This window comes from Pedobacter sp. P26 (assembly GCF_050632135.1).
In the GTDB taxonomy this organism is placed as follows: Bacteria; Bacteroidota; Bacteroidia; order Sphingobacteriales; family Sphingobacteriaceae; genus Pedobacter.
Genome location: NZ_CP192574.1, coordinates 5,190,438 through 5,248,108, shown reverse-complemented (window position 1 = coordinate 5,248,108; position 57,671 = coordinate 5,190,438). Strand labels below are relative to the sequence as shown.

Annotated in this window: 52 protein-coding genes and 2 pseudogenes (1 of these 54 only partly in view); 40 read left to right on the top strand and 14 right to left on the bottom strand. The window is 41.8% G+C overall.

Annotated elements, in window-relative coordinates; translation table 11 throughout:
- The 11 genes from ACQ86H_RS24265 to ACQ86H_RS24215 form a co-directional block, all read left to right on the top strand.
- On the top strand, positions 1-160 hold the 3' portion of the coding sequence (locus tag ACQ86H_RS24265) for a hypothetical protein (RefSeq protein WP_431292772.1). Its footprint begins 188 nt before the window's first position; the window shows 160 of its 348 coding nt (coding positions 189-348); its start codon lies off the left edge, out of view; it ends in the stop codon at positions 158-160.
- Positions 123-815 (top strand): hypothetical protein, encoded by a 693-nt coding sequence (locus ACQ86H_RS24260; RefSeq protein WP_431292771.1) that lies wholly within the window; start codon positions 123-125, stop codon positions 813-815. Before ACQ86H_RS24265 ends, ACQ86H_RS24260 begins: the two co-directional genes overlap by 38 nt.
- Positions 808-2,166 carry an HlyD family secretion protein gene (locus tag ACQ86H_RS24255; RefSeq protein WP_138820143.1) on the top strand — a complete coding sequence of 453 codons (1,359 nt, stop codon included), beginning with the start codon at positions 808-810 and terminating at the stop codon, positions 2,164-2,166. Before ACQ86H_RS24260 ends, ACQ86H_RS24255 begins: the two co-directional genes overlap by 8 nt.
- Before the next feature lie 85 nt (positions 2,167-2,251).
- Complete coding sequence (locus ACQ86H_RS24250; RefSeq protein ID WP_431292770.1) at positions 2,252-3,646, top strand: TolC family protein; 1,395 nt, start codon at positions 2,252-2,254, stop codon at positions 3,644-3,646.
- A gap of 91 nt (positions 3,647-3,737) precedes the next feature.
- On the top strand, positions 3,738-4,601 hold the full coding sequence (locus ACQ86H_RS24245; RefSeq protein WP_431292769.1) for a DUF808 domain-containing protein: 864 nt from the start codon (positions 3,738-3,740) through the stop codon (positions 4,599-4,601).
- Between the two features lie 243 nt (positions 4,602-4,844).
- Entirely contained in the window at positions 4,845-5,717 is an 873-nt protein-coding gene (locus tag ACQ86H_RS24240; protein WP_431292768.1) for a helix-turn-helix domain-containing protein, read from the top strand.
- Positions 5,718-5,823: 106 nt separating this feature from the next.
- A complete protein-coding gene (locus ACQ86H_RS24235; protein WP_431292767.1) occupies positions 5,824-7,362 on the top strand; it encodes a long-chain-fatty-acid--CoA ligase in 1,539 nt (512 codons plus the stop codon).
- A gap of 5 nt (positions 7,363-7,367) precedes the next feature.
- A complete protein-coding gene (locus ACQ86H_RS24230) occupies positions 7,368-8,216 on the top strand; it encodes an alpha/beta hydrolase (RefSeq protein ID WP_138820151.1) in 849 nt (282 codons plus the stop codon).
- A gap of 3 nt (positions 8,217-8,219) precedes the next feature.
- The gene (locus ACQ86H_RS24225) at positions 8,220-9,248 is read left to right on the top strand and encodes an alpha/beta hydrolase (protein WP_431292766.1); all 1,029 of its coding nucleotides are present in this window, start codon (positions 8,220-8,222) and stop codon (positions 9,246-9,248) included.
- A 15-nt stretch (positions 9,249-9,263) separates the two neighbouring features.
- On the top strand, positions 9,264-12,143 hold the full coding sequence (locus ACQ86H_RS24220) for a TonB-dependent receptor domain-containing protein (protein ID WP_431292765.1): 2,880 nt from the start codon (positions 9,264-9,266) through the stop codon (positions 12,141-12,143).
- Positions 12,144-12,180: 37 nt separating this feature from the next.
- Positions 12,181-13,437 carry a serine hydrolase domain-containing protein gene (locus ACQ86H_RS24215; RefSeq protein WP_138820158.1) on the top strand — a complete coding sequence of 419 codons (1,257 nt, stop codon included), beginning with the start codon at positions 12,181-12,183 and terminating at the stop codon, positions 13,435-13,437.
- Between the two features lie 193 nt (positions 13,438-13,630).
- Here the strand turns inward: ACQ86H_RS24215 and ACQ86H_RS24210 are convergent, their stop codons facing one another.
- Positions 13,631-13,876: a hypothetical protein gene (locus ACQ86H_RS24210; protein WP_431292764.1), complete on the bottom strand. Its 246-nt coding sequence runs from the start codon at positions 13,874-13,876 to the stop codon at positions 13,631-13,633.
- A 329-nt stretch (positions 13,877-14,205) separates the two neighbouring features.
- Here ACQ86H_RS24210 and ACQ86H_RS24205 point away from each other — a divergent pair, with 329 nt between their 5' ends.
- Positions 14,206-15,465, top strand: coding sequence for a hypothetical protein (locus tag ACQ86H_RS24205; protein ID WP_431292763.1), 1,260 nt, complete (start codon positions 14,206-14,208; stop codon positions 15,463-15,465).
- A 112-nt stretch (positions 15,466-15,577) separates the two neighbouring features.
- Here the strand turns inward: ACQ86H_RS24205 and ACQ86H_RS24200 are convergent, their stop codons facing one another.
- Together ACQ86H_RS24200 and ACQ86H_RS24195 are read right to left on the bottom strand one after the other, a co-directional pair.
- Positions 15,578-16,420, bottom strand: coding sequence for a VanW family protein (locus ACQ86H_RS24200; protein ID WP_431292762.1), 843 nt, complete (start codon positions 16,418-16,420; stop codon positions 15,578-15,580).
- 85 nt (positions 16,421-16,505) lie between these two features.
- Positions 16,506-17,333 carry an XAC2610-related protein gene (locus tag ACQ86H_RS24195; protein ID WP_431292761.1) on the bottom strand — a complete coding sequence of 276 codons (828 nt, stop codon included), beginning with the start codon at positions 17,331-17,333 and terminating at the stop codon, positions 16,506-16,508.
- Between the two features lie 355 nt (positions 17,334-17,688).
- Between ACQ86H_RS24195 and ACQ86H_RS24190 the strand changes: the two genes are divergently transcribed.
- The 12 genes from ACQ86H_RS24190 to ACQ86H_RS24135 all read left to right on the top strand — a co-directional run bounded on the left by ACQ86H_RS24190 (position 17,689) and on the right by ACQ86H_RS24135 (position 24,634).
- Positions 17,689-18,807, top strand: coding sequence for a Gfo/Idh/MocA family protein (locus ACQ86H_RS24190; protein WP_431292760.1), 1,119 nt, complete (start codon positions 17,689-17,691; stop codon positions 18,805-18,807).
- A gap of 16 nt (positions 18,808-18,823) precedes the next feature.
- Positions 18,824-19,165: a hypothetical protein gene (locus ACQ86H_RS24185; protein ID WP_431292759.1), complete on the top strand. Its 342-nt coding sequence runs from the start codon at positions 18,824-18,826 to the stop codon at positions 19,163-19,165.
- A gap of 8 nt (positions 19,166-19,173) precedes the next feature.
- Positions 19,174-19,887 carry a serine hydrolase domain-containing protein gene (locus tag ACQ86H_RS24180; protein WP_431292758.1) on the top strand — a complete coding sequence of 238 codons (714 nt, stop codon included), beginning with the start codon at positions 19,174-19,176 and terminating at the stop codon, positions 19,885-19,887.
- Between the two features lie 416 nt (positions 19,888-20,303).
- Entirely contained in the window at positions 20,304-21,113 is an 810-nt protein-coding gene (locus ACQ86H_RS24175) for an STAS domain-containing protein (RefSeq protein ID WP_246862706.1), read from the top strand.
- Between the two features lies 1 nt (position 21,114).
- Positions 21,115-21,522: an STAS domain-containing protein gene (locus tag ACQ86H_RS24170; RefSeq protein WP_138820174.1), complete on the top strand. Its 408-nt coding sequence runs from the start codon at positions 21,115-21,117 to the stop codon at positions 21,520-21,522.
- A complete protein-coding gene (locus ACQ86H_RS24165) occupies positions 21,497-21,916 on the top strand; it encodes an anti-sigma regulatory factor (RefSeq protein WP_246862707.1) in 420 nt (139 codons plus the stop codon). Before ACQ86H_RS24170 ends, ACQ86H_RS24165 begins: the two co-directional genes overlap by 26 nt.
- A gap of 87 nt (positions 21,917-22,003) precedes the next feature.
- Complete coding sequence (locus ACQ86H_RS24160) at positions 22,004-22,915, top strand: serine/threonine protein kinase (RefSeq protein WP_431292757.1); 912 nt, start codon at positions 22,004-22,006, stop codon at positions 22,913-22,915.
- Between the two features lies 1 nt (position 22,916).
- Positions 22,917-23,207 carry a hypothetical protein gene (locus ACQ86H_RS24155; RefSeq protein WP_431292756.1) on the top strand — a complete coding sequence of 97 codons (291 nt, stop codon included), beginning with the start codon at positions 22,917-22,919 and terminating at the stop codon, positions 23,205-23,207.
- Positions 23,207-23,488 carry a hypothetical protein gene (locus ACQ86H_RS24150; protein ID WP_431292755.1) on the top strand — a complete coding sequence of 94 codons (282 nt, stop codon included), beginning with the start codon at positions 23,207-23,209 and terminating at the stop codon, positions 23,486-23,488. The genes ACQ86H_RS24155 and ACQ86H_RS24150 overlap by 1 nt, the downstream gene beginning before the upstream one ends.
- Positions 23,452-24,123, top strand: coding sequence for a sensor histidine kinase (locus ACQ86H_RS24145; RefSeq protein WP_431295464.1), 672 nt, complete (start codon positions 23,452-23,454; stop codon positions 24,121-24,123). Before ACQ86H_RS24150 ends, ACQ86H_RS24145 begins: the two co-directional genes overlap by 37 nt.
- Before the next feature lie 140 nt (positions 24,124-24,263).
- Positions 24,264-24,419, top strand: coding sequence for a hypothetical protein (locus ACQ86H_RS24140; protein ID WP_431292754.1), 156 nt, complete (start codon positions 24,264-24,266; stop codon positions 24,417-24,419).
- Positions 24,420-24,424: 5 nt separating this feature from the next.
- Positions 24,425-24,634 (top strand): response regulator, encoded by a 210-nt coding sequence (locus tag ACQ86H_RS24135; protein WP_431292753.1) that lies wholly within the window; start codon positions 24,425-24,427, stop codon positions 24,632-24,634.
- A gap of 750 nt (positions 24,635-25,384) precedes the next feature.
- Here ACQ86H_RS24135 and ACQ86H_RS24130 read toward each other — a convergent pair.
- Positions 25,385-25,576: a cold-shock protein gene (locus ACQ86H_RS24130; RefSeq protein ID WP_138820181.1), complete on the bottom strand. Its 192-nt coding sequence runs from the start codon at positions 25,574-25,576 to the stop codon at positions 25,385-25,387.
- A 521-nt stretch (positions 25,577-26,097) separates the two neighbouring features.
- On the bottom strand, positions 26,098-27,000 hold the full coding sequence (locus ACQ86H_RS24125) for a hypothetical protein (protein WP_431292752.1): 903 nt from the start codon (positions 26,998-27,000) through the stop codon (positions 26,098-26,100).
- A 423-nt stretch (positions 27,001-27,423) separates the two neighbouring features.
- On the opposite strand from ACQ86H_RS24125, the gene ACQ86H_RS24120 reads away from it, so the two are divergent.
- From ACQ86H_RS24120 to ACQ86H_RS24060, 13 genes are all read left to right on the top strand, one after another.
- On the top strand, positions 27,424-28,008 hold the full coding sequence (locus tag ACQ86H_RS24120; RefSeq protein ID WP_138820185.1) for an RNA polymerase sigma factor: 585 nt from the start codon (positions 27,424-27,426) through the stop codon (positions 28,006-28,008).
- A 78-nt stretch (positions 28,009-28,086) separates the two neighbouring features.
- On the top strand, positions 28,087-29,211 hold the full coding sequence (locus ACQ86H_RS24115; RefSeq protein ID WP_431292751.1) for a FecR family protein: 1,125 nt from the start codon (positions 28,087-28,089) through the stop codon (positions 29,209-29,211).
- A gap of 243 nt (positions 29,212-29,454) precedes the next feature.
- A complete protein-coding gene (locus tag ACQ86H_RS24110; protein WP_431292750.1) occupies positions 29,455-32,826 on the top strand; it encodes a SusC/RagA family TonB-linked outer membrane protein in 3,372 nt (1,123 codons plus the stop codon).
- A 9-nt stretch (positions 32,827-32,835) separates the two neighbouring features.
- On the top strand, positions 32,836-33,522 hold the full coding sequence (locus tag ACQ86H_RS24105; RefSeq protein ID WP_431292749.1) for a RagB/SusD family nutrient uptake outer membrane protein: 687 nt from the start codon (positions 32,836-32,838) through the stop codon (positions 33,520-33,522).
- A gap of 83 nt (positions 33,523-33,605) precedes the next feature.
- The gene (locus ACQ86H_RS24100; protein ID WP_431292748.1) at positions 33,606-34,292 is read left to right on the top strand and encodes a RagB/SusD family nutrient uptake outer membrane protein; all 687 of its coding nucleotides are present in this window, start codon (positions 33,606-33,608) and stop codon (positions 34,290-34,292) included.
- A gap of 27 nt (positions 34,293-34,319) precedes the next feature.
- On the top strand, positions 34,320-35,078 hold the full coding sequence (locus ACQ86H_RS24095) for a hypothetical protein (protein WP_431292747.1): 759 nt from the start codon (positions 34,320-34,322) through the stop codon (positions 35,076-35,078).
- Between the two features lie 56 nt (positions 35,079-35,134).
- On the top strand, positions 35,135-36,058 hold the full coding sequence (locus tag ACQ86H_RS24090; RefSeq protein WP_431292746.1) for an ABC transporter ATP-binding protein: 924 nt from the start codon (positions 35,135-35,137) through the stop codon (positions 36,056-36,058).
- Positions 36,059-36,073: 15 nt separating this feature from the next.
- A complete protein-coding gene (locus ACQ86H_RS24085) occupies positions 36,074-38,377 on the top strand; it encodes a Gldg family protein (protein ID WP_431292745.1) in 2,304 nt (767 codons plus the stop codon).
- A 2-nt stretch (positions 38,378-38,379) separates the two neighbouring features.
- Positions 38,380-41,031 carry a MutS-related protein gene (locus tag ACQ86H_RS24080; protein WP_431292744.1) on the top strand — a complete coding sequence of 884 codons (2,652 nt, stop codon included), beginning with the start codon at positions 38,380-38,382 and terminating at the stop codon, positions 41,029-41,031.
- Positions 41,032-41,095: 64 nt separating this feature from the next.
- Positions 41,096-43,798, top strand: coding sequence for a M16 family metallopeptidase (locus ACQ86H_RS24075; protein ID WP_431292743.1), 2,703 nt, complete (start codon positions 41,096-41,098; stop codon positions 43,796-43,798).
- Between the two features lie 13 nt (positions 43,799-43,811).
- The gene (locus ACQ86H_RS24070) at positions 43,812-46,100 is read left to right on the top strand and encodes a Gldg family protein (RefSeq protein WP_431292742.1); all 2,289 of its coding nucleotides are present in this window, start codon (positions 43,812-43,814) and stop codon (positions 46,098-46,100) included.
- Positions 46,101-46,204: 104 nt separating this feature from the next.
- Complete coding sequence (locus ACQ86H_RS24065; protein WP_431292741.1) at positions 46,205-46,804, top strand: Crp/Fnr family transcriptional regulator; 600 nt, start codon at positions 46,205-46,207, stop codon at positions 46,802-46,804.
- 92 nt (positions 46,805-46,896) lie between these two features.
- The gene (locus ACQ86H_RS24060; protein ID WP_431292740.1) at positions 46,897-47,709 is read left to right on the top strand and encodes a sterol desaturase family protein; all 813 of its coding nucleotides are present in this window, start codon (positions 46,897-46,899) and stop codon (positions 47,707-47,709) included.
- Between the two features lie 186 nt (positions 47,710-47,895).
- Here ACQ86H_RS24060 and ACQ86H_RS24055 read toward each other — a convergent pair whose 3' ends face one another.
- From ACQ86H_RS24055 to ACQ86H_RS24040, 4 genes and pseudogenes are all read right to left on the bottom strand, one after another.
- Positions 47,896-48,411, bottom strand: a complete 516-nt coding sequence (locus ACQ86H_RS24055) for a cytochrome b/b6 domain-containing protein (RefSeq protein WP_431292739.1) — start codon at positions 48,409-48,411, stop codon at positions 47,896-47,898.
- Positions 48,412-48,515: 104 nt separating this feature from the next.
- A pseudogene (locus tag ACQ86H_RS24050) lies at positions 48,516-49,402 on the bottom strand (cation diffusion facilitator family transporter).
- A gap of 75 nt (positions 49,403-49,477) precedes the next feature.
- Positions 49,478-49,810 carry a hypothetical protein gene (locus ACQ86H_RS24045; protein WP_431292738.1) on the bottom strand — a complete coding sequence of 111 codons (333 nt, stop codon included), beginning with the start codon at positions 49,808-49,810 and terminating at the stop codon, positions 49,478-49,480.
- Between the two features lie 832 nt (positions 49,811-50,642).
- Positions 50,643-50,963, bottom strand: a complete 321-nt coding sequence (locus ACQ86H_RS24040; protein ID WP_431292737.1) for a hypothetical protein — start codon at positions 50,961-50,963, stop codon at positions 50,643-50,645.
- Here ACQ86H_RS24040 and ACQ86H_RS24035 point away from each other — a divergent pair.
- Complete coding sequence (locus ACQ86H_RS24035) at positions 50,944-51,774, top strand: hypothetical protein (protein WP_431292736.1); 831 nt, start codon at positions 50,944-50,946, stop codon at positions 51,772-51,774. The genes ACQ86H_RS24040 and ACQ86H_RS24035 overlap by 20 nt on opposite strands.
- Before the next feature lie 503 nt (positions 51,775-52,277).
- Here ACQ86H_RS24035 and ACQ86H_RS24030 read toward each other — a convergent pair.
- The 3 genes from ACQ86H_RS24030 to ACQ86H_RS24020 all read right to left on the bottom strand — a co-directional run bounded on the left by ACQ86H_RS24030 (position 52,278) and on the right by ACQ86H_RS24020 (position 54,463).
- Positions 52,278-52,784, bottom strand: a complete 507-nt coding sequence (locus ACQ86H_RS24030; protein ID WP_431292735.1) for a hypothetical protein — start codon at positions 52,782-52,784, stop codon at positions 52,278-52,280.
- Between the two features lie 559 nt (positions 52,785-53,343).
- Positions 53,344-53,754, bottom strand: coding sequence for a hypothetical protein (locus ACQ86H_RS24025; RefSeq protein WP_431292734.1), 411 nt, complete (start codon positions 53,752-53,754; stop codon positions 53,344-53,346).
- A 319-nt stretch (positions 53,755-54,073) separates the two neighbouring features.
- Positions 54,074-54,463 (bottom strand): CPCC family cysteine-rich protein, encoded by a 390-nt coding sequence (locus ACQ86H_RS24020; RefSeq protein ID WP_431292733.1) that lies wholly within the window; start codon positions 54,461-54,463, stop codon positions 54,074-54,076.
- Between the two features lie 331 nt (positions 54,464-54,794).
- Between ACQ86H_RS24020 and ACQ86H_RS24015 the strand changes: the two genes are divergently transcribed.
- Both ACQ86H_RS24015 and ACQ86H_RS24010 read left to right on the top strand, forming a co-directional pair.
- Positions 54,795-55,766 carry an aldo/keto reductase gene (locus tag ACQ86H_RS24015; RefSeq protein ID WP_138820219.1) on the top strand — a complete coding sequence of 324 codons (972 nt, stop codon included), beginning with the start codon at positions 54,795-54,797 and terminating at the stop codon, positions 55,764-55,766.
- Positions 55,767-56,579: a helix-turn-helix domain-containing protein gene (locus tag ACQ86H_RS24010; protein ID WP_138820221.1), complete on the top strand. Its 813-nt coding sequence runs from the start codon at positions 55,767-55,769 to the stop codon at positions 56,577-56,579.
- Between the two features lie 154 nt (positions 56,580-56,733).
- On the opposite strand, the pseudogene ACQ86H_RS24005 reads toward ACQ86H_RS24010, so the two are convergent.
- Together ACQ86H_RS24005 and ACQ86H_RS24000 are read right to left on the bottom strand one after the other, a co-directional pair.
- A pseudogene (locus ACQ86H_RS24005) lies at positions 56,734-57,011 on the bottom strand (transposase).
- Between the two features lie 142 nt (positions 57,012-57,153).
- Positions 57,154-57,282 carry a hypothetical protein gene (locus tag ACQ86H_RS24000; RefSeq protein ID WP_256377598.1) on the bottom strand — a complete coding sequence of 43 codons (129 nt, stop codon included), beginning with the start codon at positions 57,280-57,282 and terminating at the stop codon, positions 57,154-57,156.
- Positions 57,283-57,671 lie beyond the last annotated feature (389 nt).

Genomic DNA, 57,671 nt, shown 5'->3' with positions numbered 1-57,671 from the left:
AACTTATATACTCATAGCTGCTATTTTAATTGGGATCGTAGTTGGTGGCATCTTGCTGATGGGGCAGCTCTCACTGGTCGAATATCTTGAGCAGAAGATTTTTATCAAGGCCGCTATCGGATTTGCTTATCGACTGCCCAGGATCAAAAAAAGAATTTGAGGGAGAAGACCCAAGAGAACTGGTTAACAGATTTTTTGACGTGCTTACCATTCAAAAAGGCTTGACCAAGTTGCTAATAGATATTGTGGCTTCGGGTGTGCTAATATTTTTCAGCGCCATACTACTTTCTTTTTATCATCCGGTATTTATCGGTTTTGGAATCTTTACTATTGCCTGTATCGCTGTGATAATTACCATTTATTACCGCAGGGGAGTGGATACGAGTATCGAAGAATCTGAGTATAAATATCAGGTTGTTGCTTATCTTGAAAACGTGGCTGCCGATCTTGATACTTATCGGGGCAATGAAGCTGAGATGGAGAATATCACAGTAATGACCGATGAGATTACTTCCAGGTATGTAGAGGCAAGAAATGATCATTTTAGTATTTTGAAAAGGCTGTTTGCAAGTGCAGTTGCGCTTAGGACTATTTTGATGGGTGCTCTTTTGCTATTAGGTTCCTACTTTGTTGTGCAGCGGGAGATGACTTTCGGACAGTTTGTAGCAGCTGAAGTGATTATTGTTCAGATTTCTTATGCCGTAGAAAAACTCATGACCAGTTTGAATACCGTTTTTGATATGGTGACAGGTAGTGAGAAGCTCGCCGTGGTAACGGATATGGAACTGGAGGAAGGAGAAAGGCACCATGGTTAATCAGACAAAGAAACTGGTCGTAAGAAAGGTGAATGAGTATGCTGTACTATCCAAAGCGCAGCTTATTTCTTCAAGGGGGCCGAGACTGCTTGGGAGGGTAATGATTGGGGTATCTATCCTATTCATCATTATTCTGCTCCTTCCATGGCGGCAAACGATATCCGGGCGCGGTACGGTTACTGCTTTAAGACCTGAAGACAGGCCGCAGACCATTCAAAACCAGATTGGCGGACGCATTGAGTATTGGGCAGTACGTGAGGGAGAACAGGTGAAAAAGGGAGATACAATTCTTGTTCTTTCTGAGACCAGCCAATCTTATTTTAATCCAGAACTGCCCGAGCGTCTGGATGAACAGCTGAGCGCCAAAAGGGGTAGCGAAGAGGCTGCGGAGCAGAAAATTTCTGCAAGCAATGCCCAGATCAATGCATTGAGCAATGGGGTAAGGGTGCAGCTCAGCGCTGCAAAAAACAGTGTAATCCAGGCTAGAAATACCGTAAGAATTGATAGCGCTGAACTTGTAGCTGTAAAAAACTTTTATCAGACAAGCAAGGTAAGATTGGAGCGATATGAAGCTGGTTACAAAAATGGCCTTTTCTCGCTGACTGATATTGAAACAAGGAGATTAAAGCTTGCTGAGGACAAAGCTAAAGAGGTCGCTCAGGAGAATAAGCTCAACAGCGCCAGACAGGCTCTTGCCAATGCCGTCATTGAACTTGATAACATTATGGCCAAGTTCAGCCAGTCTTTAGCCTCTGCGCAGGCTGACCGTAGTTCGGCACTCTCCGGAAAAGCTTCAGTCAGAGAAGAGATAGCAAGACTCCGCAATGAGATGAGCAATATCGATATCAGAAGGGGACTTTATGTGGTACGTGCTCCACAGGATGGGTATATCGTCAAAACTTTCAAAGCAGGTATAGGGGAAAATATTAAAGAAGGCGAATCTGTGGCTACGCTACAGCCATTGTCGCCAATTGTTGCCGCTGAAATTTATGTGGATGCAATGGATGTTCCGCTGATCTTAGACAGCAGTAATGTACGGCTTCAGTTTGAAGGCTGGCCATCGGTGCAGTTTTCAGGCTGGCCATCCGTTGCTGTAGGAACTTTTGGAGGTAAGGTATCGGTTATCGATAGGGTAAGCACCGGTGGTAAATACCGGATATTGGTCAGACAACTTGTCAAGGTACCTAAAGGGGATGAGCCATGGCCGATTCAGCTCCGGCAAGGGTCGGGAGTTTATGGCAGGGTCATTCTACAATCGGTGCCGGTCTGGTATGAGATTTGGCGGCAGCTCAATGGCTTTCCACCAAGTCTGGATAAAGCCCCAGGCGAAGAAAATATCAATAACAAGTAATGAAGACTTTTCTTAAAAAGCATGTTCATGGACCGGTAAGTGGCATGGCATCGTTAAAACGTAGTGTCTTTTTTTCTTTTGGCTGATGATCGGTATGGGTGCTTCGGCTCAGCAAAAGGGAGCTGTGGGGGCTGAAGTATTTTCACTCCGCGACATGCAGGAAATTGTGCTGACCGGACATCCGGTTATCAAGCAGGCTGGCCTGCTCAGTAAGGCCGCTCAGGCAAAAGTGCTTCAGTCTCTTGGCAATTTTGATCCTGAGCTCATGGCTTCCTTTGGAAGAAAGATTTTTGGGGGCACCGAATACTATAATCATTGGGACAGCCAGCTCAAAGTTCCGCTGTGGCTTGCTGGGGCTGATCTGAATGTAGGTTATGATCGTAATGTAGGGGTTTATAACAATCCCGAAACCAGGACGAGTAATACCGGACTTTCAGGTATAGGACTTAATATCCCCCTGGGGCAGGGCCTGCTGATCGATTCCCGCAGAAGCACCTTGCGGCAGGCTAAAATTATGGTTGGCTATGCGGAAGCCGAGCAGATCGCACAGATCAATTCAGTATGGATTTCTTCTCTTAAGGATTACTGGAACTGGTATTTTGCTTTCGAGCAACAGCGTTTTACTTCTGAGGGAGTCTCGCTTGCAGAAAAAAGATTCTTAGCTTTAAAAGCACAGGTACTTATTGGAGATAAACCTCCGATAGATTCAGTTGAAGCTTCTATCACCCTTCAGGATAGGAGGGTTCAGCTCCAGGAGAGCAATGTAAAGCTCAATAATGCAAGGCTCCTGCTTTCTAATAATCTTTGGTCTGCCAGTGGCATTCCTCAGGAACTTCCCGCTCAAGCCATCCCGGAAAGTGATGTGAATACTCAAGGGGTTATGGACGGATTTCGCCTGGACTCACTTGTGAGAGAGGCTGCCCGGCAACACCCTGAAGTGTTGAAGCTAAAGAATCAGCAGGCGCAGCTAGTGGTAGAGGAACAGTATAGGAGGGAAATGCTTAAACCAAAACTGAACATCAAAGGTTCTTTTTTAGCTGGTAGAAGGGATTTTTCCTATGTTGCCGATAACTATGATTTCCGTCTGGCCAACTACAAGGTTGGTATTGATCTCTCTTTTCCCTTGTTTTTAAGGGAGCAGCGGGGCAAGCTCCGCGAGGTGCGGATCAAACAGGCCGAAGTGACTTATGGGCTGCAGCAGACAGGCCGTGAGATTCAGACTGAAGTGTTTTCTGCATTCAACGAGTACAAAGGGTATCAGGCGCAGCTGGAAATGCAAACCAGGAATGTTGGTAGTCAAATGGCTCTTGTGCGTGGTGAGCTGCAGAAATTTGACCTTGGTGAGAGTAACCTTTTTTTAATCAATTCAAGGGAAACTAAACTGATAGAGATGCAGGTTAAGCGGGCAGAAATCATATCCAGTCTTCGCAAAGCAATGGCAGAAATTTATTACAGGGCCGGAAAACGTCTGGAGTTTTAAACCGCCGGCTAAGTTTCACTGCTTTTATTAAGATGCAGGATCCGGCGGTTTTTTAAGTTTTTAACCAGTATCAAATTTAAAATAAATAAATATGGCCTCAGGTTTTTTTGCAATTCTCGACGATATTGCAGCTTTAATGGATGATGTTGCCGTTAGCGCCAAACTGGCAACCAGGAAAACTGCAGGGATTTTGGGTGATGATCTGGCTGTCAACGCAGAGAAGGCAACTGGCTTCCTTTCTTCAAGAGAACTCCCTGTACTATGGTCCATTACCAAGGGTTCTTTTATCAATAAGCTTATTATTGTGCCCATCGCTTTAGTGCTCAATTCTTTTTTTCCGTTAGCCATTACCATTATCCTTTTACTTGGCGGATTTTATTTAGCATACGAAGGGGTTGAAAAAATAATGGGATATCTCTTTCCTTCTTCGACCGTTGGGGAGATAAAGCAAAAAGATGAAATTGAGGATAATGTTTTGCTGGAGCGGGCCAAGGTAAGGTCTGCTATCACTACGGATTTTATACTTTCTGTTGAAATTGTGATCATCGCCCTTGGAACGGTTTTGGGCGAGCGTTTAATGCTGCAGATATTAACTGTCTCTGTAGTTGCCCTTATAGCAACAGTTGGGGTGTATGGGCTCGTTGCCCTTATCGTTAGAATGGATGATGGAGGACAGGCACTAATCAAAAAATCAACAGGTAAAGGCTTTATGTTTTTCATTGGAAAACTGCTGGTTAATTCCTTGCCGGTCATAATCCGTATGCTGAGTATTGGCGGTACCATAGCGCTAATTTTGGTTGCGGGTGGAATTTTTTCGCATAACCTTCATTTTTTGGCCGGGGCCTCTCCGAATATTCCATCCATTATCTATGAATTTCTACTTGGATTGCTGGCAGGCTTCATCGCTTTTGGACTTTTTAGCCTGGTTAAGCGTATCGTTAAATATTTTCGCTAATATTTATGCAGCAGCACCTTGAACACTTGTTTAAGGAGCTAACAACGAAAAACAGCCTGTAATAGCCAGGTTATCTGAAAATTTTACCTTTGCAGCTGTAGCGTATAATTAAAACGTACTATATCAATCAATATGGTGTTATTGCGTATTAATAATGGAGTGGTGGCATTCGAATATCAGACAGCTTTCCCATTGTCTTTTGATAACAAAAATCGTAACTTGCAGTAGACCAAATATACTAGCATGCAGTTGTTATTGCCATACGCTGACCCAACGAAATATCTGCAGGAACTGACGATGAAGTACGGTTTCTCCTCTAGAGATACCTGGTCGTCTAAGAGCATTATCCTACCAGAGCACATGGGGACTGGATTTGTCCAGGTTTTTATCAAAAACGATATCCACTTTTTCCGTGGCATCTGGGATTTTAATGAACCTACTGAATTTTATTCTCCTGACCCGGTTGGTCAGCGAGGATTGATCGATTTCCGGATCAGCAATGAAGACCAGCTTTTACATTCCGCCGTGCTGGAAGGCGCTAAGAAATTTGGCTGGGAAATTACCCGTGTTGATGGAATCCGGTTTTTTATCCCGGAGGTATACTTTACAGGAAGTATGACGGAATTAAGCAGAAGGTTTCAAAGTTGCGCACATCATCCCCAGGTCAAACAGCTCATCAAGCAACTCTTTGAAATTTCCGCCTGTGATTTTTCCAATACCATGCTCCTGGACGCCAAGTTGACTGAATTTATATATTACCTGATCCGCCATTTAAGTCAAAAGGGAATAGACCCTGCTAGTGGCGATGGTCTTACCCAAAGACGCCTGGATAGTATAAAAGAAGCACATACCCGGATCATGTCTAACATGGGCACAGAAATAAGCGTTTTACAGTTGAGCCGTTGGGTTGGGCTGAATGAGTGTGATCTTAAAAGGGATTTTAAAAAAGTATACGGACTCCCGATTCGTCAATATATCATTCAACAAAAAATCCAGATGGCAAACCTGCTGGTTACCGAAAACCATCTTGATCTTGTTGAGGCAGCAAGGAGTTTGGGTTACACCAACACCAGGTATTTCGAAATGCTTTTTAAACGTTATTACGGTAAAATATAGAAATTCCCGTTTCGACTGATTTAATTCCTGTTTCGATTTTTATAATGCATGCATAATAATTAGTTTCATGTCAGCAAGTAAAACCTGCCGCTAACCAAATATTATTATGCTGAATTTATCTGTGCTTTTGGAGGATAGTGCCTCAAGATTCGGAACCCGTCCGGCTTTCAGCTCCGGCAATACTGATTTTACTTTTCACCAGGTAAATGTTATGGCCAACCAGCTGGCCAACGTACTTAAAAAACTAGGTATACGGGAAGGTGAAAAGGTGGCCATGACTTGCCCAAACTGCATCTGGTTTCCTGTTATTTATTATGCAGTGCTAAAAACAGGGGCTGTGGTGGTTCCATTGAATATCTTACTTAAGTCTGATGAAATAAAATACCACCTTCAAGACTCCCAGGCAGCATTTTATTTTTGTTTTGAAGGAACTCCTGAAATGCCAGTTGGGAAATTAGGCAGGAATGCATTTGATCAGGTAACTGGCTGCAGGGATTTTATTTTGATTAGTACTGAAAAGCCTGCTTGGGAAGGAAGTTATACCTTGGCCGAGCTGATGGCGGGGGAAGATGAAGACTTTGATAGCTGTCTTACCCATGCAGAAGATACCGCTGTGATTATTTACACATCGGGAACTACAGGAAGGCCAAAAGGCGCAGAACTTACCCATATCAATCTTTATTGCAATGCCGTTCTCTCGGCTGAATTGTTTGCGCTTTCCCGGATAGATGTTCAATTGATTGTTCTTCCGTTATTCCATGTATTCGGAATGACTGTATTGATGAATGCGGGCCTTTACAGGGCAGCTCGTGGTATCCTTTTGCCACGGTTTGATGCGAAAGATGTTATCGAAAATATCAATAAACATCAGGTAAGCATCTTTGCAGGCGTACCCACAATGTACTGGGTAATGGCCAGCTATATCCATCCCGAAATTACTGACCAGCAGGTGAGCAATACTTTACGGATCTGCATTTCTGGCGGAGCTTCTCTGCCACTGGCTGTACTTGAGGGTTTTGAACAAAGGTTCGGCGTTCAGGTACAGGAAGGATATGGGATGAGCGAAGGCTCCCCGGTAGTCACCTTCAACGATCCAAAGATCGGGCGCAAACCTGGATCCATTGGTACCCCGGTTTGGGGTGTCTGTGTGAAAATAATAGATCCGGAAGGTCGTGAGGTTGCAAACGGTGAAAAAGGAGAACTGATCTACAAAGGGCATAATGTGATGAAAGGCTATTTCCGAAGGCCATTTGAAACACGTGAGGTACTGCGCAACGGCTGGCTGCATTCTGGTGATATTGCCATAAAAGATGACGATGGCTTTTATTTCATCGTTGACAGACTAAAGGATATGATGATCAGGGGTGGGATGAATATTTATCCCAGAGAAGTAGAAGAGGTGATGATGAAGCATCCTGCAGTATCGCTTGCCGCTGTTGTGGGTGTACCGGACGATAAACTTGGTGAAGAAGTAAAAGCATTCATTGTATTAAAAGAAAACCAGCAGATCTCTGAAAGCGAGATCATTGATTGGTGCAGGACGATGCTGGCCTCTTATAAATGTCCACGCTATGTGGAATTCAGAAATGTGTTGCCCTTAACCGCTACCGGAAAACTGTTTAAAAAAGAACTTAAAAATAGTTGATCATAATGACAAAGACCACCCTGATAAAAGTGCTTGTTTTTTTTATGCTCGGATCAATAGATGCCATGGCACAGCAAGATACCGTAAAGCTCAATGATGTAAAATATGGAGGTTTTGAACGTAACCTCATGGATGTTTACCTTCCGCCAGGCCGCGCACCCCAAACTCCTTTTGTGATCCTGATCCATGGCGGTGCATGGGTGCAGGCCGGCAAGGAATATGTGAGGGATTTTCAGCAGTATCTGCTTAGCCAGGGTATTGCTTCAGTTAATATAAACCATAGGTATGCTAATGATTCCACTGTTCATTATAAACAGATAATGGAGGATGTAGACAGCGCGGTAAAGTATTGCGCAGATCATGCCGGTCAATGGAATACCCGTGCAGATGGTTTTAGTACAGCAGGTTTTAGCTCGGGGGCACATCTGGCACTTTTGTATGGGTATACCGCACAAGGAAAAATAAATGCTATAGTAGATTTCAGTGGCCCCAATAACTTTACCGATACCGCTACGCTGAATTATTGTGTAAAGACGGGGCTGATAGGATTGGTAGAAAAAATTACTGGCGTCCGCTTTACAGGTGTAAGCCATGTACCAGTAAGTTTTTCGCTGGCAAGTCCATATACCCATGTTAAAAACATCCCAACCTTTATTGCACATGGAACCATCGATCCGGTAGTACAGGTTATCCAGTCACGGCAACTGGCCCAAAAACTTCAGCGGATGCATATTCCTGTAAAATTTATTGAAGTGGAAGGCCTGGCGCATGATCTGGACAAAAAACCTCAGGAAAAGCTAAAACTATACCATGCAGCAGCTGCATGGCTCAAAAAATACGGACAAAAAAGATAAAATATGAACAGACTAAGCACAATGTCCCTGGTCATGCTTATGGCGTGTACGGCTGTTTTCGCGCAGCAGGCAAAAAAGCAGAAAAACACAGTTAATCCACTTACTGCAGCAGAAGTAAGTACCCGCTTATCGCCGGAAATCAAATTACTTGCCTTCGGGCCGGTCTCAAAACTTGATAGTAACTTTATTACCAATGCAAGAAAAGCGGATAAGGCACGTCCAACACCTAAGCTGAAAAACGCAGATAGTGTAGAAATTTCCGACCTGAATATACCAGGGCTGGAAAAAGGCGATCCGCTGGTACCCATACGGGTTTACCGGCCAAAGTACGCCAATGGGAATGTTCCACTACTGGTTTGGTTTCATGGCGGCGGTTTTATAGCGGGAAATCTTACCAGTGATCACCAGGCCTGCGCTACAATGAGTATCCGCTCCCAGGTAGTGGTCATATCGGTCGATTACAGGCTTGCCCCGGAACATGTCTTTCCGGCCGGGGTGAACGATGGTTATTCCACCCTGCTCTGGGGTATTTCCAATGCAAAAACTTATGGGATAGACACCGCTAAAGTTGGTGTGGGCGGCGGAAGTGCCGGAGCAGCAATTGCAGGGAGCATCGTACTTAAGGCCAGGGCAGAAAAAGGCCCTAAAATAAAAGCCCAACTGCTGGTTTTTCCTCCCGCAGATATGGATACAACCCATGTATCGGTAGTGGAGTTATGGAATATTCCCGGTGTTAAGGGAGCCGACATGACCCGCTACCTAAAATATTATCTTGGCGAAAAGCAGTATAAAAATGTTCCTGAACATGCTCTGCCTGGGCTGACCAAAAACTTAAAGGGCCTGCCGCCAACCTATATTTTAACCTGTGGCGTCGATCCTTTGAGGGATGGGGCACTCCTATATGCGCAAAGACTTATCGATGCGGGAATATTTACAGAACTGCATAATTACGCCGGGTATCCCCATGGCTTTGTTCCTGAACGGGCAAATACAGAACTCTACTACATGGCAAAAAAACTACTGAACCAATAATATAAGCTATCGGTTATGAAAAGAAAATTACACAACAATCTAAATTACGGTAAGCTTTTTATGCTTTTGGCCATGTTGCTGTTTGCTGGTATATGCAACGCTCAAAACAGTACTTTTTCAGGTAAAGTTACCGACGAACAGGGAAATGCTGTTCCCGGTGCAAGTATTAAACTGAAAATAACCGGACGAAGTACGACTACCGACCAGAACGGTGAATTTGTTTTTACCAATCTCAGTGCCCCGAAGGAAATGGCAACTGTTTCTTTTTTAGGTTTTATCACCCGGGAAATAGCTTTGTTCGCCAATCTTAAAGCGGAGATCAGGATGAAAACAGCAGTGAATACGATGGATGAAGTGGTGGTTACCGGGATGTTCGATAAGCGAAAACGTATTGATGCCTCGGTCGCCATTACCACCTTAAACAGTGCACAGATTGAACGCACTGTACCGGCAAGTGCTGCCGATCTTTTAAAAAATGCACCAGGTGTATTTGTCAATTCATCAAATGGAGAGATCAGGAACAGTGTTGCTTCACGAGGGATCACTGCAGGTTCGCAGGACGGCAGTTTCGGGTATGAATACGTTTCGATGCAGGAAGATGGAATCCCGGTAACCAATATTACCTATTTCAGTTACGGGCCCGATTTCTTCCTCAGGCCAGATGCAACCCTGGCCCGTTTGGAAGCCGTACGGGGCGGAACTGCCTCTGTTACGGCGGCCAATGCGCCTGGGGGAATCTTTAATTATGTTTCTAAAACCGGAGGGAAAACCTTTGAGGGCGAGCTCAGAACCAAATATGGCTTTCAGGGAAGTGATGGCGGTAATCCACTCGCACGTGTTGATCTGGATCTGGGCGGGCCGATCAAAGATAACTGGTTTTACAATATCGGTGGTTTTTACCGGTATGATCAAACCGGCCGCTACCCGGGCTATCCGATTAATAAGGGTGGACAGATCAAGGCAAACCTTTTAAAGAAATATAAAACCGGTTCCCTAAAAATAATCGGTAAATACCTTCATGATAAAAACGGATATGCCCAGTTACTGCCTACCAACAGTTTCTCAGACCCAAGGCCAAGTGAAGGATTCGATATATTTTCAACGATCCTGATGCCTAAATTTGATTTCACCTCCCCACGGTATATCGGAGCGGGTGATATCTCTTTAAATCCAGCTAATGTGGTGGAAAGCAAATATAAATCGATTGGAGCCTTATGGGAACAGCAACTTGGCAAAGGCTGGTCGCTCAGCAACGCTTTCCGCTACTCCCGGAATGATATTAATTACAATACAACAAACGGCTCAATTATGAGTGGTACCGATTTTAGCAGTTATTACCTGCTAGCAGGAATGACCGGGCTTGGATTTGGGAACTATTCGTTCAAGGATGCTAAAACCGGAGCTGAGCTCATGAGCATCAATGCAGCACCTGGACCGGGCGGTTTGCCGGCATACACGATCGTTAAGGATGTATTGCCAGGACAAAGCGTAAGTCCGCATTCCCTGTATTTTTCTGTGTTGGGCAGTTATGAGAACCAGGTGAATGAGGTTATCAACCAGTTCGCAGTTAACAAAAAGCTTAAAAATATGAGTTTTAACGCAGGGATGTATTTTGGAAGGTCGAAAGCCCACCGTTTCTCCGGAATCAACGGAGTTGCGCTGGGGACCATCGAAAACCGGCCAAAACTAGTGAGCCTTACCTTTACGGGCAGCACCCTGGGCGGTACAACAGGGGTGCATCAGGTGACCAATGCTGATGGAATTGCACAGGCTAACGGCGACACGGGTGGCTTTCTCGATTTTAACGTAACGCAGGCACAATACGCCTTTTTCTTCAGCCAAACCTGGAGCCTGACCGATAAACTGACCTTTGATTGGGGAGGAAGGTATGAAACCGCCAAAGTAGAGGCACATAACCAGCGCACGTACTTTAAGACGGGTTTACAGGGAGGAACAGATAATGATCCCAAAACATTTTACAATAACAATACCCTTGATCATGTCAGCTCAGTAGAATTTGAAAAAAGATTAAATACTTTTTCTTTTTCAGGCGCACTCAATTATAAGTTCGATGACAATACAGCCGTGTACACCCGTTACTCAAGAGGTAAAAAATCGCCGGATATGGATGTGTATTTTGCAGCCAACAGGCCCGAAACAGTAGCCTTACTAAATCCTGAAGTACGCACCACCGAACAGGTAGAGCTTGGCCTGAAAGCCCGCAGGAAAAATCTGGATTTATTTATTACGCCTTTTTACAGCATGTTAAGCGGAGTGCCAAACGGCTCGATTTTTACCAACGCAGATGCAACACTGTATACCACGCCCTCCCTGTATAGCAAGTACCGCACGTTTGGGATAGAGATAGAAGGCGATTATAACTTAACCAAAACCTTAAGCCTGAGGGCTGTTGCAACCTTTCAGCGTTCCAAAATTGTGGAAGCAGAATATTGGGTAGCCAATGGTCCCGGAATGGCAGACGACACTAAAATATCTTATTCAGGAAACGAAACAGATAACAATGCGAGGATCATATCACGGATTACGCCCACCTATCACAATGACAAACTCTATCTTTTTCTCACCTGGTCTTATCTTGGTAAAAGACAGGCCAACGCTCCCAACGTGTTTTACCTGCCTTCCTTCTCTAATTTTGATATCGGCGCAGGGTACAACTTTACGCGTAAAATAAGTTTGAGCGCAAACATCAATAACCTGTTCAATAATTATCAGGTAATGAGCTGGGCCAGGCCCGGCAACCTGTTAACGCAATTAAGTGGAGCGGGAAGTTTTAACAAAGCACAGTTTGATGCTGCGGTGGCCAATAATACACCTTATTTTACCATTTCCAACCCACCAAGGGCCTATTACTTAACTGCTTCCTATAAATTTTAATTAGTTCCCTATATTTGATATTAACAATATCGGTCTTATGAAACGTATATTCCTGTTCCTCTTCATTACCACCACGTGTTTGTCAATATACGCACAGCAGGCGGTCCATTCCGGTGCCTTTCATCCTGAACGTTTAGCCCGGATAGACCGGGCGGTTCAAAGTTACATCGATAGCAACTGGATTGTCGGGGCAGTATGCCTGGTCATGAAGGATGGGAAGCCTGCCTATTTTAAAGCATTTGGTATGGACGATAAAGAAAAAGGAAGGCCAATGCATAAAGATGCCATTTTCCGTATTGCATCCCAAACCAAAGCCATTACCAGCACAGCGGTGATGATGTTATGGGAAGAGGGAAAGTTTCTGCTTGATGATCCGGTCTCTAAATATATTCCCTCATTTGCCAGGCCCAAAGTGCTTGATAAGTTTAACGAAAAGGACAGTAGTTATACTACCCTGCCTGCTAAACGCGAAATTACCATCAGGGATCTGCTTACGCACACTTCCGGATTAGGTTATGCACAGATCGGTTCGGCCAAAATGCAGGCTATCTATGCCAAAGCTGGTATACAGGCCGGATTTTCAGACCATAAGCAGCTTTTGGCTGATGCTGTTAATAAACTAGGTGCTTTGCCCCTGGAATATAACCCTGGCGAACGTTTTAATTATAGTTTAAGTATTGATGTTCTGGGAAGGCTGGTGGAGGTCGTATCCGGTATGACTTTAGACAGGTTCTTTGCCGAAAGAATATTTGCACCCCTGGGCATGAACGATACCTATTTTCATCTGCCTGAAACCAAAAAGAGTAGATTGGTAAACGCATATACCGAAGATGCAAAGACCCGTAAGCCAATTAAATGGGTTGATGGTACATTTCCGGGTAGTTCGATAAATTACCCGTTGAATAATAATGGTTATTTCGCAGGTGGAGCCGGATTGGTGTCCACCATAACTGACTATGCTGCTTTCCTTCAGCTGTTTATCAATAAAGGGAATTATCAAGGTAAGCAATTGCTGGCCAGGCACACTGTTGATGTAATGACCAGGAACCAGATCGGAGATATTTCATTGGGTGATGATAAGTTCGGAATTGGTTTTCAGCTTACAACAGTTAAGGGAAGTGGCAAATTAGGCTTATCTGAAGGAAGTATCTCCTGGGGAGGGTTTTTCGCCACCTCATACTGGGCCGATCCGAAAGAAAAACTTTCAGGACTTTTATTTCTTCAGCAGTGGCCCTTTAAACACAATGAGCTCAGCGACAAATATAAAGTGCTGGTCTATCAGGCACTGAATTAATAATCTGCCCAATAAAACTGTTTCCCGTTCAATAACCAACAAAACTGTTAGCCATGACTATGCTGAATATTAGAAAAAAACAATCTTTAAAGGAGCGAATCGTTAGCGAAATGCCATTGCCAGCTTTAATGATAAAGCCTTTAGAACATTTTTGGCGTAACAAACCAGGCTGCAATAAGAGCAGTTAAACCTATTATGAGTAGTCTGAGGTGTAGCTTTTTTCTATTGCTGTTTTGCTGAGGGAATAACTGATCAACATCCATATCAGCCATACAACAATTACGGCAAAAAGCATTGAACCATAAACCAGTCCGGATAAATCGTAGCCTCCGCCACCAATGCTACCGCCTGAAGCACCATCATATAAGACAAGGCTGAAGATGATGAAGGGAACAACAAGAAAAGATAACTTTAAAATGAATTTGTTGGTGCTGGTCATTGCTATGCAGTGATTGATTTAAATGTTGCTTGTTCAACAAGGTAATAATTTTTTTCAACTGTGGCGCTTTCGCCATGCCTATCCGGTCTGCCCTGCATATTTGATCTTCATCCTTCTTGCAATTTAGGAAGATGTACCAGGCCAGACCTTATTTATTTTTACAGATTAGCACCGTTCAAAGGTTACTAAACGATTAATTTCGTATTAATAAAAAAACAACCTCAGGAAGCATGTATGACCGTTTAAAAAATCTCTTGTCGCTGCCTTTTATTTTTTGCCTCGTGCTCTTGATCCTTAACGACTTCCTGCTAAAGGCTACTTTTCATAATGTGCTTACCGGTAAACTTTCCGATTTCTGTGGATTATTTATTTTCCCGGTTTTTTGGTCGGCACTCTTTCCCAAATTTAAATCATGGATTTTTATCCTTAGTGGCATATTGTTCGTTTTTTGGAAAAGCGAATATGCTTCCGGACTGATTGAATTGGTAAATACCTTCTTTCCCATTGAGCGGACTGTTGATCCTACCGATCTGCTGGCCTTACCGGTGTTGTTGCTGGGTTGGTTGCATCTCAAAGGCAGGCCTCAGCTCGCGTTGAGCAACTCTCTATTGCCTCGCCTGGGCATTGCGTTTATCGCCCTCGTTACCATTTTCTCTTTCTGCGCCACCAGCCAAAGGCCGTATATCCAATCTTTTGACCATCCCCAGTATGTGCTTTTACGATCGGCTGTAACTCCGGATGTGAAGCTTTATGATGAATTTGAATTTTACAGGAAAGATTCGTTACTCGTTGTTAAGGTCAACCACCAGTACATTAGCCGGCCTGTTATGGACGATGATTACAATAAGAACCGTTCCCTCAAAGACCTGGATGTTAGCGCCCTAGCGCGGATAGGAGATAGCACGAGCCTGATGCCTCCGGGAGAAATCACTGCTTTGACCGTTGAGACCCCACAGGGTAAAGATGCTTTAAGGTTTAAGGGCGGGCGGCTGGATGGCAGGTTCAGCAGGACAAAAAATGGTAGAATGATTATTGAAGGCTTCTACAAGATGGGCATTGAAGACTCCATTTGGACCTTTAAGGATAGCACCAGCAATGCGGTGATTAAGCAGACCATTGTGAATGGGGAGCGAACCAGGCTTGAGCAGTTCCGGGATGGTAAGCTGGTTTCCTCAACCGGTATCAACACCCGGGCAGACAGTATTAGGAATATCTACATCAAAATCGGAATGCTGATACTGTGCATGCTTGGTATTATCCTCGTGTTACGCCAGAACTACAGAAAGACTTTTCCCGAGCAACTTGTGCTCAAACAATATTGGAAATGGCTGTTATGCCTGGTCTCGCCAATTTTTGTCTGGCTAGTCTACCTTGGTTTGAGCACATTGCTCATAAATTACAGCCCTGATATCTTTGAAACCCTTGCCGCCATTATTTTCATCTTTATGGCAACTTGCCCGCTGATGTTTGTTGCCGTTTTTGGGATCAGGCTGAGAAAGGAAATCGATATTGTATTGTACTGCTTATTGCTTGGGCTTGCATGCAGTATCTGGACTATATGCGGGATTCTTATTGAACTTACGATTTAGCTTAATTTGGTCTGCCAATTTATTCAGTCAGAAATGCAGACTCCCACTTATTTATCAGATGCCTTACAGGAATTTCACGATGGAAAGCAACTATTCTTTCTTAGAGGATAGTTTATTGCTGATCAATAAAATCTTCAGGTGTGTAGGTAACTCTTGCAAAGTTTTTGGTTATGAGTGCTGTTTCTACAACTGCTCCGCTTTTAAACTTTAGAATTTTGTCTCGCCAGATTTCATTTTTTCTATAAAACGCGCCATCTATCTTTAAAAATTGATGGTCTTTTTCAATGATGTGATAAGCATAATCCAGTTCATTGTTAATGCGGAGTTCTCCTTCTAAACATTTGTCTGTAAACCACAGGTTGATTTGAAAAGTGTGTTCTGTATGATTTGTAAACTGGTAGTCAAGGTAATTGTAAAAAACCGTCGCCCCACTTCCGAATGGCAAAACCCGTCCATCGTCTGGAAACGGATCAAACGAATGATGATGGCGCTCCGTAACCGTCAGCGGACTGTGAATGACCAACCAATGGATTAAATTGGAGATTTGGCAAATGCCGCCACCAATTCCTGCTCTTGCCTCGCCAAATGTCAGTTCCATTCCCGCTAAATACCCTTTTCGCTTTGTCGGTAAACCAACTAATTTACAAAAAGAAAATGTCTCACCTGGTCGAACGAGTATACCGCTAATTCTCTTCGCTGCAATATTTAAGTTGGTTACTTTGTTAACCTGCAATTGCATATCGCTTTCACCTAGTTTTTTAAGCAGTACAGATTGGTGTTTTTTTATTCTAAAAGCGAGTTTGTTGGTTGTTAGCTGGTACGCATATTTTTTATTGCCGAAATACCAGTCGGCATAACGCCTGAATCGTCTTGCCCAAACGGCTAAAAAGTATAAAATCGGGTGTCGTTGACTTATTAATTTTCTCTTTTTCAATGCTCCATTATGTTTACTCATTGAATCTATCTGATTACAAACGATAACTCAATGTAATTCCAGGTTTTGCGTCTCCAATAAGTCTTGTGTTTTTCTATAAATTATTTTATTGCTGTTTACTTGATTTTACCCAAGTAAGCTTGCCACTATTGGAATAGCGGTAAACATCCGTCCACCAGGTTGCGCCACCCCGGCATGAGGACATTAGAAGCTTGTTCTTTTTATCCAATGTCACATCACAAAGGCCCGAGCATTTTCCCTGCGTTGCATTGGGTTCTGCCAGGAGGTGAAAACGCTTCGATTTAGGATTGTACAGATAGATAGTGAAATTCCGGTAAACGCCCATGCCCTCGTCCGGTATGGAAAATGCGACATCATCAAAACCATCGAAATTGTAATCTGCAATCGTACCAAGCCGCCGGGGATCGGGATGGTCAAACCCTGGAAGCTGGCTGGTTTTAGTGCTGCCATCGCCATAGCTGAAGATGAGCAGGTTGTCTGAAGTATGCCGGAAAGAGATCAGTACATCATGAAGAAGATACTTATCAATTCTTGCCTCGTCTCCCGGCGCTATGATCTGCTCCAGCTGAAACTGCTTGCCATCTTTACTTCGTTTGTACCATATTCCTGATAATTTTCCAGCTTCCTGTGTAAGTCCGTAACTGCCGGTTACCTTTCCTCCGATCACTTCATCCCATACGTAAGTCACTTTTGGTGCTGTTAAACTTCCATGGCTGCTGCGGGTCTCTAATCGGAGTGAGATGATGCCCTGCTGGCCCCGGTACTGGACAAATGCCCCCTTGCCTTCAGTGCCGAAATAAATGTCAAGTATGAAAGGCCTGGCCCCGGTTGTTGATTGAAGTGAAAATGGTTGGGCCGCTGCCTGGTAAAATAATAATACCGGCACCATTAGGGAGAGCAATTTCTTAAGCATCGTTTTTTAGTTTTTATATTGCTCTTTTGCATTTATTGTGCCATTAATTTTTCTAAAATAAAGGAAAAATGAGAAAGGTCTTCCAATCCTCCTTTAAGATAAACTGCTACAGGCTTTTTCCGCTTACCGGATGCTACCCTAAAAGCATCGTTACAAAAGAAATCGGGAGGTTTTCTAGATGATCATGCAATTATTTTGTAGATCATACCAGGCAGCCAATCATATCGTGAAAACTAAATGCAACTAGCCGGTGTTAGATATCATGAAGTAAATCAGTTAATTAAGCGGCAAAAACGATTGATTACATACGTTATTTAATATTTTTGCTGGATCGGTAAATAGCAAAGGGTAAAATATGAATACTAGAAGAGATTTTCTGCAAAAAATGGGTGCATCCGCATTGATGCTGCAATTGAGTTCAATATCGGTATTTGCGAACGCTCCTGATCTGATCGAACAGCCTTACGACGGTAAAGTACTCCGGGTAGCCATTATGGGTTTAGGTGGATATGGCACCCGGGTGGCGGAGGCTATGAAGGCTTGTACCAGGGCGAAGCTGGTAGGTGTAATTAGCGGTACGCCTTCAAAAATTAAAGAATGGCAAACTAAGTACAATATCCCTGAAAAGAATTGCTATAACTATGACAATTTCGATCAGGTAAAAGATAATCCGGATATCGATGCAATTTATGTGATTACGCCAAATGCACTGCATCATAGTCAGGTTATCCGGGTAGCAAAAGCAGGAAAACATGCTATATGCGAGAAACCGATGGCGTTGAATGCCAAAGAAGGACAAGAGATGATTGATGCTTGTAAAAAAGCAAATGTAAAGTTACTGGTTGGCTATAGGTTACATTTTGAACCCCATACGCTGGAGGTGATCCGAATAAGAAATGCGGGCGACTTTGGCAAGATCATGTTTTTTCAGGGACAATGTGGTTTTAAAGCTGGCGATCCTATGCAATGGCGATTAAACAAAGCGCTTGCTGGCGGGGGATCAATGATGGATATTGGAATCTATGCCATTAACGGAGCCAGGTATATGGTGGGCGAAGAGCCGGTTTGGGTAACCGCCCAGGAAACCAAGACCGACCCGGTAAAGTTTAAAGAAGGTGTAGATGAAACCATACAATTTCAATTAGGTTTTCCGGGTGGCGCGGTAGCCTCCTGCTTGTCGAGTTATAACATCAATTACCTCGATAGATTCTTTATGAGTGGCGACAAAGGATTTGCAGAAATGCAACCTTCTACTGGTTATGGTCCGATTAAGGGTAGAACGCATAAGGGTGAACTCACGCAACCCATCACTACCCATCAAACTGTACAGATGGATGAAATGGCAACTATTATTTTTGAAGATAAGAAGCCGGTAGTTCCTGTAAACGGTGAGGAAGGTTTGAAAGATCTTAAAATTATTGATGCCGTCTACCAGGCTGTAAAAACGGGGAAAAAGGTTAAACTAACTGTTTAAAACAAACTTTAGATTAATGAACCAATTCACTACACTGATTTTACTGATGCTGTTTTTTTCTACAGCTTATGGGCAAAAGACAGCTACAAATAAATTAGAAGATCTGTCAATTGCAGTAAAAAACGGTGCTTACCCTAACCTTGATGGGCTGATGATAACCAAAGACGGCAAGCGGATATATGAAAATTATTTTCACGGATTTAGCAAAGATAGTCTGCACGATACCCGTTCAGCTTTTAAGTCAGTAGCAGGAATATTAGTTGGTATTGCTATTGACAGAGGATTTATTAAAAATGTCGACGAAAAAGTATATTCTTTTTTCCTGAATATTGGCCTTATGGAAACTGGGATACGCTGAAAGACAGTATGACTATTGAAAATTTGCTTGAGATGAAATCTGGCTTTGATTGCGAAGAATGGAATGGGAGCAAGGATTGTGAAGATGATATGCAGACTAGGCAGGACTGGATAAAATTTTGTCTTGACCTGCCATTAAAAAACAAGCCAGGAACCCAATGGGATTACACCTCAATAAATGCAATGCTTTTAGGTGGTATAATTGCTCATGCCTCCCAGATGACTGTTTCGGATTTTGCAGATAGGTACCTTTTCAAACCATTGGGTATCACGAAATATAAATGGACTAAAGATTCCATGGGCCATGAAACAACAGCAGGTTCCTTCTATATTTCTTCCGGAGACCTGAATAAAATAGGTCAATTAGTCTTAAACGATGGCATTTTCAATGGTAAAAGACTAGTATCTAAAAAATGGATAAAAGTTATGACGAAAAAACGTCATAAAATTGAGGACTTTTCCAATGTGAAAATTTCCAAAAACAGTGCAGCTATTCCTCAGCCAACTTACTATGCTTATACATGGTATAATGAAGAAGTAAAAACTGAAAATTTTATGTACAATATTGTTTTTGCTTCAGGAAATGGAGGACAGTATATCATGGTGGTAAGAGAATTAAACCTGGTGGTATCCTTTAATGGAAACAGCTATAACTCTTCAAAGTCAAAGTTGCCTTTTGATATCATGATTAAATACATTTTGCCTTTTTTTGACCAAAAATAGTTGCCTTGAAAACTCAGTTTGAAAATTCAGGTAAAGTACTGTTACCAAATATAAAAAAATGGCGTGTAATGCGAGTTCCCGTCATTGGGGCAATTTTCAGGTCATTCGTTTGATAATTGCCATAATAAGTTTATGTATCAAAATTTTTGCTTTCAGGGAACTTTCAAGCGGTCAACATAAAAACAAGACCATTAGTCTTTATATCAATATTTCATATTGTTTTATCTTTGGTTTTTACTTAATATTTAATGATGTCACGAATCAAGGCGTCATTGAAAATTGCCGAACAATTAGTATCTTTCCACAATAATCCTGTTGGGTGTAAAGTTTAAAACCTTAACTATTCTTCAAAAAAAAATGTCATCTAATACACTAAAATTGCTACAAAAACAAAAAAAAACATCCTTGAGATCTGGATGAAAAATCAATTATCTGACGATGGTCTTCGTGAAGACCTGATCAGTAACGAAGATCTCAGGGAACAATCAGAAGAATTGGTTGCTGCTTTAGTTAATAATTTATCTGGAAACGATCTGGAAGACCTTGATGGTGACAGCTGGAATTCTGTGATAGAGATTCTGGGTGGCATTGCCATAACCAGGGCCCGTCAGGGCTTCTCTCCGCGTGAGACCGGTCGTTTTGTTCATAGTTTAAAAGAAGCTGTTCTTGAGGTTTTACAAACCCAGATCAAGGATCCAAAGCAGCTTTTTGACGAAAGCATGAAGATCATCAGGGTAATGGACAATTTGAGCATCGTGACTTTCGAAACCTTCATCAAAGGCCGTGAAGAGGTTATTCTGAGACAGACAGATGAGATTGCTGAGATTTCAACTCCGGTAATCAGGGTTTGGGACGGTATCCTGGCTTTACCAATTATAGGCACGCTCGATAGTTCGCGGACCCAAATAGTAATGGAAAATTTATTACAGGAAATCGTAGAAACTGGTTCAAGCATTGCTATTTTGGATATTTCAGGTGTGCCGGCGGTAGATTCTTTGGTCGCCCAGCACCTAATCAAAACCGTTAGCGCCACCCGTCTTATGGGAGCAGAATGCATAATCAGTGGTATACGCCCCGAAATTGCTCAAACAGTTGTACACCTGGGAATAGACCTTTCCAATATTATCACAAAGGCGAGCTTGGCCAGTGCATTGGCTTATGCGTTCAAGGTTTTGCGATTAGAAGTGCGCAAAGCAAATCCAGTTAATAAAATTAATAATATATAGAATGGATAAAATTCCTATTCTCCGGATGGGAAGTTTTCTTCTCGTAACCATTCAGGTAGATTTGTATGACCGTCTGGCGCTGGATCTTGAAGCAGATTTGGTTCAGATGGTTAACAAGACCAGTTCGAGAGGAGTACTGATTGATATATCGGCAGTATCCATTGTCGATTCATTTATGGGACGCATTATTGGTAATATTGCCAGTATGTCTAAAATATTGGATGCAGAAACTGTTGTGGTAGGCATGCAGCCGGCAGTAGCCATAACCCTCATAGAGCTTGGGCTACCGCTTAAGGGCGTACATACTGCACTCGATGTCGAGAAAGGTATGAATTTATTAAAGTCTATGATTGGTTCCGATGTCGGAGACGAAGAAGAAACCGATGATGATGATAACTTCGCTCAGTAAAGATAATATTCAGGTTCAAAAGGAACAGGATGTGGTTTTATTAAGAAACCGCATCCGCGAGGTCGCAGTTAAAATTAAAATGGGTTTAGTGAATCAGACTAAGCTTATTACTGCTGCAAGTGAACTTCTGCGCAACATGTTGCGATACGGTGGTGGAGGCGAATGTCTTGTCGAAATTGTGACGCGTGGCCGGGACACAGGGGTAAGACTGACCTTTTCAGATAGGGGGCCTGGCATACCCGACATTAGCGCGGCCATGAGGGATGGTTTTTCAACAGGAAAAAGCCTTGGACTTGGATTGCCGGGTGCAAAAAGGCTCAGCAACGAATTTGATTTAAAAAGCAAGCCCGGAGAAGGCACAGTAGTGATGATTATTAAATGGGCAAATGGTTGATGCAACACACATAAGCCTTCAGGCGGGCGATAGAAGTTACTTTTCACTTATAAAAAAGAAATTCACCAACGACTGGTTAAAGTTGGTATGGATAATGTAAGGATTGCAGAGGTTGATATTGTTGCCGCAGAAATGACCAGCAATCTTTTTAAGTATGCTGACGGCGGAGAAATTCTGTTCGGAGTTTTCAACGAAAATGGAACGCCTTATGTAGAGCTCATCTGTATAGATAAGGGACCTGGAATGAAAAACCCTGCCAGGATGATTCAGGATGGAATGTCCACCAGCAATACTCTTGGCGCAGGTTTGGGCAGTATTAAGCGTTTATCTGATACCTTCGATATATATTCCATCCCGGAATGGGGCACCATCCTTCTAAGTAGAATCTATGTGGGGAAAAAGCCTGTGGCTAAAAAAGGAATGATAATCAGACCTCTGGTTCTGAGTAAACCAGGAGAACTGGTAAGCGGGGACGGTTTTTCATACCGCATATCAGGAAAAACCTTCAAGCTATTTTTAGGAGACGGTTTGGGTCATGGTCCGGATGCAAACTTTGCCGTGAATGAAGCAGCTAAGGCGTTCAAGGTTTTTCCAGATGCCAGCCCTGTTGAAACACTCCGGTTTATGCACACATCAATAAGAAAAACACGCGGCCTTGTAGCTAATGTAACTACCTTTAATAGTGAGAGGGGAGAATGGTCATCAGCTGGAATTGGTAATATTGCTGCTAAATGGATCGGACCGGTTAATTCAAAAAACCACATGTCTTATAATGGAATAGTCGGACACAATATTCCCACAACTATGAATGACCAGGTTTTCAATTTTTCCGATTTTAATCAGCTCGTTTTGTGTTCTGATGGTATCAAGACCAGATGGGAGACAGGGAAGTACCCCGGCATCCTCAAGCACGACCCTTCCATCCTGGCATCGGCATTATATAAAGATCATGCAAGACAAACGGATGATATGTCCGTAGTTGTCATCAAAATCGTTTAAGATGAGAGAAATTATCGGTATCACGCTTGAAAATGAGATGGATCTGATTTTGGCACATAAGCGGTCCATGCAGATTGGTGAGCAGCTCGGACTGACCGTTGCCACGAGAACAACACTTGCCACAGCGGTCTCTGAGGTGGCAAGAACAGTTATCGATTTTACAAACGAGGGCAGATTAAGTTTATGTATATCTGGAAAGTTCCCCCGTTTTTCAATAAATGCAGGCATTACATTTGACTCTGACCATGTTTTTAAAGAAACGGATGAAGGCTTTTTTATGCCAAAAAGCTGATGCCTGATTTCAACTTTGAGGTAACCGGGCAGGAATACTCGATAACCATGGCACTCAGCCTGCCGCGCTCCGCAAAGGTCGACGAAGCTAAAATATCAATCCTCCGGGATTATTTTATCAATGCTGTTCCGCTAAATGCATACGAGGAAATCAAAAACAAGAATAGCAAGCTTAGTCAATTAACCCAGGCGCAGGAACAGGAGATCAAATTGGGGCGTGAACTTGATGAGAAAAAAACGAATTCATTTCCGTTGCAAGTCATGAACTTAAAACACCAATAACGGTAATTAAAGCCTATACCCAGATGTTGAGGCTTTTAAAGGGGCAATATTCAGACAAAGTAGGTGAGGTGGTTGAGAAACTGGAAATTCAAACCGGCAAGCTGGTCCGGTTGACCTACCAGTTAATGGATGTTTCTAAGATTGAAAACGGCAGTCTTCAATACGACCTGATAAAGATAGAGCTTAACTCATTTCTTGAAGAGACCGTAACCATGCTGACCAATGTTCACGCTAATAACAAGATCAATCTTCAGCTTGGCGATGGGTGTTCTGTCATGGCAGATCCATTGCGGCTCGAGCAGGTATTAAGCAATTTAATAGGCAATGCCGCAAAATATTCAGATAAGAATTCAGCTATCGGTGTTGCCACGTTCTTATCAGAAGAAGGTGGTAGCATCACGATCCAGATCTCAGATCATGGAATGGGGATGTCGAAAGACAGTATAGCAAGGATATTTGAAAAATTCTACCGGGTTGAAGACATCGTTTCCTCACATCCGGGATTGGGGATGGGTTTGTATATTTCCTCTAAAATAGTAGCAGATCACGGCGGCAAAATCTGGGTGCAAAGCGAAATAGGAAAGGGGTCAATATTTTACTTCACACTACCTCTCGCAGTCCCATTCAAACAATAACCTTGATTATAAAAACGGAACCGGTTCAATATAAGGTTAAGATTCAATTAACTCTTGTCGTGCAAAATAACTGGCTGTTTGAGGAATCAAAAACTTAATCGCAAATTTAAGGTTATCTAAACTAACCATAAACATAACCAATGCCCAAACATATTTATTTACTGGAAGACAATGATGACATTAGAGAAATCGTTGAACTGTTATTAGAAGGAGAAGTTTTGAAAGTTTCCTCTTTCGCAGATATCGCTTCTTTAAATAAAGCCCTGGAACAACATGTTCCAGACGCCTTTTATTAGATGTAATGCTACCCGATGGTAATGGTATCGACGTATGTTGCAAACTAAAGGCAGATAAATCTACAGGAGATATTCCTATTGTAATGATGTCCGCAAATTACAATGCTTCGCAAATGTCAGCACTATGTTCGGCAGATGATTTTATAAGCAAGCCCTTCGATATTACTGATTTTACACGGAGGGTCGCAATTCAGCTAGGGCTGGACGAACTGTAGAACACAATTTTGTAGATGACAATTTGGGCTAATCGTTCTCATAAATCAGCGACCTAATTTTAATCTGTTAAATAGTCTTAAAGTCGAATGCGGAGATTAATGTTCTTTATATCCGCAACTTTTGCAGCGAATAGCTTTGGCAATGCTGAAAATATAGCTATGTATACCTATCGCACATTTATGGTTCGTTAACCTTCATCCGTTCGATGATGGAACCGTGGTATTGCACGCGCCATTGCAGATATGCAATTAACCCGGGCAGACCAGACCGCACAATCTACAGTATGTCTGCGCAAATACCGTTAGTACGCAGCCGCTATTACGACATATTAGCCCAAATCCAACAAGGAATGTTGGATATAACCGAATGGCTGAATTGGTTCCTCAGATGTTATGAACACGCATTATCCAATACCGCCCGGACGCCGGGAAAAGTTTTGAGTGAAGCGAAGTTTGGGGAAAATCCTCAGCTTCTATTCGATGGCAAGCCGACCTCTTCTAAATGGGCGAAGATTGCAAATGCTCTCAGGACACCGCAATGCGGGATATACAAAATCTTATTGAGCGGGGATTAATGATGAAAGAAGATGGTGGTGGGCGCAGCACCAGTTACATTTTAGTCTGGTATATTGGATGACATTTAGCATTCGTATTAGTGCCGCTAAATGTAAAATTAAATGCAGTGTTTTAAAACAAAAAAACATCCGTCTTTTGGACGGATGTTCTTAACAATGTATGAAGGTTATTATCTTATCCTATCTTAACGTTGATTGCGTTCAGGCCTTTTCTGCCCTCTTCTACATCATAGCTTACTGTATCATTCTCGCGAATGTTATCTATTAAGCCTGATACATGTACAAAAAGCTCTGCATCGCCATTAGCTGGCACGATAAATCCAAAACCTTTTGTCTCATTGAAAAATTTTACTGTTCCTTGTTGCATTATATTTTATTTTAATTATTTTCAAATATAAATAAATTTATTGAAAATCAAAACGTTATGTTTTAAGGCTCGGGTATCGGGTATTGGCCAACCCCTCCAATCTATATTATCTATGATAGGGATGGATATCTTTATCCACCATTTTCCGTCAAGTGATATTCACCTGGTAAGCTAGGATATACTGCATGCGACCAATAAAATTTGTTGGGTAGCTGCCTTGACACTTTTGCGGTTACGATAACGTTATCCATCCTTTAAAGCAAATTGCAGGTGTCTCTGTTAACACCTTAAATAACAAAGGGGTTTAAATAGTTTGCAGTACCATAAAATGAACCTCCTTCATATTAACTTAAATTTTCACGATACTCGCCCGCAAGAATAAGAATACTTCAGGATCATACCTGATGTAGGTAATAAACTTAAAATCTATTGCTGATAATATTGGTATCTAAAATAATTTTTAGGGTAAAAAAGCCTGGGATGAGTCAATTTACCGATGCTATTCATAAGTAATCTGCTGATCACAATTGCTGTTGTTCCGCATCGATTAAACTGCGTATCTTCTCGTCTTTAAAGTTCTTTAATAATATTTTAATCAGTCTATTGGTTGGACTCGACGGGTATTTGTGCATAAATCTGTTGAATTCTTCTATATTCGCGGCGTTTATGAACGCTTTTTCAGAACTTTGATATTCTATTGTTGACGTATTATCCAAACCGAACAGATAATCGCATTGATAAGATTGATATTGCTCCCTTATTTTATTCCTGAGTTTAGATGCCGGATATTTTGCCAATAGTTTTTCCCAAACAATTACCCTTTCCCCAATTTTTTCAAAAGATAGAAGTAAGGATGCGTCTGCACTATAAGAAACTTTATCTTCCTCACATTTGATGGCTATATATTCTTTATAATCATCCGAAACATAGTTTTCGAAAATGTTATGGTAAAAATCATTTTTAGTTTTTATTTCAACTATGCCTTCTCCAATTTCATCGTAATCCAGATCATATTTTTTCAAAAGCACTCCTAATTTTTTTACCCTGCTTTGGGTTTGGGCATCCTCCTTATAAAATTTTTCGAGTAACTGGCTTTCAGATCCCATAATTTTTCCAACCAGCATCTCATTTGCGCTTAAATAAGCGTCATAAATTTCATTAGCTTCGGTTTTTGAGGCGACTAAAAGCTTTTCTTTAACTTTTTTCCGATCGCTGCCAACCAATGACAGCAGCTGTTCCGTGTTCATCTTATGATTTAATGAAGTGGTCGTTACAGGACCAGCTAATTCGCTGGTATCGGGATTTTCAGGAGCAATTTTTTTACTGCCTGTTTTCAATTTAGTATTACCTGCTGTCCGGGTATTATCCCGGCAGGAGACCGTGATGAGGGCAATGAACAGACAACAATAAAATGCAGGTTTCATGGGAACGATCTTCAAATTTATAACGTAAGTTTAGCTAAAATACAGAACTAAGTGGTAAAATAGGTTATTGAATTTAATATTGGATAACCATTGACTCCTTTATAAAAGTAAATTAAAAGAATCAATTCTTTAAAATTTGAGGGAAGTAATCAAAAAAGATCTTTTATTACCTCCTGAAGGGTACCATGTTTTCTTGCCATTCATTAACTTAAGCATTTTTTTAGATTTTTGTTCTTAAAAAGTCTGAAATTAGTTGAACGCAGGTATTTAAAAAAAGCTTTCCTATTAATGCGATTAAGTATTTCGCTTTACATTGCCTTCTTTGGGCTTTCTTTTAGAAAATAATCTCAATATCTTAGTTGCTCCCTGTGTATATTGTTGACATTACATGAAATTTTATACCTTAGAAAATAAATTCATGTCATGATTCCCTATTCTAAATTTCCGGATGAAAAACTGGCTTCCCTTTTAAAGGAGGGAGATAAGCAGGCTTTTGCTGAAATTTACCATCGCTACTGGAAGCTAATCTATGCACATGTGTATAAAATGCTTAGGGATGAAGAAGACTCCAAAGATGTTGTGCAGGAGGTTTTTGGGAATTTGTGGATTAAGGCAGAATCTATTAAACACAATACCAATATATCTGGCCTGCTATATACTTCGGCCAGGAACCGGGTATTTGATCTGATCGAAAAAAATAAAGTGAGAAGTGATTATATTGGAGAGATTGCAAGCTTTATGTCGGATCCTGTAAACCATCAGGTTGATGCGATTGATGAAAAGCGGATATTGGAAATACTGGAAAGGGAAATTCAGAAACTGCCTCCAAAAATGCGTGAAATCTTCGAGCTGAGTAGAAAAGAGAATCTTTCACATAAAGAAATTGCTTCGAAATTGAATATTTCAGAACAAACTGTTAAAAAACAGGTTCAAAATGCCTTAAAAGCTATCAAGCCAAAACTCAATGATATAGGAATTGGAATAGGGATTTTACTGCTTTTACGCTAATTTTTAAATTATTTCAAAATTCTTCTACCCCCAACTTTGCGTTCACCCGTTTACCTGTAACTTAACCCTCAAAAAGATATGGATAAGCAGCAGGCAAAAGAATTGGTTCAAAGATATAATCAGGGACTGGTATCGGCTGAAGAAAAGGCGAAGCTGGAAAACTGGTATATGCAAAAATCCGATAGTCTTTACCTTAAAGATGATGAAATAGATTTCGATAGCATAGCGGAGGAACTTAGCCTGCGCACTTTTCAGTATGCTGGCATCCTCTCCGTCAAAGTTCCGGCAAAACGATTTAAACTTTGGCAGCGTATTGCTGCGGCTGCAGCAATAATTTTGGTAATCGGGGGGGGCATCTTTTATTGTGCTAACCAATCCACACGCGGCAACGATAGCCTGGCTGAATTAAAAGCTCATGATATTGCTCCGGGTTATAATAAAGCCGTATTAACCCTTGCAAACGGTCAACAGATTAGTTTAACAGATGCCAAAAATGGAAAACTGGCAAATGAAGCAAATACAGTTATTAAAAAAACTGCCGATGGCCAGTTGGTCTATATGGAAGCTGATGAAACTCAACAACAACTAATTTACAATACCATTAGTACCCCGGTTGGAGGGCAATATACTTTAATCTTATCCGAAGGAACAAAAGTAATCCTCAATGCGGCTTCTTCCCTAAAATATCCTGCTCAGTTTAAGGGGAAAGACAGGGTGGTGGAGCTAAGTGGTGAAGGCTATTTTGAGGTGGCTCATGATCAATCAAAACCATTTAAAGTGATCAGCAGAGGCCAGACGGTGGAGGTATTGGGAACCCATTTCAATATCAATTCTTATTTAGACGAACCCAACATCAAAACCACCTTGTTAGAGGGAAGCGTGAATGTAAATGGTACCATCATTAAGCCTAAGCAGCAAGCCATTTTCAACAATCGCAGCATTCTGGTTAGGGAAGTAGAACCTGAAGAAGTGGTGGCCTGGAAGAACGGACTTTTTAAATTTGACCATACCGATATTCATACCCTGATGAGGCAGATTGCCCGCTGGTACGATGTAGAGGTAGTTTATGAAGGTACTGTTAAAGACGGACAGTTTTATGGTAAAATTGAAAGAAGCTACACCCTCTCTGAAGTGCTCAAAGTACTGGAACTCGGCAACCTGCACTTTAGGGTAGAGGGTAGAAAAATTATTGTGCTAAAGTAAACCAGTGGCGCTCTGATAAATAAAATCAACTAAATAATAAACCACCTAAACCAAACAACCAACATGAAAAGATCTATACAACAAAGCGGCTAGGCTTAATTACAGGTTAACCAGGCGAAACAAAAGCCCGGAGAAGGCTTCGACACTTTTCCCCGGACTTTGCGTTTGGGTCAACCTGATCCGATCAATCGGAATAGTGAAATAATTCTTGACAATTAATCCAAACCCAAACAATACAAACGTATGAATTTATCCTCATATGCAGAAACCGCCTGGCCGTCGGGGCGGCTGATGCGTAAAACCATTTTGGTTATGAAACTGATTTTTTTCATCATCACCGTCACCTGTGTGCAAGTGGCCGCTGTTGGATATTCCCAAACCGTTAATATCCAGCAAAATAATGCACCACTTACCACTGTTTTTTCAACCATAGAAAAGCAAACCGGATATAATTTCTTTTGGAAAGATGCCGATCTGAGTTTGATAAAGATTAATGTAAAACTTCAGAACGCTTCTCTGGAAACTGCCTTAAATGAAATCTTTAAAGGCCTGTCCCTAACTTATTCCATCACCAAAAAATCTATCGTTGTCCGGCAAAAAGAAACCTCCATTTTAGAAAAAATAGCGAATGTTTTTAAGGATACCGGTGTTCGCGGATATGTACTTGGTGCAGATGGACTGCAGCTGGCCGGGGCAACTGTTTCAGTGAAAAACGGAAAAGGCCGTACCATAACAAATGCCAGGGGTGAGTTTAGTTTAAAAGATGTTCCCGATGATGCCATTTTGCAGGTATCTTTTATGGGGTATACCACTAAGGAAGTCGGAGTTGGTAATCGCTTGCTTGAAATCAGATTACAACTGAGTAATTCTAAATTAGATGAAGTACAGGTGATGGCTTATGGTAAAACCAGTCGCCGTTTTTCAACGGGTAATATTGCCTCGGTAACCGCAGAAGAAATTGAAAAACAGCCGGTTATGAATCCTCTTCTGGCCTTGGTTGGAAAAGTGCCGGGAATGAATGTAACTCCGGCTACAGGCTATGCAAATGGAACTGTAAAAGTTGAAATCCGTGGACGCAGTACCATCAGCCCTGATTATCCTTCTGAACCCTTGTACATCATTGATGGTGTACCCTTAATCTATCTCAATGTTGGGGGCAATGCCAGTTATGAAAGTGGATCTCCGGGGATTATACAGAATGGAAGTTATACTGCAGGACAAGGCCAAAGTCCGTTATTTAACCTCAATCCGCTAGACATTGAGAGCATTGATGTGCTAAAAGATGCCGATGCTACTGCCATTTATGGATCGAAGGGTGCCAATGGTGTAATCCTGATTACAACTAAAAAAGGAAAAGCTGGACCAACGCAGATTAGTGCGGGTATTGCTCATGGGATTTCTCAGGTTACCCGTTACTGGGATATGTTGAACACTCAGGATTATGTGAAAATGAGAAAAGAGGCATTTAAAAATGACGGACTTCCATTGACACTTCAAAATGCCCCTGATATTGTAGGGTGGGATACCACAAGATATACCAATTGGCAAAAGGAATTATGGGGAAATACTGGTCAGATGACAAGAACCTACCTGTCCATTTCCGGCGGAGATGAAAATATACAATTTAGCATCAGCCCAAGTTATACACGTTCAACATCTATTTTAACAGTAAGCGGATCAGATCAGGTTGCCGGAACAGCAATCAGTGTCAATAATTCGGTCTTTAACAAGCGGCTAAAAACAGCGCTGGCAGTTAATTACACCTATTCTAACAGTAACATCAATTCTACATCCTCAGTTGCCACGCTTCCGCCAAATGCGCCTCCGATTTATGATAGTAATGGAGAATTGAATTATAAAGAGTGGAATGAGGTGGGGCTTCAGAACAGTTATCCGTTTGGAACGCTTAAAGCTTTATCAACTTCAACCGCAACTATAGTAATGGGCAAGTTAAATCTTGCTTACGAAGTGTTTAACGGATTCCAAATTTCCAGCCTTTTTGGTTTTAATACCACCAACCAGAAGAGCGAAGGCAGATCGCCCATTTCAGCCCAAAATCCGGTTAATAATCCAACCGGAGCTTTAAATGTCGGGACAAATAATAATCAGACCTGGAGTATTGAACCACAAGTAAGTTATAATACCACCATAAGTAAGGGCGATTTTTCAGCCTTTCTGGGTACTGCCCTTAGCAAGACGGTCACTTCGGGACAGAATACTTATGGATTGGGCTACACGGACGATAATCTTTTAGGTTCCCTGCAACTTGCACCAACCATTATGATTATGGGTGATACCTACGGACAGCTTAAATACGCAGCATTATTTGGCCGGATTAACTATAACTGGGACAGGAAATACATCATTAATCTAAGCGGGAGAAGGGATGGATCTTCACGTTTTGGACCTGGAAAACGGTATGGGAATTTTGGATCTTTAGGCTTTGCGTGGATTGCCTCCGAAGAATCCTGGATTAAAAGAAACCTCCCATCCTTTATTGATTTTGTGAAATTTAAAGGAAGTTATGGTCTTACGGGAAGTGATGGTGTGGGCGATTACCAATACATCAGTCAATGGTCTAATGTGAATAATGGCGTTCCGGTTTATACCTATGGCGGGATTACCCCATTAATTAGTTTACATGCCGTGAATCCGAATTTTCAGTGGCAGGTGAATAAAAAACTGGATTTATCCTTTGAAATAAATCTCTTACAGGATCTTAATTTCAATGTAGATTATTACCGAAACAGGTGTGGTAATCAGCTAACCAACTATCCAACGCCACTATTTACAGGTTTTGGCGCGGTAACGGCTAATTGGCCGGCAGTGGTTCAAAACAGCGGTTGGGAATTTACGCTCAGCGCAATGCCATTCAAGAATAAGAATTTTAGCTGGAATTTAAATTTAAACACCTCGTTTAACAAGAACATTTTGTTGAGTTACCCGGACCTTGAGCTCTCCAGTTACGCAACGCAGTATGTGGTTGGCAAATCTGTAAATGATGTTTACCTGCTGCACTATATTGGTCTTGATCCGATGACCGGTCAATACGTTTATGAGGATCATAACCGCGATGGGTCTGTTTCTACGAATCCTTCAGGCCGTCCTGGCATGGGATACGATGACCGTTATATCGTCAGGAACAGAGATCCGAAGTTCACCGTGGGTATGAACAACAGATTGCAGTATAAAAATCTGTCTTTGATGGTCAATGTATATTATAAAAATCAAATGGGGCTTAGCGCGTTCTACTCAGGTGTGCCTGCAGGTAATATGGCAAATATACCAACCGAGGTTTTTAACAATCGTTGGCAACAGCCCGGACAAGGGAGTAATTATGCCATTCTTACATCCACTACAGGTTCGCCGTCAAATGGATATATACTAACTTCTGACCTGGCCTATACAGATGCTTCTTTTTTGAGGTTGCAGACGGTGAGTTTAGGTTATATGCTGCCACAAAAATTGCTTAAAGGGAAGCGTCTCAGCTTTTCCATAGATGCCCAAAACTTATGGGTATTGACTAAATACAAAGGAATAGACCCGGATACGCAAAATTTTGGATCACTGCCACAGGCTAAAACCATTGTTGCAAACCTTTCTCTTACCTTATAAACCATGACTATGCTTAACCATCATTCAAACAAAATTCTACTGCTGTTATCAGCATTCCTATTGTTTTCTTGTAATAAACTGGTGGAGATTCCAGATCCTAAAAACAGTCTTACTACAGATAAGGTTTTTAATAACGATACACAGGCAATAGGTGCCATGGCAGGTATATTAACTCAAATGATCAATGCTGGTGCCAGTTCCTCTTTTGCCAATGGGCTGGTAAATCAAATTGCAATGGCTTCTGCAGATGAACTGAGTATCGTGGGCTCCGTTTTTGCAGTTAATAACTCCAGGGGTGAAGTAGCCAGGAATGCACTGACTGCAGAGAGCACCTCTACTAATAATATCTGGTCATCAGCATATCAGGCCATTTATGGTGCCAATGGGGTAATTGAAGGAATTGAGGCGTCAAAATCTGTTTTACTTCATGCACAAACCAGAACCCAGCTTACTGCTGAGGCTAAATTTATTCGTGCTTTTAGCTATTTCTATCTGGTAAATTGTTTTGGAGATGTACCATTAGTGTTGACAACCAACCTTGCTGAAAACTCCAACAAACCCAGAACGGCAGTCAACATCGTTTATCAGCAGATCATTAAAGATCTTATCGAGGCAATAAATGGATTGCCGGCTGATTATGCTGCGGGTGGGGAGAACGCATCCGGGCAAATAAATGGGCGGCTAAAGCATTATTAGCCAGGGTTTACCTATACACAGGAGACCATGCGAATGCCATTCAGCAGGCTACGGATGTAATCGGACAAACTGGTCTTTACCAATTGGAAACGGCTGATCTGAACAATGTTTTCCTTAAAAACAGCCCGGAAACCATCTGGCAGCTTCAGCAAAATGTAAACAAAGATTTTACCGGCAACGCGGTGCCGGAAGCCATTTCCTTACTTCCTTCTCCGTTACATACCGGGCCAGCCGGAGATCTTTCTTCCAGTTTGCTTAAGGCATTTGAGCCAGGAGATCGCCGTAAAGCGGCCTGGATAGACAGCACGGATTTCGCTCAAGGCGGACAGACCTATCATTCGCGATTTGTATATAAATATAAAACAGGATTTCATAACCTGGCAATAGGTAGTGCTGCGATCGAATATTACATGGTTTTAAGGCTTGCTGAAATGTACCTTATCCGCGGAGAAGCCTTTGCGCTAAGCGGACAACTCTCTGCCGGTATTGATGATCTCAATATTTTACGCCTGCGGGCCGGAATACTACCCTTGTCAAAAAGCTTAACCAGAGATCAAACCCTTGCAGCTATTGCAAAGGAAAGGCAAACAGAGCTTTTTGGAGAATGGGGCCACCGATGGTTTGACTTAAAAAGAACTGGAAAAGCAGAGCAGGTACTTTCGGCCATTTCAGCTAAGCAACCCTGGCGTGGCAATTACCAGTTGTTATATCCAATTCCGAAAACGGAGCTGCAAAGAGATCATTTTCTGACTCAAAACCCTAATTATTAGATCCAGACCTACTATTAAATATTGAACATGATGAAGAACCTGATTTTCCTGTATATTTTTGCCGGGCTTTTTTTCTCCGCAATTATTTCCTGTAAAAAGGATGTTCAGCCACAAACGTTAACAGCCCTTACAATTATCAATGCCCTGCAGGGTGGTGATTTTCTGGCTGCTAACTTTAATGAACAACGCCCGGCCGCCGGATTGGGAGTTCCAATGTGGATTAAATACCGTATTTACTCACCTAATAACCATCTATCGCTTCCTTCTAAAGAGCAGCCTGTTCTGATTTATAAGATTCCAGACACTAACGCAAATGATAAGCCCATTTATAAAATGTCGCTTAACCTCAGCCCCAATGAGGCCTCTACCTTGTTTTTATTTGGAACACTTTCGCAGCCTGAAATGCTTTTAGTGAATAAAAAGCCCCCTTTCCATGCGCTAACGGATAGTGTTATGGGTTTGCGCCTGATTAATCTTTCTCCGGATAAAAGGCCCGTGAGCGTAAAAATCTCAGGTAACGGAACAGATAAAACCATAAATAACCTGGGCTACCAGCAAGTTACCGATTACCTGAGTGTAAATGCAACCTCGGCAACTACTGATGTGTTAATCGAATTTTATGATCAGGCATCAGGCTCCCTGTTAACCAGATATACTTTAAAAGATGTTGGTAGTACAAATGCAGAGGTAAATAAATGGCGATATCGAAACTATACAATGGTGTGGTTGCCCAACGATGCTCAGGGAAACCTCGCCGATGACCCATTTATGGTCTATGATTTTTAATTCTTAAAAGCTGTTACAGCTGTTTCTCGAATAAATACCTAACACACATTTAAAATATGGAACCAATTGTTCGTATTACCGGACTATCGCATCGCTATAGTACCAGCTGGGCTATCCGCGACATTAATATTGAAATCCCCAGGATCGGGATACTGGGTTTGCTGGGCTCTAATGGCGCCGGCAAATCTACAACGATGAACATTCTTTGCGGGGTATTGAGCCCAACGATGGGGGAGGTAACCATTAATGGGATCGACCTGAGAAAGGAGCCTGAACGTGCCAAACAGGAGATCGGCTTTTTACCGCAAACTCCGCCCTTATATATGGATCTTACGGTGGATGAATATTTGATGCATTGCGCCATCCTGCGTTCGGTAGAACACTCGAAGTTAAAACCGGCTTTAGAAGAGGTTAAAGAGCGTTGCGGATTGAGCCATATTAATAAACGCCTGATCAAAAATTTATCAGGAGGCTATAAGCAGCGTGTGGGAATTGCCCAGGCCATTATCCATAAACCCAAACTGGTCGTTTTTGATGAACCGACTAATGGTTTGGATCCTAACCAGATCCTGGAAGTACGTGCATTAATCAAAGATATTGCTACCGACCAGGCCGTGATACTTTCTACTCATATCTTAACCGAAGTGCAGTACTTGTGCCGGGACATTGTGATGATTGAAAGCGGAAGGATCGTTTTTGCAGATACCATGGAAGCCTTTGACAATTATATTGCCCCGCACAGCATGTTGGTTGTAATGGAGAATGCACCGCCGGCAGAAGCCTTTCAGGCCATTGAGGGCATTACCAGAGTGGAATACCTGACTGAAAAACAGCTGAGAATCTATTTCAACGGAGACAAAGGAATTGCTGAAACCCTCGTATTGGAAAGTGCAAGACGAAACTGGCGATTACGTGAATTGAATATGGAAAAGAATTCATTAGATGAAACCTTCGCCCAGTTATCCAGGATCTCTAACTAAGCATCACTTTATAGAATGAAAAAAATCATACAAATAGCAAGGCTGGAACTTAGCTTGCTATTTTATTCGCCTATTGCCTGGCTGCTGATCATTGTATTCTTTATTCAAATGACACATGCATTTATACCTGGAATAGCATCAATGCAGTATCTGCAGCAACTTATTGGAGATAATGGCTTTTTAACAAGCAGGCTGTTTACCACTGCTACAGGAACAACCCTGGGCATCCTTTACACCATCCTTGGCAGTTTATATTTATATACGCCATTAATCACCATGGGACTCATCAGCAGGGAGATCAGTAGTGGGAGCATTAAACTTTTATATTCTTCTCCGGTAAAAATCCGGGAGATCATTTATGGAAAGTTTTTGGCCATGCTTATCTACAATCTGGTGATCATCCTGGTGGTATCAGGACTTTTCTTCATCGTGGGTGCCACCGTGGTCGATCATTTCGACTATCCGCATGTATTGGTAGCCATGTTATCCTGCTTTTTGCTTTTAAGTGCCTACACAGCGGTCGGGATTTTTATGTCCAGTCTCACCAGTTATCAGATCGTTGCAGCTCTGGGCACTTTTGGTGTACTGGCCTTTATGAACTACATTGGAAGTTTCGGACAAGGCATAGACTTTGTCCGCGATTTGACCAATAGCCTTTCCATGCCCAGCCGGGCCGAGCGTATGGTATCGGGATTGCTGAACAGCAGAGATGTAATTTATTATATCGTGATCTCCGGAATTTTTTTATCATTTACCATCGCAAGATTAGAACTCCTACGCGCTTCAAGGTCTGTTTTTTACCAGACCAGCAGATACTTTGCGATTATTGTAATAGGGCTTGCGGTTGCTTATTTAAGTTCACGCCAGGCGGTAATCGTGTATTATGATGCCACTGAAACTAAGGTTAATACCATTGTAAAGCCCGTGCAGGATGTTTTAAAGAAAATGGGAGATGAGCCGGTAGAAATGACAGCCTATATTAACGGACTGCACCAAAGTTATCATATCGGTGCTCCAGTTCAACGGCTTTATGGCATTGCCAAATGGGAGCCTTATCTGCGTTTTAAAGGAAATATCAATCTGCACTGGGTCTACTATTATGATGTTCTCGACCCGCAGTTTTATGCTGCTAATCCCGGAAAAAGTATAAAAGCCCTCTTTAAAGAAGTAGCGAAATCAGGAGATATGGATACCAGCCGCTTTTTAAGCCCCGCGCAAATCCGTAAGCAGGTTGACCTTCGCGGGGAAGGTGACCGGATGGTGATGCAATTGAAATACAAAGGTAAATCAACCTTTCTACGAACTTTTGATGATGGTGACGGCTGGCCAGAGGAGGCAGGAATTGCAGCTGCTTTGAAACGCCTGGTGGTAACACCGCCTAAGGTTGTTTTTGCAACGGATGCCTACCAGCGCAGGGTGGATAAAATTGGCGACCGCGATTATCAATTGCTTTTTAATAATAAACTGGCCAAAACCTCACTCATTAATATGGGTTTCGATATTGACAGTGTTTCTTTGGAGCATGGCATAATCCCGAAAGATATCGCTGTATTGGTAATTGGTGATCCACGGGCTGCATTAAGTCCGGCAGCGCTCACCAATCTGCGTAGTTATATTCAAATGGGTGGTAATGTATTCATTGCCGGTGAACCCGGCAAACAGGCCGTTGTAGCCCCGTTGTTGGATTCGCTGGGCGTTGAAATGCTCAGTGGAACCCTGGTACAGCGTAGCAGGGATTATTCTTATGGCCTGGTTACCCCACGGCTAACCTCCGCAGCAGTTCTAATGTCGCCAGCCCTTAAAAAACCTTTTGAAGAAAAAGCAGCGGTTTCTATGTCCGGTGCTGCAGCTTTAAAGGATAAACATGAGGGTGTTTTTAAGGTTGAGCCAATTTTAATGACCGATGCCAACACAAGCTGGATCAAAAGAGGATCATTTGTACTGGATTCTGCTGCACTGGTCTTTGATAAAAAGACGGGCGATGAGCAGGGTGCTTTTCCAACTGCACTGCTGCTAAGCCGCAAAATTAATCACAAAGAACAGCGGATCATGGTTTCAGGCGATGCCGATTTTTTTAGTAATAGGGAACTAACCAGGGGAAATCTGGAAACGGCAAATTCCTCCGTTGCGATCAGCATATTCAGCTGGTTTTCCAATGCAGAATTTCCAATAGATATGAGCCGCCCCGCTCCTAAGGATACACATCTGAAACTGAACAAAGCGGGGGTGAAAACTTTAAAAGTCATGTATTATGCGGTCATCCCCGGCGCAATCATTTTGCTTGGCATGGTGCTTTTGATCCGCAGAAAACGAAAATAATTATGAGCTTTATAACCGATAAACAAACAATCGATGATCTGAACGTTTTCTCCAAATCGGGGAGCGATTCAATCTACCATATTTTCAACAAGACCTTCACGCAGGGTGGTGCGGCCCTGCTGGAGGAAATGTTCCGCAACCCACTTTCTGATCATCAGGTCATTAATGAGCGTGTGGCGATATTGCGGTATTTTCAGGAAAGTCAAACAGCCTTCCCCTTACAGGGTAACCGTTTTGAAGAGGCTGAAAGATATCTTTCAAATACCGACCCGAGAAGCCGCCTTTCTAACCAGGGTTTTAGTATGGCTGATTTTAATGCAGCCGGACAAAGTGTAACGGCGCTGATGGAAATCCTTCAGGGATTGAAAAAGTTTATGCTGGAAATCGGGTCTAAAGTGAAGGATAATCCTTATGGCACACAGGTTTCTGCTGTTTTAGGCCTGTTAAATGCCAAAGAACTGGAGCTGATTTTTAAGGATCATGGCAAAGGAAAAATTTCATCCGGCAGGATTGTGGAGTATGATAATATCCTGCGTTTCCAGCAGAGTGGCTTACTCGAGAAGATTTTGCAGCAGATTTATTTTCTGGATGTATGTATTTCTATTGCCCGCGTGTCCACTGAACGCGGATTTATTTTCGCCAAAGCGCTACCGCGTGATGAGAATCGTCTTCGATTGAAGGGTGTTTATCACCCGCTCCTTAGCCATGCAATTCCTAATACTTTAGAGATGAATCCTGACGGGAATATTGTATTCCTCACGGGAGCAAATATGGCGGGTAAATCTACCTTTATGAAGTCGCTCGGAATCTCGGTTTACCTCGCCCATCTTGGTTTTCCTATCGCCGCTGAAGAAATGGAATTCTCGGTATGCGATGGCATGTACACTACAATTAACCTTCCAGATAACCTGGCCATGGGTGCCAGTCACTTTTATGCCGAAGTATTGCGGGTAAAAAAAGTTGCCATAGAACTTGGTGCAGGAAAAAACTTGTTTGTCATCTTCGATGAATTATTCCGTGGTACCAATGTCAAGGATGCTTACGAAGGTACGATTGCCATTATGGAAGCTTTTTCGGCTAAACCACACTCCTTATTTGTGGTTTCTACGCATATCATGGAAGCTGGAAAGGTTTTAAAGGAACGGTGCCCGAATATGAGTTTTCGGTATCTCCCAACACGTATGGAGCAGGGCAAACCTGTATACACCTATACATTGAGCGAAGGGATTACCGATGACCGCCATGGGATGATCATTGTGAATAATGAAGGGGTACTGGAACTAATTAACGATAAAACTGGGGTAAAGCCTCAATATCAGCATTTTCAGGCCGATAAGCAGACCATAGAAGACCTCAATCTGCAAGGCAAGTTTAAGCAACAATCTATTTACAGCTTGTTTAATCATTTACAAACCCGCGGCGGAGAGAAAGTATTGGATAGCATGTTTCGCGAACCTTTACATGACGCCAATCAAATAAATAACAGGAGTGCTTTATTTGCCTTTTTTCAGCAAAATAGCCTGATTTTTCCCGTAATCCGCTCACAGGTAGAATCGATGGAAGATTACCTGGCTGGTGGTGCCGGTGCAGCCTTACCGAGGGTGGCCTGGGGCATCTTTACCAAAAAATTCAGGCAGGTGCTTTTTCACAATGCCGAACTGCTCCAGTTACAGGCAGGACAATCGGTAACCATTGAAGTGTTGCAGGCTTTTCGCGACTTCTTCTCAGCATTAAAGGATAAACCTGATGTGGGCATTTATCAAAAAGATCTTGATGCTGCATGGAAAATATTACAGGACTCCAGGCTTCAAAGTGTTCTGGATATGCCTGAAGGGCAGCCTTCGCTGAGCCAGTTGATTCGTAATGATTATACTATCCGGCATGCGATGGTGCGGGAGATGGAAGTGCTGTTGAAGCTCATTTATGAGTTGGATGTATATATGGGCGTGGCAGCAATAGCCCGCGAAGAAGCCTTTGTGTATGCCAGGGCATTACCAGCTGAACAGATGCTCCTGGATATAGAAGGTTTTCGCCACCCTGGATTAAGAAAAGGGATAAGCAATAACCTGCACCTTACCAGTGAGCGTAACGTACTGTTTTTAACCGGCGCTAATATGGCCGGAAAATCGACTTTTATGAAATCAATGGGGATTGCGGTTTACCTGGCACACATGGGCTTTCCGGTGGCGGCGAAACGGATGGAGTTTTCGGTTAAGGATGGTTTATTCTCCTCTATCAATGTTTCAGATAATCTGGATATGGGCTACAGTCATTTTTATGCAGAGGTACTCCGCACTAAAACAGTAGCCAAAGCGGTTAGCGAATCTCTGGACCTGTATGTTCTGTTTGATGAATTGTTTAAAGGAACAAATGTAAAAGATGCCTATGATGCTACCCTTGCAGTAACGCAGGCCTTTGCAGAAAACAGGAATAGTTTCTTTGTGGTTTCTACACATATTATTGAAGTGGGTGAAGCTTTAAGAAAAGCCTGCGACAACCTGCAGTTCTCTTACCTTCCTACTGTGATGAGAGATGGTGTACCAACATATCCGTATACACTGACTACGGGAATTACCACCGATCGCCAGGGAATGATCATTATTGAAAATGAAAAGATTATAGAGATCATTAAAAATCAGCAACATGTTAGTTAAAAATAATTTTTTCAGGTTTCTGTTTATAGCTGCGCTTTGCATTCCTTTGGCGTGCAAAACCCAAATGGTTACGCAGCCTTTGCTGGTCGATCCGCAAGTTAGAACAGGTAAACTGGCCAATGGATTTACATATTATATCCGTAAAAATAAAACGCCTGAAAACCGGGTAACCATGTACCTCGCTGTAAAGGCAGGATCCATCCTGGAGACTGATCAGCAGAGGGGAGTGGCACATTTTGTAGAGCACATGAGCTTTAACGGAACCAAACACTTTCCTAAAAAGGAATTGACCAATTACCTGGAGAAATCCGGTGTACGTTTTGGTGCAGACATTAACGCCAATACAGGCTTTGATGAAACGGTTTATCAGCTTCCCTTACCTTCCGACAACCCTGAATTGCTAGCCAATGGTTTACAGATTATGCGCGACTGGGCACAGGAAGCCAATATTGGTGCTGCAGATGTAGAACGTGAACGTCATGTAATTCTCGAAGAGAAACGCTATCGCGATGGACTTGCACAGCGCTACCAGCAAAAGGCTATCCCTTTTTATACCAACGGATCCCGTTATGGTAACCGTTTGCCAATCGGTACCGAAGAGGTATTACTAAAAGTCTCTCCTGAAGAGATCCGTAGTTTTTATAAAGATTGGTACCGTCCTGATTTGCAGGCTATTCTGGTGGTCGGAGACATCGACCCTGATCAGATGGAAAAAAATATTAAAGCAAAGTTTTCTGATTTGAAAAAACCTGCAAATGAGAAAGTAAGGACGGTTTACCAGTCTAAACTGACAGGCAAAGGCCAATATATGCAATTTCTTGACCCGGAAATGGCGGGTATAGCTGTGGAGATTATGATGAAAGAGTATCCTGATAAGCTTACTACAACTACCGACTTCCGGACCGTTCTTTTAAAAAGTCTATTTGGTCAGCTCGTAAACAACCGGTTTAGAGGACTGCCACTTGCAGGTTTTTCACCACTATCAGGTGGATTGAGTTCTTTTTCAGTGGCTGTAACCACTAAGCCAGCCGAAACTGAACAAGCATTAAAAAGCGTTTGGCTGGAACTACGGAAAATGCAGGAACAGGGCTTTACGATTAAAGAACTGGACAGGGTGAAAAAGAGCTATCTCCAAAAGATGACAGATGCGCTGCGGGAGAAAGATAAAACAGCATCAGAGGTGCTTATTAAATCTTACCTGCAGCATTTTCTGACGGGTAATATCCCACAGGGGATCAAAGAAGAATACCGGTTAACGACAGAATTGCTTCCTAGCATTACCCTGGAAGAGATCAATGGTTTGCCGGATACCTACCTTAAGTCTAAAGACCGTGATATTATAGTGAAGGGGTCAGAACACAATAAAGGATTTTTACCCGATGCTGCTACTGTGAATCGCTGGATAGAAAGCGTTTATACGCAAAGTTTGCCTGATGCTGAAGAAGATGTACAAGATTTGCCTTTATTGAAGGTTGAGCCTTCTCCGGGAAAGATCACATCTACTGAAGAAATTAAGGCTGTGGGTATTCAAAGGCTAACCCTGAGCAACGGAATGACTATTCTATTGAAAAAGACGGGATTTCAAAATGATCAGATTCTGTTTAAAGGTATTTCTGCTGGTGGGGCCAGTTTATATGCTGATGCAGATTACCTGAGCGCCATCAATGCGGCGAAGCTAACGGCAGCTGCAGGGGCAGGGAATTATGATGCGCAACAACTTAACAAGTTCCTTGCGGGCAAAAAAGTGCAAGTCAGCCCTTTTATTGTTGATGAATATCAGGGGTTTAACGGTAGTACGACCCCGCAGGATCTGCAAACCAGTTTAGAACTTCTTCATGCTTATTTTACCGAACCCCGAAAAGATGTAGAAGCTTTTACCACATTGATAGAAAGGACCAGGGAGGAGATGGCTACCACCGGAAATAATCGCACTAAAGTGTTTATGGATACGGTAAACCTGGTTTTAGGAAACTCCCATATCCGTAAAAGGCCACAGCATGCTGATCAGCTGAGCCAGATTAAACCAGACCGGACCTTTGAAATCTATCAGGAGCGTTTTGCTGATGCCTCCGGTTTCACTTTCCTTTTTGTCGGTAATCTTGATGAGTTGACTATCAGGCCATTGCTTGAAAAATACCTGGGCGCTTTACCAGCTAAAAACCTGCATGAAACTGCACGTGATGTTGGTATTCATATTCCGGCAGGTCAGATTTCTAAAACAGTGTACTTAGGCAATGAACAAAAATCAACTGTGTTTTTGACCTATTCAGGTGATTTTGATTATAATTTTCAGAATACCATTAACATGAATGCGGTGGCTGATGCCTTAAATATCAGCCTGACACAGCGGCTGAGGGATCAGCAGGGCGGAACTTATACGCCAAATGTGCAGATCAATATGTCTAAATATCTAAAAAGCAGGTTCAGCCTGATTATTAGTTTTGACTGTGCCCCGGAAAATGTAGAAAAACTAATTTCCTCCGCAAGAGAAGAGGTGAAAGCGATGAGGACTTCAGGGCCTTCAGCAGAAAACCTGCAAAAGTTTAAGGCTGCCCGAAGGGTTGGTTTGCAGACTGGCTCAACTAATAATGATTTCTGGCTGGATTACCTGGCCTCACAGGTCATGAATAAAGAGCCTTTAGATCAGCTCTATAATTACAATGCTGCCCTAAATGAGGTTACCATAAAAACGGTTCAGCAGGCGGCAGTAAAATATATTCGGGAAAAGAACTATGTGAGACTTGTGCTGATGCCGGAAAAAAAATAACTTTTTAATAGATATGAAGAAAATTATACAAATAGCCAGGCTGGAGCTTAGCCTGCTATTTTATTCACCAATTGCCTGGCTGCTGCTAATCATCCTGTTTGTACAGGTCAGTTTGAGTTTTACAGGTGCTATGCCCAATTTGGAACGCGCTAAAAGTATACCTTTTTTAACAAGCATATTGTTTACTGATGATCAAAAAATTGGTGTCATTGCCCGTATTCTCGATAGCTTATATTTGTATATCCCATTGATTACCATGGGAATTATCAGTAGGGAAATCAGCAGCGGAAGCATCAAGTTGCTCTATTCTTCTCCGGTCAAACTCAGTTATGTAGTCTATGGTAAATTTGCCGCCATGTTAATCTACAATCTGATCATCATCGGTGTTTTATCCCTCTTTGTTCTTGGTGTAGCTTTCATGATTCCACACTTTGATTATCCCCATATTCTGGTGGCATTATTGGCGACCTATCTGCTGATTAATGCCTATGCGGCGATTGGGATTTTTGTGTCCGCTTTAACCTCCTACCAGGCGGTGGCCGCCATCAGTACTTTCGTAGTGCTCGCGTTTATGAACTATATCGGTACAGTTGGTCAGGATATGGATTTTATACGCGACCTGACTTTTAGTTTGTCTATGCCGAGCCGTGCAGAACGGATTATGTCTGGCCTGTTAAATACCCGCGATGTTATTTATTATCTGGCCATTACTGCGATGTTTCTGGCTTTTACCATCACCAAATTGGAAATGGAAAGGGTTTTAAAATCCACTTTACAGCAGATAGCACGTTATGCGCTGATTGTGGTGATTTGTTTAAGTGTAACTTATATCACATCCCGGCAACCAATGATTGGTTACTATGATGCAACCGCTACTAAAGTGAATACGCTGACTAAAACCAGTCAGGAACTCCTGAAACGAATGGGCGATGAACCCATTGAAATGACCGAATATGTTAATGGAATAGAAGATTCTTACAACAGGGCAACACCCAGCGAGCGTATTGCAGACATCGCCCGCTGGGAACCATATTTAAGGTTTAAACCCAATATCAATCTGAAATGGGTTTATTATTACGACAGTGTTCCTGGCCTAACTAAAAACTTAATTGAATATAAAAGCACCTTTAATAAGTATGTGGTGTTCATGTCGGGGGTTAACCAATTGGACCTTAGTAATTTTCTGAGTCCTAAGGAAATTCACAAGCAAATCAACCTGTATGACGAAGGTTCACGCACGGTGATGCAGTTGAAATATAAAGGCAAGGCAACCTTTTTACGTACCTTTCCTTTTGAACAAAATATGTGGCCTAAAGAAGCGGAGACCGGAGCGGCTTTAAAACGATTGATGATGACACCTCCAAAAATCATTTTTGCTACGGACGGTTATCAGCGGAGCATGGACAAACTTGGGGACCGTGATTATAAAAAGCTGCTCAACGAGAAAACGACCAGGGGTTCACTGATCAATCAGGGTTTTGATCTGGACAGCGTTTCTATAGAAAAGGGAGAAATCCCCAAAAACATATCAGCCCTGGTAATTGCCGATCCAAAGGTTGCTTTCAGCGCAAATGCACTAAGCAAACTTCGTAAGTATATTGCTGAGGGCGGTAACCTGATGGTTGCCGGAGAACCGGGTAAGCAAAATGTGGTTAATCCTTTGCTGGAAGTATTAGGCGTAAAAATGCTTAACGGGACCTTACTTCAGCGTAGCCGGGACTATTCTTATGGCCTGGTTACTCCATTAGTATCCGCCGGGGCGGTTGCAATGTCACCTTTTTTACAACCTTTTTATGCTTACCAATCCGTTGTTTCCATGCCTGATGCAGCAGCTTTGGATTACGATCCCAAAGGTACTTTCGATGTTCATCCCATCTTAATGACAGATCCCAAAACAAGCTGGTTAAAAAAAGGTAAGTTTACGTTAGATTCAGTAGCGTTGACTGTAGAGCCGCGGAACGGGGATCAACAAGGGGCGTTTCCAACGGCATTGATGTTAACCCGGAAACAGAACAATAAAGATCAACGGATTCTGGTATCTGGCGATGCTGACTTTTTCAGTAATATGGAATTGGCCAGAGCAAATATGCGTACCGCCAATTCAAGCCTTGCAGTAAATATTTTTAGCTGGTTTGCCTACGGAGAATTTCCCATAGATGTAACACGCCCGGAACCTAAAGACAACACCATCAAACTCAGTAAAACACGTGTTAAAGTTATACAGGTTGTATATTACGGTCTGATACCGGGACTCATGTTTCTTACGGGGGCCATATTATTAATCCGTAGAAAGCGCAAATAATCTCTTTCTTCCAGCCTGCCTTCACATAAAAATCAGGGCAGGCTGTCAAGTAAAAGAGTTTTTTAAATTTAACCGCTTTTACAAAATTTGCCGTTAACCATAATATGAAAGATGACTTTATCAATTCGCTGGCTGAATTATTAACAGATTCTGGTGGGAAGCTGCTTTACGATATAGAACCTTTGTATGCTATATCAAGGCTGATCACCCTAGAGGCAAATGAAATATATATTTCCAAAGGAGATTTGGAGAAGCGGCTGGCTTTTATTGAAAAAGGAGTGATGCGTGCCTATACCCACAAGGAAAATGCAGATGAGGTGACTTTGTTTCTTAGATGGGAAGGACAGTTTATTGCTTCACATGATACCATCCTTCATCACAGGCCTTCACGCTTTATCTATCGGGCACTTGAGCCATCGATATTAATGGAAATTGATTATGATGAATTAGAAGGTATGCTCAAATTACATCCCGATCTGGAGCCACTCAGGAATTTTTTCCTGATGCGCATGTTGTCCGAAACCTTGCAGGTCATGGAGTCTTTTGTTTTGCAATCTCCGGAGGAACGTTACCGGGAGCTGGTTACGGAGCGTGCTCAGCTGGTAAACCGGGTAGCAGATAAATACATCGCTTCCATGCTTGGCATCACACCCGTATCGCTAAGCCGCATCCGTAAACGCATGCATCAAAAGGGTAGAAGCTGATGGAAATTATCTTTTGTTAAGATTCGAAATTATCTTTTGTTAACTTCCTGAACCATCCGGCTTAGTTAGCTTTGTTCTATAATTTAAAATTTATGGAAACGATTATAGTAACTTTTTTCAGAATATTCAGTCTGTCAGCCGTTCGATATTTTCTAATTGCAGGGATTCCCTTTTTCCTCTTTTACCGGTTACTGGCTCCGAGGCTATCCCAATCTAAAATTCAGGCACGCCTGGCCTCAAAGAAAGATTTTGTCCGTGAAATTTGGCACTCCATGCAAAGCACGCTTGTTTTTACGGTTATTGTTGTCGTAATTCTTTTAACCCCTTTGCGTAAATACACGCTTCTATATAATAACCTTAGCGATTATCCGCTTTGGTACATCCCGGTAAGCCTGGTAATCAGTCTGGTCATCCACGACACCTATTTTTACTGGATGCACCGTTTACTGCATCATAAAATACTGTTTAAAACGGTACATCTTGTTCATCACAAGAGTACAAATCCATCTCCTTGGGCTTCGTACAGTTTTCACCTTTTGGAAGCTATTCCTGAAGGCCTGGTGCTATTGCTGATTGTTTTTTTAATTCCTATGCATCAGATCAGCATCTTTCTTTTCGTTGTTACTGGTTTCACGATCAATGTGTACGGCCATCTTGGATATGAGTTGGCTCCAAGATGGTTTCGCGGCACTGTACTGTTTCAGGTCTTCAACACTTCCGTACATCATAACTTACACCATAGCAAGTTTAAAGGGAATTATGGTTTGTATTTTAGAATCTGGGACAGAATAATGGGCACGGAACATCCTGATTATGTAGGTGATTATGATCGTATACAGCATCAGCGTTTTGGAATTCATTCCGCAGCAGAACAAAGTAAGGCTCAGCAGATTTTTACCAAATAAAAATTTTTGATCATCTTCGGGTTAATTTTATATGTTTTAGATTTTTATTTCTTAATGTGTTGTATACCCTGCGCTGGCTTCAAAACGGCTATAGTTATGTTTTTTCTAATGGGATATCCTTCATACTTAACAAAAGGTTGCAATGCAAAAGATCCAGGCAACAGAAATTGCCTGGACTGTGGTTACTCAATCGTTAGGATCAGGCCCCTGAGCGACGTCCTGATGCTTAATATTAAAATCCCCTCTTATCATTTTTGACACTATGCCCGGCTCACCGCCGATATCAGCAAGAAGAACACCACCGATATGCAGAACGATGAAGGAAAGCATATAATAAAGAGATTTTACATGGATGGCCTCCATGATTTCCTTTGCTTCCTTCGGACCATTTACCACCATAAAACCGGTAAAGAGTGAAGTAGCAAAAAGAACATAAAAAATGATGTAAAGCCAGGACTTGAACTTATCTTTGGGCGGTGTCTGTTTTAAAAAAGGATTTTTGAAAGCAATTCCCTGAATAAAAGTAATGCCCATCCGAATCAAATATAAGCCTATAAGAACATATCCTGCAAGGATATGATAGCTCCACATCGGCCTGCGGATTTCTTTCCCGATCGCAGCGGCATCAGCTTTTGAAAGCTGAATTCCTTTTTCTGAAGCGTCTCCTTCAATATCTCTCCCATAGCATCCTTGTTCATCCACCCAAGCCTTAAAAAAACAGTTAAAAGTAGGAACATTATGGCAAAGGCAATGGCCCAGTGTATTACACGGCTGGCCAGATTAAATCTTTTTTCTATCATAACAGGTTATAAATCATAAGGTTCAACGTGAATGAGTGCATCTTTGATATGCAGTTCTGATGCCAGAAGCTCATCTTTGACCTGATGGGCGACCGAATGGGCGTGGAACACATTAATATTGCCATCCACCTCGATATGCATATCTACGTAATAATCAAGGCCCATTTTTCTTACAAAACACTTCTCCACTCTTTTTACTTCCACATGCAGAGAAGCAATATGACTGATTGCTGAAACGAGTTCATCAGAAGGCGCCTTATCCATGATCTCTTCAAAGGCCGGGCGGATGATCTTAAAAGCATTATAGATGATAAAAAGGCAGGCGATCAGTGCTGCCCAGTCATCAAGACCTTCATAACCCTTTCCCAGGAAAATGGCTAAAGAAATTCCTATGAATGCAGCAATTGAAGTGATCGCATCACTCCTATGGTGATAGGCATCTGCAATCACCGCCTGGCTGCCTAATCTTTTGCCAATAGAATATACGTAGCGAAAGAGGATCTCTTTTGTCAAAACAACAATTGCAAGTACAATAAGGGTATATTTCCTGGGAATATCATGCGGCGTGCGAATGAATTCGACCGAATGGTAGCCGATCCAGCCTGCAGCTGCAAGCAGAAAAATCCGATAAGGATGGCTGCCACCGGTTCAGCCTTACCATGTCCGTATGGATGGCCCTTATCAGCTGGCCGCTGTGCATATTTAAGTGCAATCCAGAGCAGCCCTGAACTGATTACATCTGCACCAGACTCTGTGGCATCGGCAATAAGTGCATAGGACTGGCCCAGGTGGCTAGAGATACCTTTGACAAAAATCAGGACAATACTGATGATAATGCCCAACTGGGTGGTGCGGATAGCCTCCGCAGATGAGCTTCTTTTTAAAGGCTCCATAGAAATTTAAGATAAATTACAAAACAGAAATACACGCAAATGTATATCTGAGCTTAGTACCAGATTGATAAACGATTAACTGAATAGCGTGTAGCCAGGTTTCGGTGGCCTGAACAGTTTGATCGATGTGGCAAAAGCGAGAGCATCATCATAGAGAAAACTTAATACAGGATGTACACCTGATGCTGCCAAAGGCAGAGTTACTTTAACAATATGCTGGAAAAGCGTTTGATGATGGCCATGAAAAATCTTTTTGAATGGCAGTTTCATATCCCTGTCGGCATCATTATCCCTGATATCCTTCCCAAGATAGTGCATGGAAATAAAGTCTGCAAAGCTAATCTTATTGTTCAGGGCACGGTGTTCGAGAAAATGGATAGCGATATATGGTGCCTTTAGTAATTCCATCGTTCCCGGATTACTAAAAGAATAAAGAAAGACCATCAGGTATATCCAAACATTTCTCACCTGGCAAAAATAACCATTTTTATCCGGAGATAAACTACCAAAAATTCGATCAGGTAATTCCTCTTAAATAAAAAACATTTAGCGGTCTTGCCTGAGCTCCTGAATTTACCTGGTAAATGCCTTGTCGGTTAAAAAAGAGAAGCGTTTAAGCGTTGATAAAATAATCCTACGTTACCCGGTTTGGGATCCCATTTCTGAATTTTTAATTGCCAAGTTTATAGGTTAAACCTAAAAAACGGTTGCTATCGTTACTAACTAATATTTGATCATCCGGACAGGCTTCCAAAATAAGTGGAGATCAGTTTTCTGTTCACATTGGCCGTATTGATGCCTGAAAATTCATCTTTTTCAAAGATCTTACTCACTGCTTTTATCAGATTCTCCCTGATACGCCATCTTACTTTCAGATGTTTTTATTAATGATTTATATTACCATGATGTCTATTGCTTACTATATAATATCCACTGCAGGGTACTCCTAATTTACCTTTTCAATATGAAAATTTATAGTGAATATGATGAATAAAATTTAATTAGTTATGCACGATAGCTATGCAAAATTATGCTAAGCAAAGCCTTCAAGTGGTAAACATATGTGCTATAAAATTGGCTAAATTAACCATTTACAAAAAAATGCAATGGTTAATTTTATATGACTTAAATGTTTATCTAACCAAAAAATCACATGAAAAAAAACTATTTAGTGTATTTGCATTGGCGCTTGTAATGGCAAGTTGCTCAAAAAATGAGACAGATATCTCGGATAAAAATGTCAATTTGAACGCGGACTCTTCAAAAAGGCAACAGTAGAAGGCACCGCATCTATTGATGCATCAACCGTACAACAAACTATTAAAGGCTTTGGCGGGGCAAATATTGTTGCCTGGACGGGAGATTTAACCAGCGCACAAAGAACCACTGCTTTCTCGCCAACAAATGGTATAGGTTTAAGTATCGTGCGGGTAAGGGTGCCCAATTCCAGTTCAGAATTCGCCGCTGAAAAAGCAACTATTGATGCCTGTAAATCATTCGGCGGATCGGCTATTGCATCGGCATGGTCTGCACCCGCTTCTATGAAAACAAATAACAGCATTGTAGGTGGTAAAATTAATACCGCCTCTTATGGTGCTTATGCCGCACATTTAAGTGCTTTTAATAGTGCCGTTGGAGGTCTCGCAGCGATCAGTCCTACCAATGAGCCTGATTATAAGGTAAATTATGAATCAATGGAACTGACGGCGTCAGAAGTGGCTGATTTTGTAGCCGCACAAGGTAACAATTGTGGTGCCCCCATTATGGCACCAGAACCTTTTCAGATGAATCAGACCTACATCAATACCTACCTCAGTAATGCCACAGCAAAATCTAAAACCAGTTTTGTTTGCGGGCACATCTATGGCAAAACGCCTTACAACTTAGGGAATGTGGGTAAACCGGTTTGGATGACAGAACATTATACCAATTCCAGCATCAGCGGTGATGACTGGGCAAATGCCATGAATGCTGCCAAAGAAATCCACGATTGTATGAATGCCGGCTGGAGTGCTTATGTGTGGTGGTACATCAGAAGAAGCTACGGTCCGATGAGTGAAAGTGGCAATATCCAGAAAGTAGGTTATGTGATGGCGCATTATGCCCGCTATGTACGCCCTGGGTACAGCAAAATATCCTGTACTTCCAATCCTACCCCTGGGGTTTACGTAACCGCATACAAAAGCGGATCTAAACTGGTTATTGTAATCGTAAACCAAAATAACGCCGTAACCTATCAGGCATTTGGTTACAGTGGCATCAGCGTAAGTGGATTTAACCGTTACTTCACCACCAGTACAACCAATCTGGGCACCAACAGCTTGGCTGTTGCAGGGGAAGCTTCGGGATTAACCTCGCATCTTCAAGCGTAACCACCCTGGTATCTTATTAATGTAAATTCGATACTGGTTCTATTACATTTTGCAGCCCTCACTGGCGCAAGTTTTGGTGCATAAGGCAACTGGCCGGATGAATGTGCATTTACGATAGTTAAATAATAAATTTTCTATTTAAGGTAATTTGTTAATTTAACGAAAGCACATCCCGGCTCTTTTGAGGCTGGACGCTAAGACTTGCGTTAGGTGAGGTTAGCTTTGCGAAATTTGTACGAACGATACCCGTGTGCTCCATGTCATTAGGTTAAGCCATTGGCACAAGGGAAATAATTTAACCACAGATAAGAAGGATGCACACAGATATAAAAATCCGTGTTTATATGCGCGCATCTGCGGTTAAAAACCTTAACTTAATGATACTGGGCCTTTGCGAGGCAGCGGGGGTAATATAACGGCTCAAATGCTACAGCAGCTCAATAGGTATGAAAGCATTATTGAAAACAGCGTAGGATTGACTGACCAGGCAATATAACGGTAACTCATCCTAAAGCTGCAACGATATCCGGGGCTGTAATTCCTGCCACTATACCACCAAATATACAAAAACCAGCCAGGATAAACATTGGAATGGCGGCAACCATATAGTACATTGGCCTGCTTTCTCTAACCTGGATAAAGTATTCGTTGTAATTAACCAGCTTTGCTGGAAATAACCCCGCAACTACTTTTTCAAAGGAAGAAACACTTGATCCTCCTACAATATTTAAACAATAGCTGCCGATATCCGCTCGGAAACGGTTCATTTCCATTCGCCCGGTGTCGAAGCCATTGAGACGTGGGCTGAAAATGGATCTTGGTAAAGAGATATTTTCACCTGAGGATACCTTGCTTAATTTCAATTGAAACTTATCTGCCGGGGTGCGCCTAAATAATTTCCCTTTTTGCCATATCGAATAGATTCCTGGCCTGCTGATCTCAAAAGTGACTTCCTTTTGGGTAAAAGGAATCTCAACGATCATCTCTCCATTAAAAATACCTTTGAGCATTAGGATCGCTTTAACAAGTATTAATACCCCAAAGGGTACCAGACAAAAAAATAAAACCCTGATTATGGTTAAGCTCATTTTATTAATTATTTAAGGCATGCTGGACTTCTTGCTATCCTGCAAATATATCGCCAATAAAATCATGAATTTGAAAGAGGTATCATTGAGGCTGAAGCCCGGCAAAACTAATGGTTACCACAGGTTTTAAGTAGAACGTATTTTCCATTTCAAAATATTATGATACTATCATCAGGATATATTCTAAATAACTGATATGGGCAAAGGTAAAGCATTCGAAAAGCATTGTCAACGAGGTGCCTATATGTAAGTGAGTTACCAAAAAGTCAGTTTTCTGGAAATAAGTAGGTCTATTTTAATATAACCTTTATTTTCCGCAATTGACTGGTCTATCCAATAATTCGCCATGTGCAAGTTTAAATTCAATGGAGCGATTGAGTTTTTCTTCATCTTTACCGCTCCGGGGATTGAACTCGTTACCATAAACAGAGAGCGTTAGTTTATGCGCTTTTTTAATGCGGCTTTAAATACTGTCAATTTATCATCGCCTTTTGCAAAATGGATCACCAAAATTTTTGCCATCCAGAAGAAATTGAATTCTATTGCCATTTTTAGCGTTTGAGCTAATGTAATCTATACCGCCGTAATTACCATCTCCATAGCTATCACTATATTCGATAAGAAAACCGGGCTTCCCCTTTTCTATACAATTAAGCCACAAGCTCATCTCATAGTCTTTATTAGAATAGTTGAATAGGCGGTCGGCATCTTTTTTAAAACGCAAAATAAACCAGCCATCCTTAGGTAATGATTTTTTCCAGGATGAAAGTTGCTTTTCTGACAATGTTTCGGGTACCTGTAAAATATGGTCGTTTGTTTGGGCTTGTAAAGCATACATGCTGATCGTTAGCAGTAATGTTAAAATTCCTTTGCTAAATCTGGTTAAAATCATAAGGTCAATTTTTGTAAAAGTAAACTAATCAAATAGGTTAGGACTATTATAAACAAAAAACAATTTCCTTTGCAGACTTTGCTTTTTCTACGAGTAGGTCAAACTGCCCAAATAGTTGGTCGGGATGAGCTTCAAGTTTTTTAAAACTATGATCGCAATAACCACGCCAGTCAAAATGTGTGTGCCATAAATCAAATCAGGCATATTCAGGGTCATTCGAAGTTAAATCCTGAACAGTTCCTGTTTTTTACCCAAAGACTTTTATAATAAAGTCTAAGTTCCTAAGGTTTTAGCCTGCTCATATTGCTGGATCTCAGCTTTATTTGTGAAATAGTTTTTCCAGCCCATACACATCGTTTTTTGTCAATAAGTCAAGTATTTCATTCTGCATATTAATGATTTCTGTTGTAGCGTTGTTTTGCTCAATGAAATGGTCAAGTACGTTAAATCTGTTTTTCAGTGTTTCCATTAAATGGTTATCACTAAAATTAGTGTTCAATAGTTTACGTTTAGCTTCCTGGAAAATTACCCGCCGTTCTTTTAAGGTCATATCATTTGGCCCACTGTCTTCATTTTCTTCAAAGTCATCAATGCCATCGTCTTCCCAAAAACATATCCCACAAATATCAAATGAATCTCTTTCTTCCAATGTTAAATAACCACAAACAGGGCAGGAGTTTTTTAAAATGTCTGCACTATTTACATCCACTCTCTGCTTACCAATTTTCAGTGGGAAGTTCTTTTGAAAAAGTTTCTCCGTTCTTTAAAATTGTCGGTATAATTTTCCTGTTCTTCCATTTGTGGGGTGTCTTTTAAGCTGATTGTTAATGTTTTTTGGTTTGGCGATGTGACGGATTTAAGGTAATAATTAATTAAGATTTTTTCAAAGAGATTAGGTATTCATTTTAATGAAAGTACATTATGATGGTTGCAGCAGGCCTTGGATGCTAAAAGAATTACCTTGGTAGGTGAGCCGTACAGACAAAATATTTGAGCTGTAGGAGAAAGTTTTGGGCGTTTCGAATGTTGATCTTTGTTTCATGAACAACATCGAAAAAATTCAGTTGGGTCAAAATGGCCCGCTCGTGTCTAAACTTGGTTTAGGCTGTATGCGCATGTCTTCAATTTGGGGCGGTTCTACACCCGATGAAACAGAAAGCATTGCTACGATCCATGAAGCCTTAGATCGTGGCATTAATTTTTTGAATACAGGAGATTTCTATGGCGCTGGTCATAACGAAATGTTAATTGGAAAAGCCATTAAAGATAGGCGTGATGATGCCTTTATCAGTGTGAAATTCGGAGCCATTTTTCACAATGGTGAGTGGCTGGGATTGGATTTAAGGCCCATCGCAATCAAAAATTTTATCAATTATTCGCTCACCCGTTTGGGGATTGAAACCATCGACCTGTACCAGCCTAGCCGAATGGATGGGAGTGTACCGGTAGAAGACATCATCGGAACCGTTGCCGACCTGGTTAAAGAGGGGAAAGTGCGCCACATTGGTGTTTCTGAAATTACGGCTGAGCAGCTTCGCAAGGCAAACGATGTTTATCCCATCAGTGCGCTCGAAATCGGTTATTCATTGGCCGACCGTCAAATAGAAAATGATTTGTTGCCTGCAGCAAAAGAATTGGGCATTGCCGTAGTGGCCTTTGCCAATACCGCTGAAGGCTTATTAACCGGTGAAATGAAAGCACCACTTGCAGAAAATGATTATCATAATCATTTCTCCCGTTTTCAGGGTGAAAACCTGGTTTATAACCTCGAAAAAGTAGAAGTATTGAAACAATTGGCCGACAACAAAGGCTGTACACCTACACAGCTTGCTATTGCCTGGGTAAAGGAGCAGGGCGACAATATTATGCCTTTAGTTAGCATGAGCCGCAGATCGCGCCTGCCCGAAAATATTAAAGCGCTCGATATTGTATTTACACCGCAGGAAATGAATACTTTAAATACTACATTTGCAGTAGGTGCCATACGTGGCGGAACTTATTTACAACGTTAAATGACGAGTCCAGCAGAAATTCTCCCCGGTGTAATTTTTTATTCTTACCTCTCTGCCGAGCGGAAAGAGAAAGTGTGCTTTTGGAACCACCATACCCTGGTATTACAGGTTTCGGGGCAGTTCACCTTACAAACCGTTGGACAAAGTATTTCGATGACCGGAGGAGAACTGATGTTGATTGGCAAAAACCAGCTGGGAACGCTCACCAAAACACCGCTGCCCGGAGGAAACTATGAAACCGTCGTCATATCCCTGCAGGAAGACCTTTTACGAAAGATCGTGTTAGAGGAAAAACTCGAAGCAGACCGTAAATATACTGGTCCGCCAAACATTTTAATTCCGTCGAACGAATTCTTGCAGGGCTATTTTCAGTCTATTATCCCTTATGCCCGAAGCTCGGGTGCCACCATGACCGATGAAATGGGTATTTTGAAAGTGAAAGAAGGAATTAAACTGCTATTACTTGCCCTGCCGGCACTGCGTAACTTTTTATTCGACTTTTCAGAACCGCATAAAATAGACCTGGAAAAGTTTATGCTGAGCAACTTTCATTTTAATGTGCCGATCGAAAAATTCGCTCAGCTTACCGGTCGCAGCCTGGCTGGTTTCAAACGCGATTTTATGAAGACATTCGGTGCGCCACCCCGCCAATGGCTGCAGGATAAACGCCTAAGGGAAGCCAAACACCTCATCGAAAGCAAACATCAGAAACCTTCTGCCATTTACCTCGACCTGGGCTTTGAAAGTCTGTCGCACTTCTCGCATTCTTTTAAAAAGAAGTTCGGCATGGCACCTACTGCATTAAATTCGTAAGGTATAATTATGAAGACATGCTGCGGCTGTTATTTTATGATAAATTAACGAGAGTTATGGGGCATAATTAAAATATACCAGACTTTCTGGCCAACCAGGAATATGCGCAAAGGCCAGCATAAAGATTTACTAAAGTACTGATTGGACTGTCTTGTTATTCAATATCGCATACCGTTTTTAGAATATCATTTACCGATTCTATGAGTCTTCTTTTGTTAAGGAGCATTTTATGTTCCATTTTCAAGAGTTTATTTTTCATGTTCTTTTTCAGCTTGTTATTAGTAATAATCCCTTATTCATCAAACTTTCTGATGCTTTTGCATTAATAAACCCTTTGTCTGCAAAAGCGTAGCCTTTGAGTTTTCCAAAGAATTTAACCATGGTATCAAGGTTGTTGTCGGCAACATTCCCAGGGGTAAAAAAAGCATTCATGATCTCTCCAAAGGCATTGATAATCAGGAACAATTTAAGCCCATAGGAAAATAAATCATGTTTTCCTTTAAACACGAAATAAAGATCATGCAAACCCGTCAACGATTTAACTGGTGTTTTTATACTTCTCCAAATGTCACCCTCACCTTCTTATAATATTCACTACGCCTAATAATGGGCCATTTATAGCATCTCTACGTACTTCGATCTGACCTCCATAAAGCGCAGCTACTAAAACCTCCAAAGCATTTGCCCCTTTTGAAAAATCCACATTTCTTACTTTGATATAATCTCTGTTATTATCATTTGGCAGGAAATTCTCATTTAAAACCGCCTACAACAGCTTAAAACCCTGCTTAGGAAGACTTCTTCACTTCTGGTCATTCTTTCTTTTTTCAGGCTCAAGGTATGTAAAACCTGTACATGGAGAAGCTAAATCAGTATGATATATCGTGATTATTTCCATGTTTATATAAATCGATTTATTAAAATCATCTTTCTTATAAAGCCAAATCAAAATAAAAAAAGTCGGTTTTGTACAAAATAATGTCTTATTTGGTTAGTTTTTTTAGGATAAGGTCACTTATTTTTGAAAGAACAAGTTATTTGTATACTATAAATAAATTGAACACCAAATGAACCGAGCCAAGCCATGATGAA

Bases quoted from the DNA above. Each gene is read 5' to 3' on its own strand.
- ACQ86H_RS24255 (WP_138820143.1), top strand. From the start codon at position 808: ATGGTTAATCAGACAAAGAAACTGGTCGTAAGAAAGGTGAATGAGTAT.
- ACQ86H_RS24250 (WP_431292770.1), top strand. From the start codon at position 2,252: ATGATCGGTATGGGTGCTTCGGCTCAGCAAAAGGGAGCTGTGGGGGCT.
- ACQ86H_RS24245 (WP_431292769.1), top strand. From the start codon at position 3,738: ATGGCCTCAGGTTTTTTTGCAATTCTCGACGATATTGCAGCTTTAATG.
- ACQ86H_RS24240 (WP_431292768.1), top strand. From the start codon at position 4,845: ATGCAGTTGTTATTGCCATACGCTGACCCAACGAAATATCTGCAGGAA.
- ACQ86H_RS24235 (WP_431292767.1), top strand. From the start codon at position 5,824: ATGCTGAATTTATCTGTGCTTTTGGAGGATAGTGCCTCAAGATTCGGA.
- ACQ86H_RS24230 (WP_138820151.1), top strand. From the start codon at position 7,368: ATGACAAAGACCACCCTGATAAAAGTGCTTGTTTTTTTTATGCTCGGA.
- ACQ86H_RS24225 (WP_431292766.1), top strand. From the start codon at position 8,220: ATGAACAGACTAAGCACAATGTCCCTGGTCATGCTTATGGCGTGTACG.
- ACQ86H_RS24220 (WP_431292765.1), top strand. From the start codon at position 9,264: ATGAAAAGAAAATTACACAACAATCTAAATTACGGTAAGCTTTTTATG.
- ACQ86H_RS24215 (WP_138820158.1), top strand. From the start codon at position 12,181: ATGAAACGTATATTCCTGTTCCTCTTCATTACCACCACGTGTTTGTCA.
- ACQ86H_RS24210 (WP_431292764.1), bottom strand. From the start codon at position 13,876: ATGACCAGCACCAACAAATTCATTTTAAAGTTATCTTTTCTTGTTGTT.
- ACQ86H_RS24200 (WP_431292762.1), bottom strand. From the start codon at position 16,420: ATGAGTAAACATAATGGAGCATTGAAAAAGAGAAAATTAATAAGTCAA.
- ACQ86H_RS24195 (WP_431292761.1), bottom strand. From the start codon at position 17,333: ATGCTTAAGAAATTGCTCTCCCTAATGGTGCCGGTATTATTATTTTAC.
- ACQ86H_RS24190 (WP_431292760.1), top strand. From the start codon at position 17,689: ATGAATACTAGAAGAGATTTTCTGCAAAAAATGGGTGCATCCGCATTG.
- ACQ86H_RS24185 (WP_431292759.1), top strand. From the start codon at position 18,824: ATGAACCAATTCACTACACTGATTTTACTGATGCTGTTTTTTTCTACA.
- ACQ86H_RS24180 (WP_431292758.1), top strand. From the start codon at position 19,174: ATGACTATTGAAAATTTGCTTGAGATGAAATCTGGCTTTGATTGCGAA.
- ACQ86H_RS24175 (WP_246862706.1), top strand. From the start codon at position 20,304: ATGAAAAATCAATTATCTGACGATGGTCTTCGTGAAGACCTGATCAGT.
- ACQ86H_RS24170 (WP_138820174.1), top strand. From the start codon at position 21,115: ATGGATAAAATTCCTATTCTCCGGATGGGAAGTTTTCTTCTCGTAACC.
- ACQ86H_RS24165 (WP_246862707.1), top strand. From the start codon at position 21,497: ATGATGATGATAACTTCGCTCAGTAAAGATAATATTCAGGTTCAAAAG.
- ACQ86H_RS24160 (WP_431292757.1), top strand. From the start codon at position 22,004: ATGGATAATGTAAGGATTGCAGAGGTTGATATTGTTGCCGCAGAAATG.
- ACQ86H_RS24155 (WP_431292756.1), top strand. From the start codon at position 22,917: ATGAGAGAAATTATCGGTATCACGCTTGAAAATGAGATGGATCTGATT.
- ACQ86H_RS24150 (WP_431292755.1), top strand. From the start codon at position 23,207: ATGCCTGATTTCAACTTTGAGGTAACCGGGCAGGAATACTCGATAACC.
- ACQ86H_RS24140 (WP_431292754.1), top strand. From the start codon at position 24,264: ATGCCCAAACATATTTATTTACTGGAAGACAATGATGACATTAGAGAA.
- ACQ86H_RS24135 (WP_431292753.1), top strand. From the start codon at position 24,425: ATGCTACCCGATGGTAATGGTATCGACGTATGTTGCAAACTAAAGGCA.
- ACQ86H_RS24130 (WP_138820181.1), bottom strand. From the start codon at position 25,576: ATGCAACAAGGAACAGTAAAATTTTTCAATGAGACAAAAGGTTTTGGA.
- ACQ86H_RS24125 (WP_431292752.1), bottom strand. From the start codon at position 27,000: ATGAAACCTGCATTTTATTGTTGTCTGTTCATTGCCCTCATCACGGTC.
- ACQ86H_RS24120 (WP_138820185.1), top strand. From the start codon at position 27,424: ATGATTCCCTATTCTAAATTTCCGGATGAAAAACTGGCTTCCCTTTTA.
- ACQ86H_RS24115 (WP_431292751.1), top strand. From the start codon at position 28,087: ATGGATAAGCAGCAGGCAAAAGAATTGGTTCAAAGATATAATCAGGGA.
- ACQ86H_RS24110 (WP_431292750.1), top strand. From the start codon at position 29,455: ATGAATTTATCCTCATATGCAGAAACCGCCTGGCCGTCGGGGCGGCTG.
- ACQ86H_RS24105 (WP_431292749.1), top strand. From the start codon at position 32,836: ATGCTTAACCATCATTCAAACAAAATTCTACTGCTGTTATCAGCATTC.
- ACQ86H_RS24095 (WP_431292747.1), top strand. From the start codon at position 34,320: ATGATGAAGAACCTGATTTTCCTGTATATTTTTGCCGGGCTTTTTTTC.
- ACQ86H_RS24090 (WP_431292746.1), top strand. From the start codon at position 35,135: ATGGAACCAATTGTTCGTATTACCGGACTATCGCATCGCTATAGTACC.
- ACQ86H_RS24085 (WP_431292745.1), top strand. From the start codon at position 36,074: ATGAAAAAAATCATACAAATAGCAAGGCTGGAACTTAGCTTGCTATTT.
- ACQ86H_RS24080 (WP_431292744.1), top strand. From the start codon at position 38,380: ATGAGCTTTATAACCGATAAACAAACAATCGATGATCTGAACGTTTTC.
- ACQ86H_RS24075 (WP_431292743.1), top strand. From the start codon at position 41,096: ATGGTTACGCAGCCTTTGCTGGTCGATCCGCAAGTTAGAACAGGTAAA.
- ACQ86H_RS24070 (WP_431292742.1), top strand. From the start codon at position 43,812: ATGAAGAAAATTATACAAATAGCCAGGCTGGAGCTTAGCCTGCTATTT.
- ACQ86H_RS24065 (WP_431292741.1), top strand. From the start codon at position 46,205: ATGAAAGATGACTTTATCAATTCGCTGGCTGAATTATTAACAGATTCT.
- ACQ86H_RS24060 (WP_431292740.1), top strand. From the start codon at position 46,897: ATGGAAACGATTATAGTAACTTTTTTCAGAATATTCAGTCTGTCAGCC.
- ACQ86H_RS24045 (WP_431292738.1), bottom strand. From the start codon at position 49,810: ATGGAATTACTAAAGGCACCATATATCGCTATCCATTTTCTCGAACAC.
- ACQ86H_RS24035 (WP_431292736.1), top strand. From the start codon at position 50,944: ATGAAAACAAATAACAGCATTGTAGGTGGTAAAATTAATACCGCCTCT.
- ACQ86H_RS24040 (WP_431292737.1), bottom strand. From the start codon at position 50,963: ATGCTGTTATTTGTTTTCATAGAAGCGGGTGCAGACCATGCCGATGCA.
- ACQ86H_RS24030 (WP_431292735.1), bottom strand. From the start codon at position 52,784: ATGCTCAAAGGTATTTTTAATGGAGAGATGATCGTTGAGATTCCTTTT.
- ACQ86H_RS24025 (WP_431292734.1), bottom strand. From the start codon at position 53,754: ATGATTTTAACCAGATTTAGCAAAGGAATTTTAACATTACTGCTAACG.
- ACQ86H_RS24015 (WP_138820219.1), top strand. From the start codon at position 54,795: ATGAACAACATCGAAAAAATTCAGTTGGGTCAAAATGGCCCGCTCGTG.
- ACQ86H_RS24010 (WP_138820221.1), top strand. From the start codon at position 55,767: ATGACGAGTCCAGCAGAAATTCTCCCCGGTGTAATTTTTTATTCTTAC.